The organism is Shewanella sp. SM71 (genome assembly GCF_025653905.1).
Taxonomy (GTDB): Bacteria; Pseudomonadota; Gammaproteobacteria; order Enterobacterales; family Shewanellaceae; genus Shewanella; species Shewanella oncorhynchi.
This window is the reverse complement of the sequence record NZ_JAKKRW010000002.1, coordinates 230,687-278,877: the sequence shown is the minus strand read 5'-3', so window position 1 is coordinate 278,877 and position 48,191 is coordinate 230,687. Positions and strand designations below refer to the sequence as shown.

Sequence of the window (48,191 nt, the reverse complement as noted above, 5' to 3'; positions counted from 1 at the left end):
ACCTTGATCGCTGTGATATATCACATTCTCAGGCTTACCCCTTAACTCAAATGCCATTTTCAAAGCTTTACAGGTCAGCTCACTATCTGGTGATAATGACAAAGCCCATCCAACAGGTTTGCGGGAAAATAAGTCTAAAACAACGGCTAGATAGGCCCAGCGATTACCGACCCAAACATACGTCACGTCGCCACACCACACTTGATCTGGTTGAGTTACTGCAAACTGTCGATTTAGCGTATTGGGGATTGCAACATGCTCTTGTGTCGCTTTCCTATAAGAATGCTTAGGCTGCTGACAGCTTAATAACCCAAGCTTTTTCATTAGATTACGGGCTCGATAACGACTGAGACCAATCCCTTTATTAGTCACTAATTGCGCTATCGTTCGAGCACCGGCAGAGCCATGACTAATATGATGTGCGGCCTTCACTTCACTGCATAAAATAGTAAAGTCTGCATCAATATGTTCTTTTCTTTTTAGCCAATACTTATAGCTACTTCGATGTACTTTGAATGCATTACAAATTGTGAGAATAGAGTGGCTCTGCTTGAGTGCGCTGATTAGCGTAAATTGTTCATCGAGTCTGACATCAAGAGAGCGGTAGYCTTTTTTAGGATAAGATTGTGCTCCTCAAGACGAGCTATTTGCTTCTTCAGCTCACGGATTTCAATTTGTTCAGGGGTAATCGGAGATGCTTTTGGTGTGCCACCCTGGCGTTCTAGTTTTAACTGTCTCACCCATTTATCCATAGTGGACTTACCWACGTTCATCGCCTTTGCAGCTTCGATGATGCTATGGTTTTTATCGAGGACTAATTGGGCTGCTTCAAGTTTGAATTCAGCACTAAATGTTTTTCTGGTTGTCGATCTCATGTGTTCACCTAAAGTCATCTACGAGGTAATAATATCACCTCTATTTAGGTGGCCAAAATTAGTGTGCCACTACAGGAGAAACTGGGCGCGGTTTTGCCGTAGTCGCGGACGAAGTTCGCAACCTTGCATCGAGGACACAGGAATCCACCAAATCCATTGAAATCATCATCACGAATTTATCTTCCGGTTCAGCTAAAGCTGTAGATGTAATGAATAGTGCACAGAAGCAAGCGTTAATGATAAAAGAACGGATCGGAGAAACTTCTGATGCGTTTGCAGATATCATCCGCGTTGTTGATCAAATAAAAATCATGAATGGAGATATTGCCCGCGCTTCAGAAGATGAAAAACAAGAGATGGCACATATAACTTACAGCATTTCAAATATTCTAAAACAAGCCAAAATAAATCAGCAAGCGGGAGAGTTAGCACAAACATCACAGCAACATCTGGAAGAACAAGTGGAGATGATTGAGGGGTTACTAAAGCAATTTAGAACCTAAAGTTACTGCGCTCTAGGAATAAAAAATAGCGATAAACATTATGAGTCTATCGCTATTTTATTGTCTTGTAATTCCTGCGTGCTAATCGAACAAAAACACGCTTAAATGCAGCTCATCTAAATCGTCCTAAGCCACAGTATTCAAGATGCGGCAATGGATTACTTAACGATTTCCATCTCAGCTAATAAATTGTCGGCATGATCTAAATACTTCATTACCCACAGCATATAACGGCTGTCGACATGAATAGAACGGTTAATCTCGTTATCAAATGCCCAACCGCCGATAATGCTTTCATACACACCGTCGAACAATAGGCCGACGAGTTCAGCGCGGCCGTTTAAGGTCGGTGAGCCAGAATTTCCGCCAGTAGTATCTAAAGTTGATAAAAAGTTTACTGGTACAGAATCTATTGATTTCATATAGAAATCACCATATTGCTCCTGCTTAATCAGCTCTAACTCTTTCTTTGGTGCATCGAATGGGTCAACACCTGTGTCCTTTTGCACTATGCCTTCAAGGCGAGTGAATGGCACAGCCACTAAACCGTCTTTTGGCGAGTAGCCTTTCACATGACCAACCGTGACACGTAAGCTTGAGTTAGCATCAGCATACACTGGCTTACCTTGCTCTAGGTTGTAAGCAATAATGGCATCCATATATTGCGGACGCACCTTCATTAGTTCACCCGCTAGTTCTTTTTCTTTCTTTTCTTCAGCCATATCTGTGTCATACATAGCGACAGCGAATTGAATGAAAGGATCTTTAGAGGCTTTAAAATCGGCAACGGATTTATCCATCCACGCCAGACGAACATCTTTCTTACCTAACTCAGTTTTGGCGTACATTTTATCTAAGGTTTTCGAAAGCTTAGCTTCACTAAACTTTTTATCGATACCAAAGGCTTTATCCAACGCGGGTAGGCGCTGGTCTTCTGGCAGTGCGGCGTAGCGTTTTAGCATGTCGAGCAATACCGCTTTATCAACGCTTGGCGCATAACGACGGTCAATACGCTCCATGCTGGCTTTTAGACGTGTCATATCACGATCTTGGAAGCCCGGTTCACGCTGCATATCTGGCAGTTGTTTCTCGTTCGCGAGGCGATATAAGCTGCGCGCCGTCGGCAACATAGTCGTGCTGCCTATGTAGCTTAAGATCATGTCACGCTCTTGATGCGTCTTGCCTTTGGCAATCAAGGCATCTAATTCCGCTAAGGTTTTACCGTATTTCGCTTCACGACTGCTGTCTTTGGCTATCCACGCCGCCAGCTTAGCTTCGAGGGCTTTACGGTCGGCCAACATGGTTGATTTGCCGTAAAACTCGATCATAGAAGTGAAGTTTTTCGCGTAATTTGCCAGACCTGCGATTTGACTCTCGTACTTAATACGCTCGTCGCTGCCCTCTGGCGCGGTTTCTTTAATGATCTCTATAAAGCGTTCACGCAGCATTTTGCCTTCGGGATAAGCCCACTCAAACTCATTTTGAACTTCAGTGGCTGTGCGATATCTGTTGGTGCGACCTGGGTAGCCTGCCACCATCACAAAATCCCCCTCACTCACGCCTTTAGCCGATACTTTTAAGAAACTTTTTGGCTCATAAGGCACGTTGTCAGCACTAAATTCTGCGGGTTTACCCGCTTTAGATACATAAGCACGGTAGAAAGAAAAATCGCCTGTGTGACGTGGCCACATCCAGTTGTCTACGTCGCCGCCGTATTTACCCACGCTCGCGGCTGGGTTATAGACTAAACGCACATCACGGATTTCCAGTTGTTTAACCAGATAATATTCGAGACCACCGTGAAAGCTATACACTTGGCAACGGTAACCATCTTCTTTTTCACATTCAGCAACTAAGGCTTTTTCCTGGCTTTCAACGCCTTGATAGAAGGCGCTGCCCACTTTACCTTCAAGCCCGTTTTTAACTCGCTCAGTGACATTAGTGACATCTTCAGTCACATAGACACGTGAGCCAGGGGTCGCAGGTAATTCATCGGCGAAGGTCTTAGCTAAAAAACCATCCTGCAGCAGATTTTTCTCAGGAGTGGAGTTGTATTGAATCGCCCCATAGGCACAGTGATGGTTAGTCACGACTAGGCCCTTTGGCGATACAAATGATGCAGTGCAACCGCCAAGGCTTATCACGGCATTCATCGGGAATTCGGTGAGTTTAGAAATCGATTTTGCATCAATTTCAAGGCCTTTTGCTTTCAGCTCATCAGCCATAGCAGGCAGTTGATGGGGCTGCCACATACCTTCGTCAGTCTGTGCGCCAAAACTAGCGGCCACGGCAACTGTGAGTAACCATTTTTTCATTGTGTTAAGTCCGTTTTATGTGAATGAAGCCACGCGCAAGCTGGGCCATTTTCTCGTTTTAATAGCGTTGTTTTAATTTTAAATAACTGTGCTAAAACCCAGCATCACTCGCTTTAAAACCTAAAAAGCAAAAAGTCAGGCCGGGGCCTGACTTTATCACATGCGACACTCTCTATAACAGACTCTGAAAAACTCGCTTACAAAGCAAATACATTTAATCAAAGTTACTCAGCCGCGTTGGCTAAAAAGCCACACCTATCGCAATGAATTAGATCCCAACAAATAGTTGGGCACCCACAATCACGGCACCTAACAAGCCTGCAATAACTAACGCAACAGATCCGCCAGACACTTGATAACCCCCAAGCTGCGACTGACGTTGACGCAGTGCCATAACAATTGGCAAGAAGATGATCATCACGACCAATGGTACGGCCGCAAATCCCAGTACCGCCACAAAGCCTTCAGGCAAATACAAGGCACACAAAACAGGCGGAATAAAGGTCAGTAACCAAGTTTGAATACGGCCGGCAAACGTTTCTTTGGCGCGAGTTAATTCGGCGATAAAGTCATATAAACTTAAGGTCACACCGAGGAATGAGGTCACTAAGGCTAAGTCAGCGAATAATGAAATACATTTGCTGATCCAAGGTGTATGAGCAATATCCTGTAATGCCGTGACGAGTGAAGGTAGTGAACCTTCAAAACTATTCACCTCATATCCGCCTACTGTGCCTAAAGTCACCAATAACCAAAGCACATAACAAGCAAGTGGGATAGTCGAGCCGATTAACAACACTTTACGCAGTGATACTGCATCGCCATCGAGATAACGCACTAAAGTGGCGATACAGACGTGGAAACCAAACGAAGTAAACACTACGGGAATTGCCGCCATCCAATTGCTGGTCATAGACTCGGCAATCGCGCCCGTTGCCATGCTAGCAAGACTGACTTCGGGCAATAAAAATAATACCACCACCACGAGCAATAGAATCATTAACGAAAATAGGAAACGTGAAACTTTATCGACCCAAGCAACACCTAGCGCCGCAAAGCCACCGAGCACCAGTGTAAATAACAACACTGCGACTTGATTATCGAGCACGATATCGAACATGTTCTTCGCTTTAAGCACTAATAACGAAGAGCCGCCGGTGAGATAAGCCGCGGTCAAGGCAAATAATAAACTCAGGAAAGAAGCACCTTGAATTATTTGACCTTTTTTACCCAGTAACTTACCCGTAATAGCATGCACGTTATCCCCCACGCCAGTGCGTAAGTTAATTTCGAGCATAAGTAATGAGGTATAGGCGGACACGCCCCAAATAACGACGAGTAACACTAAAGCAGGGATAATACCTAAAGCCGCTGTGGCTAAAGGTAACGCTAACATACCTGCGCCAATGGCCGTCCCGGCAACGATGGCGATCGAGCCTAACATTTTTGAATTCACACAATAGTCCTGTTCAATAATTAATTATTATTTTATTTGAGTAAGATTTGAACCGATAAAGCCTTGCGTCTTAAATCGAAATAAGCGACACATCACTTAAAGCATCCAATCAGATCTCGACCTAGCAGATCAATTGGCCCCAATAGCTTTTGAATGTTTCAACCCAGTAGCCATTGAGGCTAACTAAATCGATTATTGAAAAATGGCATGACTTTCAATTGTGATAGCCCAAATTAATGTACCGATATAAGCATCGATTAAATAGATAGTTTGGGACATTAACAGAGCCAAACCCAGTGGGCAAGCCAGTTGTGAACAAAGAAGGGTAGCAAACGGTACGGTAACAACTTAATAGCGCTGTGATAAACGAAAATATACAAGCCAACAAAATCGCTACCTTTGTTGAGAATACCTGTAATCTTGTATTAGGCTCGAATCAAAATAAAGCCGGTCTTTTTCCATCCGATGCAGACAAAAAGGGCTTAAACACAGCGAATATGTTTAAGCCCAATCACATCATGTTGAGAATTGATTAACTCAAAATGTTAATTTACAGCTCAGTCCACGCCATAGCCCAAGAAGCGCCAACACCTGGCTCAAATCCTGTGGCAGAAGCCGACCACTGCACGCAATAGCCGCTATAAGGGAATGGCTTACATTGATACACTTTGCCATTTTTAGGCTGTAACACTGTAGTACCTGCAACGTAACCTTTCACGCCTGCTGGGAATACAAAATCAGCTTCTGGTGCAGGAGCTTGATCCTTTAAGAAGAGATCAAAGTTCTGCTGAATAACATCACCTTGTTTAGGCTCAGCTTTTACCTGCAAATGATAATGCCCAGCTTTAGGCTCAACAACGTCTAACACTAAGCTAACACTAGTATTGTTAACAGTTTGGCTCACAAAACCTGACGCTGTGCCATCATGGCTAAACAAATACGCTGACACTAGCATCTCAGCGTTACTGGTTACATCAAAGCTGACCTTCGCCGCACCATCGATAATTTGATAATCGTCGGCAAGTGAAGTGACTTCTAAGCTGTTGCCCGGAGCAGGAGCTAAATCAAATCCCACTTCGACACGCTCAATACCTGAGTTTTTCGCTGTAAAAATGTCATTTTTGCCATACACAGGCTCAATCACACCCGATGCATTTTTTTGTCCCGCTTTTAACTGGGACTGCTGGGCGTTAATCGCGCTCGCTAATAGGAAAGGCCAATTTTGTTTATCACCTTGAGTCGCATCGCTAATGGTAATGACTGTTTGCTTAGCCGCTTGCTCACCATTGGCGTCAAACACCCGGGTCATCACTTTATCGCCTGCTTTTAGATCGAGTGACGGATTGATATCCCCCACATCTTGCCATTCACTCGGCACAACAGGACCCGAGCCCAAGTTCACATCGATAGCATTGTAGAAACTATTCGTCGTATCTCCAACTTCCCACACGGCCAAGATCACTTGATAACCACTGCGACCTTCTGGCACGTAGCAGTCATGGGTCACTAACTTAGGCGGCTGTTCCATACCACCATCAACTACGCAAAAGGGGGCTAAGTCAAAGCTCGCTCGGCTCAAAGCTTGGTTTGGGTTCCAATCTTGGCGAGTTAAATAGTAACGCCAATTACGGGTGACATGATTTGCTGTGAACTGCCAACTGAACTTATTCCAGCCCGCTTTAATATCCGTCTTTGCCCAACGGCTCGGACTTTGTTCATCCAAAGGTGAAAAAGCACCATTGCCAGCACTCGCCAATTTGCCATCAGCAGGACCTGATTCAGGAAACCCCGATGGCCCCTCAACACTTTGCGGCTCCCATTGCACCGCGCCACAATTGGCATTTTTACCTGTTTTACAGGCATATGAACGCGATTCAGGTGCCACAACATAACCGTGCGCCTGCGCAGAGATACTCACAAACGCATTCGTCGCCATTACTGCCGCGGCCAATAAACTCAATTTAGAAATAGGGGAAAAAACAGTAGGATTTGCCACTTTAATGCACTCCATTGATTGCCTATCATCCTAAACATAATGATAGGCTTAGATATAAAAGTGGTATTTGGGCAAACAACAGCATTAAACAGCAGTCGTTTATCTTTCACAGAAATCGAATTCTGCGGCAACTCCGCTATCTTAGTTCACTAAAAAATCCATTTACAACCTTAGACCGGAAGCTTTGCGTCCTAACTTTTCAATTAGTTTGCCAAATACAGTCGTTATCATTGAGTCACTACGAGTTAACAGTATGTAACTAAGTAGAAATGACTTGGCTAAATTAGCAACAAAAGACAACGTTGTCAAAAAATAATTCATTTATATTCATTAAGTTACAGAATGTGAATCGGTATTTTTCTGACACCCGTCAAACATTTATCAGCACCTACTGTTATAAACTCGTGCTTGAAACTAAATCTTACCTAGGTATAATGCCCACCTCGCTTCGGGGGAGTAGCTAACTGGATTTCGAGCAATCGTCATCTAGGGTGAACATCAACATACTTGGCAACATGCCATGGTGTTCACAGCAAATCATAGATTTGCCCAGCAAGACCTGAGCACAATGACCGCACCTAGGGGTGGACGGTTTATTGTGCTTATGTCATAACCACCCCTAAAGGATCACACTTGGAAGCCCTACTTGCCTCAACCTTTACGGTTGCTATCGCCGAAATTGGTGATAAAACTCAATTACTTGCACTAATCCTCGCCGCAAGATTTAAAAATAAAACCGCCATTATTTTAGGTATTTTGCTGTCGACATTATTTAACCATTTTGCCGCAGCTTGGATTGGCCAATGGGCGATTAACTGGGTAAGCCCAGATCTGGCACGTTATTTAGTGGCTGCGTCATTCTTTGCGATCGCTCTTTGGGTGTTAATCCCCGATAAAGTCGATGCAGAAGAGAGCCGTTTCTATAAAATGGGCCCCTTTCTCGCCACCTTTATCCTGTTTTTTATCGCCGAAATGGGGGATAAAACGCAAATCGCAACTGTGGTATTAGCCGCAAAATACGATTCATTAACTATGGTGGTTGCTGGCACAACCTTAGGCATGCTGCTTGCTAACGTACCCGTAGTGATCGCAGGCCACTTCAGCGCCGAAAAATTGCCTATGTTGTGGATACACCGTGGCTGCGCCGTATTGTTCGCACTCTTAGGCGTAGCAACACTGTTCTTCTAAGAATCGAGGCTGTGGTTTTGCTGCAGAATAAAATTTCTTCACGCAATATTTTATTCTTTTAAACCTAACCGTTTTGCAAGTCGGTGCAAATTACCTGTATCGATTTGCAATATTCTTGCACACGCAGCCCAATTTTGTTGATTCGCGGCTAAAACTTGGCGAATAAGTTGACGCTGATATCTCTCAGTCGCCGCCTTAAGCCCCAGCATAACACTGGAATTATCTTGCGATTGTCGCTCACGACAGGCCGACTCAGACCTAAATGCTAATTCCCTGGCTGGCGTTGCGGCATCTGATGGCCTATCTTCGTCGACTGTTTTATATGCTTGATTCATCAAAGAATCGAGCTGAAAATGTTTATTACTTAAGCTGATGTAAGCCGTTTTTAGCTCGGCTTTCGCCAACACCGCGGCCCTGTGTATCGCATGCTCTAGCTCACGCACATTACCCGGCCATGTGTATTGCTCTAATAACTGCTGCGCTGCGGGTGTGATATTGATATGGGTGAGTCCTAACTTCGCTTTACAACGTTCAAGAAAAAAACCTGTCAGCATGACAATATCTTGCCCACGCTCTCTTAATGGTGCTACGTGGATAGGAAACACGCTCAACCTATGGTAAAGGTCGAAACGAAAACGCCCTTCCGTTGCCTCTTGGTGCAAAATTCGATTAGTAGCGGCAATAATCCGAGTATTAACCTTTAGGCTCTTATCACTGCCCACTCGCTGTAATTCACCGTATTGTAAAACCCTCAATAACTTAGCTTGCAGCCCCAAGGGAAGCTCCCCGATTTCATCTAAAAACAAGGTCCCCTTGTCAGCGAGTTCAAACTTGCCTTGCCTATGACTGATTGCCCCCGTAAATGCCCCTTTTACATGCCCAAATAACTCGCTTTCGGCGACGGACTCCGGCAATGCAGCGCAGTTCAAATAGATAAGTGATTTATCGGCTCTGATCGATTGATTATGTATCGCCGCGGCCACTAACTCCTTACCCACGCCAGTTTCGCCGGTAATTAATACCGATAAATCAGTGCCTGCCACGGCACTTATCTGCTGCTTTAGCGATTGGATCTGTGTGGATTGCCCTATGATCTCCTGCTGACTAGCAGGACGATTGAGCACCTCAGTTCCATTGGAAACTTCAACAACTTGGGATTCTAGCTGTTGCATCAATAACGCAGTATTAAGACTGGCTGCGGCCAGTGCGCTGATCACTCGCAACTCGCTATCACTAAAACCATCAAACTGATGAGGGTTGAAACCATCAATGGTGAGCGCCCCAATTAAGCGATCGTTCGCGATTAGTGGTAAACCAATGCAAGCATGTACATGTAAGTTCGCACTATGATGTGGAATTAAACCATCATACGGATCGGGAAGTTCACTGTCGGCCGGGAAACGAACCACATCGCCAGCACGGGCGATAGCCTCTAATCTCGGATGTTCACTAATTTGAAAGCGCCGCCCTAACACTTCGGCAAAGAGCCCATCTATCGCCAAGGGGACAAATTGCTGCTCCCGAAATGCCAATAATGCCGCAGCATCACAATTGACACGCCGCCTGACCACTGCCAACAAACGCTCAAATCTGTCTTGCGTCGACACGCCGACAGTTAAATCTAAGGCTAACTGAGTTAAATCAGCATGGGCACTCATAGCACATCCACAGTCAAATAAAGTCATATTGACACAGTGTAATGTCAATTTGACTAATATCAAATTGTCATTATGACATCAGCAAGTGATTTAAAATGTTGAAATACGCTAATACCAATAAAAATCAAAACCTTAAAATATTGGCATAGTGAGTGCAATAAGAGATTTAACTAAATAAGCAAGATTTACGTAGCGCATTCATTATTAATTATCACAGGTGTATTTATGACTATTCATGTAAAAAACAATATCCACTGGGTGGGCCAACGCGATTGGGAAGTGCAAGATTTTCATGGTACTGAGTACAAGATAACTAAAGGCACAAGCTACAATAGCTACCTTATCCGTGAAGAAAAAACCGTGTTAATTGATACAGTTGATCATCGGTTTAGCCAGCAATTCTTACAAAATCTTGAAGCTGAAATTAATTTAACCGACATAGACTATATTGTGATGAACCATGCAGAGGAAGACCACTCAGGCGCCCTGACTGCATTAATGGCCAAAATTCCTAACACTCCAATTTACTGCAGTGAAAATGCGGTCGACTCCATTGTAGGACATCACCACCACCCAGAATGGAATTTCATTACCGTAAAGACAGGGGATAGTTTAGCGATAGGCAATGGTAAGCAACTGATATTTATCGAAGCACCTATGTTGCATTGGCCAGATAGCATGATGACATACCTCACCGAAGATGCGGTTTTATTCAGTAACGATGCCTTTGGCCAACACTATTGCGACGAACATTTATTCAATGATGAGGTTGATCAAAATGAATTAATGGAACAATGCCTACGGTACTACTCAAACATTTTAACGCCCTTTAGCAGCCTAGTAACGGCTAAAATTCACGAAGTATTAAGCTTTAATTTACCTGTAGATATGATCGCAACTTCACACGGCATTGTGTGGCGTGATAATCCAGCCCAAATTATTCACCAATATTTAGCTTGGGCCGACGCTTATCAAGAAGACCGCATCACGATTTTCTACGACTCCATGTCCAATAATACTCGCATGATGGCCGACGGTATCGCTCAAGGTATCCATGATGTTGACCCCAATGTAGCGGTAAAAGTGTATAACGTCGCACGTCATGATAAAAACGAAATCCTTGCACAGGCATTTAGGTCAAAAGGTATTTTAGTCGGCTCATCCACCATGAATAATGTGATGATGCCTAAAATTGCCGCCATGCTTGAAGAAATCACGGGCCTGCGTTTTCGCAATAAAAAGGCGGCAGCTTTTGGTAGTTATGGCTGGAATGGCGGCGCAGTCGATAGAATTCACACTCGTTTGATGGATGCTGGTTTTGAAACCTCGGTGGGATTAAAAGTCAAATGGCGTCCCGATCGAGATGCGATGCAAGAATGCCGTCAGCACGGCCAGCGAATCGCGCGAGAATGGGCATTGCGGCCCCTTGATAGCGCTAATAGTCGCTCTATCATTAATCAAGTCATGTCAAAACCTAGCCAAGCCACCACGGCCAGTCAAACAGCTGAAAATACTGCTACTAATAACGTCCCTGTGACAGCACCGATTGCAACAAAAGCGTGCGAATTAAATGATACACAATCAATGGTTTGCACCGTTTGCCAATGGATTTACGACCCTGAAAAAGGAGAACCTAATCAAAATGTCATTGCTGGCACACCTTGGACTCAAGTGGCCGAAGACTTCCTCTGTCCCGAATGTGGCCTAGGTAAAAGCGTTTTCGCTGTCATAAAAAATGAGGTGACTAATGCCTAAGCCAATCGTCATTATCGGCAGTGGATTCGCGGCATATCAGCTAGTCAAAACACTGCGACGTTTAAACCGCGAACAACCGATTACAGTTATCACAGCCGACTCTGGTGACGAATACCATAAACCAGATTTAAGCCATGTGTTTAGCCTTAAAAAAATGGCGTCAGACCTCATAAAATTGACCGCGACTGAATTTGCACATGAACAACAAATTGATGTAATAAATCACTGTGAAGTCATAAAAATAGATAAAGTTCGTCAGGTAGTCTGTTGCCATCAAGGACGCGAAATTGCGTACGAAAAATTAGTGCTTGCCACGGGTGCTCGGCCCTTTATTCCGCCTATAGAGGGGGATGGCGTTGATATCATCCACACAGTTAACAGCTTAATGGAGTATCAAGCCTGCGAAGCAGACATCCATGGTGCGAGGAGAGTACTGGTTATCGGTGCTGGTTTGGTCGGAGTTGAACTGGCAATGGACTTAGCAACTGCAGGTAAGCAAGTATTTTTGGTCGATCCACAAGCGAGCTTAATGCCGAATATGCTACCCGAAATGTTAAACCACAAACTGACCGCTGTACTAAAGCAGCATAACGTCACAGTGCAATTGCAAACCCGAGTCAGCCAACTGCAACACCAAGATGGCAGTATCTCTGTGTGCCTAGATAATGACCAGCGGTTTATTTGTGATGCGGTTATCTGTGCAGCCGGACTGATCCCTAACAGTCAACTTGCCCAGCATGCGGGGCTAGAGGTCAATAAAGGTATCGTCGTTAACGAATGCTTACAAACCAACGATGCCCATATTTATGCGCTAGGTGATTGCGCCCAAATCAACGGCCAAAATAGGGCCTATTTGCAACCTGCGTTACTGAGCGCCAATGCACTGGCGAACACATTACTGAACCAACCGACAGCAGTGAATTTTCCCGCCATGCTCATTAAAGTGAAAACGCCACTGTTACCTATGCAACTCAGCGGTATAACAGTGAATGGCGTCCATCGCTGGCAAGTCGATATTGATGCTCAAGGAAGCTGTATTAAAGCATTCGACGTGGATGAAACATTTATAGGATTTATCGTAACCGAGGATAAAATGCAGCAAGCATTTGGATTGTTAAAGCAGCTAAATAGCCCTAACGCGGCACTCATCGCGGCCTAAGAGCATATTAACGAGAATGTTAATATTATTGTCGCTGATAATAAAAACTGAGTAGAGGCTTTCTACTCAGTTTTATCGTTTCTACTATTATTCAAACATTCGCAACAGCAATAGTTTAAAGACCTAATGCCAGTTTAATACGTTGTCCGTAATCCGCATCGGCTTGAGTAAAATGCGCCACCATACGTTGCTGCACATCTAAACTCGCTTGACTTAATGAACCCGAAATTGTTGCCACTAGGCGCGCTTTCTCAGCTTCAGAGAAGATGCGATACAAATTACCCGCTTGGGTATAATCGTCTTGGTTATAACGACTATAACGCGCCGCTTCACCTTCTAAACGCAATGGTGGTTCGCTAAAGTTTACTGGCTCAACCAAGGCATCAGCAGTGCTGTTCGGGCCATAGTTTGCCGAAGCGTCGCCACCCGTTTGACTGCCATGGTAAGGGCATTGTGTACCCGCCATCGCACCTGCACGTTGATGGTGATTTGCCTTAGCGGCATGCGGGCAATTCACTGGCAATTGGTTGTAGTTAGCACCAATGCGGTAACGCTGCGCATCGGCGTAGGCAAATAAACGCGCTTGTAACATCTTGTCAGGTGAAGCCCCGACGCCTGGGACCAAATTACTAGGTGCCAATGCCACTTGCTCAACTTCAGCAAAGTAGTTTTGTGGCAGACGATTCAGCTCTAATACACCAATCTCAAGTAATGGATAGTCGCTATGCGGCCAAACCTTAGTTAAATCAAATGGATTGATATGGTAAGTATTGGCATCCGCCTCAGGCATAATCTGCACATTAACAGTCCAACGCGGGAAGTTACCATCAGTAATAGCAACCACCATATCGCGCTGCGATGAATCGGGATCAATCCCTTTTAATTTATCAGCCTGTTCATTGGTTAAGTTGACCACGCCTTGCTGCGATTTAAAGTGGAACTTCACCCAGAAACGCTCGCCCTTGGCATTCCACAGCGAGAAAGTGTGTGAACCATAACCGTGCATTTGACGGTAGTTCGCTGGAATACCGCGATCCGACATCAAAATGGTCACTTGATGCATAGCTTCAGGATTCAATGACCAAAAGTCCCACATAGCCTGCGGATCTTTTAAGTTTGTCTTAGGATTACGCTTTTGCGTATGGATAAAGTCTGGAAACTTAATCCCATCTCGCAAGAAAAAGGTCGGCGTATTGTTACCCACGATATCGTGATTACCACGGGCAGTATAAAAACGTAAACCAAAGCCACGTGGATCGCGCTCTGCGTCGGCAGAACCCATTTCTCCACCTACGGTTGAGAAACGAATAAAGGTTTCGGTTTGCTTACCAACACCATTGAAATGGTCGGCAATGGTATAATCGCTTAAATCTTTAGTCAGGGTAAAGGTGCCGTAAACCCCAGTACCTTTGGCATGCACGATACGCTCAGGAATACGCTCACGGTTGAAATGGGCTAACTTTTCAATTAAATGCCAATCCTGTAATAGCAGAGGACCACGCTCACCCGCCGACAGTGAGTTTTGATCGTCGGCCACTGGGGCGCCGTTTTGACTGGTTAAGTACTGACTTGTTTGATGTTGTTGACTCATGCCCTGCTCCTTAGTCTTGATTGCTGGTTAACCAGGTTTCAATTAAATCGTAAATGGTGGCCATGGTTATCTCCTTGGCTGGCGACGTGTTGTCGATAGAGCAAGAATAGAGAATTACCACTTGAGAATAAAACGATTAAACTAGATTCATACAATCTAAAAAAAAGATTAAAGATAAGTTTGGCAAGACAGTTAATGAATTACACGGACTCACAGCCAATGGTCCGCTCACATCACTTAAGATGCTGTTGAAAAACCAAATAGCTGCTCAGGACAATGGAGCGAAGTGCGGTGCAAGAAAGCGGAGTTAAGCTGATACACTGCCATTAACTGCTGGATAAGTCGGCTTCACGATAAAGCTTAACCAAATAATAAGTGTCAATCAGCACGATAAAAAAGTTTACTAAGGCAACAGGATAAGCCCCAATTGCCACACCGTAGGCCACAAATAAAGCCGCACCAATGAGATTCCACCAGCGCAGTTTCTTAATGTTTGACATCATCAGTGATATTGCAACGACCACTGAAGCTAAATAACCAACCCATTCCCAAATTGTAGCGTTATCCATATCCAATCCTTATCTATATATTATTTAAATCAAACGATTGATACGCCATTCACACCACAGGTAATAAGCTGGCTCATTGCATTTAGCGTTTAACGACAGCCGCCGTCATCCGTGAAATACAAGTCAGTTCACCCGCGCTGTTGTGGATTAAAATCTCCCATACAGAGCTGCGCTTCCCTAAGTGGATAGGCTTAGCCGTGGCGGTTAATACCCCATTACGGGAAGCCCGTAAGTGGTTAGCGTTAATTTCTTGACCGACACAATAGTACTGCTCAAAATCCACCGCGAAATTTGCCGCATAGCTGGCAACGGTTTCAGCAAGCGCGACATTCGCGCCACCATGCACTATGCCCAAAGGGTTATGCACCGCCGGACTGGCTGGCATAGTGGCCTTCATGTAATCGTCGCCAATCTCACTGATCTCAATTCCTAAAGTCTGCATCAAGGTGCCTTTGCCACCCATACCGGCGTCTAAACGCGCGCAATCCTCTAACGTTACAGCTCTAAACCAAATACTCATTGCAACTTCCTAGTCAATAAAACCAATCAGCAGTTTACTGTGAAGTGGATGAAGTTCAACTAGTTTACTCTCAGCTGGTCACATCAATATCGGCAAAAATAAGGCTCAAACTAACCAAGATTTAGTGGTACTTAGCTGACTAAACCAGACAAGAAATAATCCCCACACCACGACTACACTTGGCATAATTAACGCGTCAGCTCCTAGCACCACAGCCGCTTGCTGAATGCAAAATACATAGGTCATTTGCAACAAAATAGCGATAAGCGAGGCGACCAGCACTTTATAAGCAATTAATTTTCTGAATAACAATAATAGACATCCTAGAACCCCTGAAACCACGGCAAAGCCAAACACAGCATCGACCCAAATTGGCGTCGTTTCATAGAGTTTAATTTGATCTGGGCTCATCTGTGCGAGTGCATCTGGCGTCATAGTCATTTGCATCACAAAAGCCATCAGCCCCATGATATTCCACAACAAACTGAGCGTTGCGACAAAGTAAAACCACAGTGGCGCCTTGATATTCATGGTTTTCAGCGGATTTGAGGTGGTATCCATACTCACTCCTAATAAAAACTGAAAAAAAGAGATAAAAAAGGGATGGTTAACCATCCCTTTGTTTCAGTCTAGCTCACAAATTGCACTTGTGAGTTAACCCCATATACAGGTTAACGGCGACGACGCTGCAAACCAAACAAGGACATCAGTGCTAAACCTAAATAACCTAAAGCACCGCCATCATCTTTAGGCTTTGGCTCAGGTTTTGGCGGCACTACTGGCGCAGGATAACTTAAAGCAACAATCACAGGATCATGATCCGATGCAGAAAAAGCATTTTCAGATTTAACCAGATCACCAGAGAACTTCTTACCGTATTCAAACAGGCTAGATTCCACTGAGTTGATATGCCAATCTTCAATATCCACTAAACGTTTGGCTAGGCACTCCCGATAATGTCGACAACAGCACCATCTTTGACCAGTGCGACAGCGTCCTCACCATTAAAATGGATTGCACTACCATTAATCGCATCGACATCAGAAGCCAAACCTAAAACATCACTTGGATTTTTAATGGCCTTTAACTTTTTGGCACCGATAGTCTGACCATCTAATAACGCTATATCTGTTACAACTGTACTGCCATTTTTATATTGAACTAGCTTATAGCCTTTCCAATTAACTGCTGCAGTGCCATTATTATAAATTTCAATCGCTTTATTATTTGAGCTACCTTCAACATATTCGGTGATCATCACATCTGCGTTTGCCATCATAGGCAAAGCCGCTGCAACAGCTAAAGAAATAGCCGTTAATTCATTAACATTATCCACGTCACCAATCAATTACCACAACATTTACGCTAACCTATATTAACGTGAAAACGGATTATTTCAGAGTTGAATGCGTAAAAAAAGAGGGCAAGATCGCACATTGCCAATGTAACACATTGATGAGTAAATAATTATAGATACCTCACTGTTCACCTAACAGAACAAGATGGTAAATCAAAAGTATTAGCCATGTAAAAACAAACAGTAAGAGCAATACACATAAGCTCAAAGCACTTAGTGCCATGCTTAAATAATAATCAATATTTAAATGTGATATTTTGATGATATTATTCGGTATGCAACACTCAATAAAATATAAGGAACACGGGTCCTTAAAAGGTAATGGATATAATTAAAACTTAATTTAGCATTCATTATTTTGAAATAAACATAACAGTCAAACTGCTAAAGTGGATGATTTATACCCTTGGTTATTGCAGCAGATTAATATTGATGATGGGTATAAAAATGAAACATAGAACCAGTCTGAGAACCAACGGCTGTAAGATAGTGAGCTCAATATTAAAACAATAATGCGAATTTTACAGACAAAAAAATACCGCTCATTATAGGAGCGGTATTTTCAATTGCGGCGTATTACACGTCGCAGCTAATCAATTACTTTTTAGCAGGTTCAGCTACTGGCGCCGCAGAAGCTTTCTCGATTGATTTCAACTCAACTTCGAAAATCAACGTAGAGTTTGGTGGAATAGTACCAGTATCACGTACGCCATAGGCTAATTCCGATGGGATCACAAACTTGTACTTAGCGCCAACAGGCATTAATTGCACGCCTTCAGTCCAACCTGGAATAACGCGATTCAAAGGGAACTTAGCTGCTTCGCCGCGTTTATAAGAACTATCAAACTCAGTACCATCAAGTAAAGTACCGACATAATCCACTTCTACAGTGTCTTCTGCGGCAGGCTTTTCACCCGTGCCTGGAGTTAATACTTCATATTGTAAGCCAGACTCAGTTGTCACTACACCAGGCTTAACCTTGTTTTCTTCAAGGAATTTTTTACCATCTTCGATATTTTTCGCAGAAATCGCTGTTGCTTGTTCCTGACGTTTATCGTTTAACTTTTTATCTAGACCTTGAAGAATGGTTTGCATTTCTTCTTCGGTTAAACTTAATTGGTCATTCAGACCATTAGTGAAACCAGTGACGATCAGAGTGCGATCAACTGGCAGGCCTAATTCTTCTTGCTCTTTGATATGGCCAGACATATAACGACCGATTGAAGCGCCTACACTGTAAGCTTCTTTTTGAGCTTCAGTCGTTAATTCAACATTTGTACTCGTAGCTGCTTTTTCTTCTTGATTACAAGCAGATAGGCCAATAACAGCCAATGCAACTAACGATAATTTATAAATCGATTTCATTAAAGCTTCCTCAGCATCCTCAAGCGGTTACAATAACCTAAGCGTGACAACTTTATACTAGTTATCTCGGTTATACCAACTAGATTCTTTATGGGTTAACAGTGATTAATGTCACTTGATCAAGTCTAAAGACAACAACTTAGGGAGCAAGTTCATGAAGAAAAATCTACTGCTGGTAATTTGCACAGTTTTTCTAATCGCTTGCCACCCCAAAGCAGAAGATATCAGTGTTCTCACAACAGAGCCCAGCTATAGCGCGAGCCTATCAAGTAATGGGCAATTCGCCTTAGTTGCCACTCAAAGTAGTGGAGTTCAATGTTGGGATCTCAGCACCCACACCCTCAAATACCAATGGATACATGGCGATATTAATACTGGCGTCACAGGTACGGCGATTTCTCCCAACGGGATATTTGCAGCATCCTTAAGCAGAGATTCAGTTGCTATGTGGAAAATAGCCGACGGTAAGCCTTTGGGCTGGTGGTCCTTACCTTCATCCGGTGAAAGTGTCGCGGTAGCCGATAATGGCGCACTACTTATTGGTTTAAATGATGGTTCAGTCATGTCGCTTAATGCCGAAAAATCTGCCTTAATCAAGTTTCTTGGACATAAAGAGCGCGTCAATAGTGTAGCCCTCTCTGCTGATGGCCGATTAGCATTAACGGGGTCAAATGATATGCAGGCGATTCTCTGGCAGGCACAAACTGGCCAACCGCTTCATACGTGGACACTCGGCAGCCGTATAACCAAAGTGGCACTCAACGACAGTGGTAGTTTAAGTTTTACCAATGGCAGCACAGATGAAGCAAAAATCTGGGATAACACAAGCGGTAAGCTGTTAAATAAGCTGGATATTACCCGTCGCCAAATGAACTTTTCAGCGGTGAGGTTTATCAAACAAGACAGCCAGCTATTAACAGGTACGCCAGCTCGGGAAGTTATACTCTGGCAACGTGACTCGGGTAAACAAATTGAAAAATGGCAGGTTGCACTCACTAAAAACAGCCAAAATCGAGGAGCCGTTGTATACTCGGTGGCAATTCGAGATACCAATAAAGTCGTTAGTATCAGTAGCCAAGGCTTAGTTGAAACTTGGCAGAAATAGAGGTTAGCCATGCAAGGCGTACAAGCACAGATTGAAGATCTAGAAACCAAATTGGCTTTTCAAGAGCTCACAGTCGAAGAATTAAACCAAGAGGTCATCAAATTAAATCGACTGGTGGCTCACCTGCAACACCAAATTCACATGTTAATTGGTAAGTTGCAGGACATGGAACCAAGTAATATGGCGACTCAGGCTGAAGAAACGCCACCACCACATTATTAACACTGATGCTTTAGATGTTAACTTTGATTAAAAAAACAGTTACTGCAAAATATCCAGGGAATGCGATGTTTAAACATTTAATGCCAAAAGAAACCCCAACTCTATTACCCATAGCGTTAGTGGGTGAACCCATTCTAAGGCAGACTGCAATCACAGTGCACCATTTCGATGCAGAGCTCGTGCATCTTGCCGAGCAAATGTCTGCCAGCATGGACGCTGCCAATGGCGTTGGTATCGCAGCCCCCCAAGTTCACAGCCCTTTAGCCTTATTCATTATGGCTTCTCGCCCTAATGAGCGTTATCCCGACGCGCCTAATATGGCGCCTGTGGTCGTGGTTAATCCGCAAATCATTAATGCATCAAGCGAGTTGGTCAGCGGAGAAGAAGGCTGCTTATCTGTACCGGGGCAAAGATTTACGATACAAAGACATCAAGCCATTGAAGTACGCTATCAAAATTTACAAGGCGAGTGGCAACAAACCGAATTAACGGGCTTTATTGCACGGATTTTTCAACATGAATTTGATCACCTTCAAGGGATCACATTACTCGAGCGTTCACTTATGCCAGAACAGACTCAGGCGATTTCAGCCCAATCCATCAAAAAAGGTGAAGCGCAATAATGAAACTGTCCTTCGTTACATCTTTTTCTCGCGCATTTATTGCACCAACCTTGGCAATGGGATTGGTTTTAAACTTATCTGGCTGCGCTTATAACAGTATTTTCATTAATTATCCTGCGCAGATTGAACCACTCAAACAAGAGCTTAATAGTGCGACTCCCATGGCCGATATCGACAAACTTGCCAGCAATATCAATGGCAATGACGGCTTACTCTATGCCCAAGAAGCGGGACGAATTGCTCAAGTCGCCGGCGATTTTGCTGCCAGTAAAAAATATTATCAGCAAGCAGTAGATGCTTATACCGCCTTTGATGATAAGGCCAAAGTCAGCATTAGTGACATTGGCGCAACAGCCAGCAGCTTAGTGTTAAACGACAATGCGATTCCGTACCGAGGCCCAGGGTATGAACGCATCATGCTGCACCAATACCAAGCTCTTAACTATTTGTTTAGTGGCGACTATCAGGGGGCTCTCGTCGAAGTTCGTCGCAGTAACGAACTACAGAGCAGCGAGCAAGAACGCTATCAAAAATCACAAAAGTCAGTTCAAGCCATGGCAAACGGCACCATAGATGCCGAGGTTAACAAACTAGGACAAGCCGCGGGCACAGTCACCAGTTCTTTCTTAAACGCTTACAGTTATTATACGACTGGCGTACTGCACGAAGTGCTGGGTGAGCCGAACGATGCCTATATCGATTATCGTAAAGCAGCACAAATCACTCCAGATAACACCTATTTACAGCAAGATCTGGTCCGTCTCGCCAAGCAACTCGGCATGCCACAATATGATGAGTTTAAGCGCCGTTGGGGCGATGCTAAGTTGCCCAATCCCAAAGATGGTCAAGTAATTTTGATGGTCGAGCGCGGCTTTGTGCCAGCAAAACAAGCTCTCACTGTACCTTTTACTATCCATGGTAACTGGCAGACAGTGTCACTCGCTACCTACATGCCAAACAATACTTTTGTGCCAGAGACGCAAGTGCAAGGTTTAGGTACAGTGCTGAAAACTGAACCTATTGCCAATATCGATGCCTTAGCCATCACAGCACTCAAGGAAGATCTGCCCGCGACGCTAGTCCGTCAAGTCGCTAGAGTCTATGCTAAATCTGAGATGGCCTATCAGATTGAGAAGAGTGGCAAACCAGGGAACAATGCGGCCGATATTGGCAGTATAGCGATGCAGATTTTTAACGTAGTAACAGAACAAGCGGATCGTCGTAGTTGGCTGACGCTCCCTAAACAAGCACAGATCGGGCGGCGTTATTTGAGTGCAGGTGAATACACTTTGCAGTTAGACAAAGCGCCACCGGCTAAAATTGATGTTGCAGCAGGCAAAACCACCTTAGTCTGGGCAATTGATACTGGTAATTACACCCGAATTTATTCAATAATCATTTAGCCTAGCGGTTGTGGTATTTGAATAAGACGTGTGTCATTAAGTTTATACAATCACAAAATGGAACTGACTATGAAACAATTTAAACTGATTTTTGTACTGGCTGCCGTTATGGGTCTAGCTGCATGTCAATCTAAAGTCGAATATGGCGATGCCACAGAAGTTGAAACCGTCAATGAGAACTTTGGCTCGACGGATCTACAAGCTATTGCAGCCAAGATGGTGGATAGCATGATGACTTTCCCTCCTATCGTGGCAATAACTGCCAATGACCGCCCGATTTTATTTGTTGACAGCATCAAAAACAAAACCTCAGAACATATCGACACTGAGTCTGTCACTGACTCTATCAGTAACAAATTATTGCGCTCAGGCAAGTTCCGTTTTATCGACATGACTAAAGTAGATTCAGTCCGTAAACAACTGGATTACCAAAACAACACTGGCATGGTTGACCCATCAACCGCCATCAAGTTTGGTCGCCAAATTGGCGCTCAATACATGTTATATGGCAATTTATCTAGCATAGTGAAGCAAGACGGTAGCACTAAAGACGTCTACTATAAGATGACAATGCGTTTAATGGATTTAGAAACAGGCCTTATCGAATGGTCTGATGAAAAAGAAATCCGTAAGATGAAGTCTAAGTCTTTCTTAGGCATGTAATTGTCCTATTGGCACTTAATTCTGCCAAACAGTAATCTCAAGAAGCCAGCGTTAACGCTGGCTTTTTTTTACATTTTTAACATTGGTAATCCAAGGTAAATAAGGTAGTGTACTCGGCCAAAATACACTGCGATGATGATACTCAAAATTGGTGCTGGCGCGAGGGATAATTTGCCACAAAGGCAAACCTACACACACGATATTGAATGCAAACATCCAAGCAGAAAACAAAACAAATCGTTGAAGGATTTAAGTTGTGAACTTGTTTAAAGCCAGTCTCGTTGCCCTTACCTGCGGCACATTAATGTCGTGTGCAACCCAAAGTACACTCAATACGGGTCCACGTGATGCTAGCGCTTATATTAGCCAATATCAGGCTGCGCTTCGCTCGCAGGTCATCTCCAATATTCACTATGACTTGGATTTTCAGCTCACAGGGGACGCCGAGTTTTCCGCCACCTCCAAAGTGACATTTCAATTAAGTGAAGTGCCAAAACAACTGAGCTTAGATTTAAACAAGGCGCAGATAAAACGCTTTATCATCAACGGTACCGCCGTATACCCCAATTACAATGGCGCTTACATCAGCTTAAATACGCGTTTGCTCACCTCAGGTGAAAATACCATTGAAGTGCAATTTAGCCGTGCCCACAGCACCAATGGTGAAGGTTTACACCGTTTTAAAGATCCAATCGATGGCAAGGTCTACCTCTACTCTCATTTTGAACCCGCTGCAGCTCAGCAGATGTTCGCAGTATTCGACCAACCGGATCTCAAGGCTAACTATCAAATTACGGTAACTGCGCCCAAAGACTGGCAAGTCATTAGCTCGATGCGTGAAAGCCAAATCACCCCAGCGGGTGCTTACAATCGTTGGACTTTCCCACAAACACCTAAGCTAAGCCCATATAACTTTTCAATGCACGCGGGCCCTTATCACATGTGGCAAGACAACTCAGGCCGCTATCCTATGCGCCTGTTCGCCCGTCAATCCGTTGCTAACCAAGTCACGGAGCAAGATTGGTTTACCTATACGAAACAAGGATTAACTTTTTTCGATAATTACTTTGGTATTCCTTATCCCTTTAAGAAATACGATCAAATTCTAGTGCCAGACTTCCTTTATGGCGCGATGGAAAACGCGGGCGCAGTGACCTTTTCCGAAGATATCTTCCTTCATAAAGCAGCTATGACAGCGGATCAGAAGCAAAATCTTGCGGGCGTGATCATGCACGAAATGGCGCACCAGTGGTTTGGCGATCTCGTCACCATGAAATGGTGGAATGGCTTGTGGTTAAATGAAAGTTTTGCTTCATTTATGGGCACACTTGCGACTCAAGAAGCCACAGAGTTCACCAATGCTTGGCGTACCTTCTACGCTAAAGGTAAGCAAAAAGCCTATGAGCAAGACAGCTTAGTCACCACGCACCCCATTGAAGTACCCGTAGCAACAACCCAGAACGCCTTCGACAATATCGATGCTATCACTTACCAAAAAGGCGCATCAACGCTGAAACAATTACGCCATTTACTCGGGGACATGGTGTTTCGTCGTGGCGTCAGTAACTATTTAAAACAATACAGTTATCAAAACGCTGAGTTAGACGATTTTATCAATAGCCTAGGGAAAGCCGCTGGCCGCGATTTAAGTGCATGGACTCAAGAATGGCTCTACAGCGCGGGCGTTAACACCATCAAGGCGGAATATCGTTGTGAGGGCAACCGAATCAGCGAATTTAGCCTACGACAGCTCCCTGCAAGCGCAGAGCTACCCACATTACGTGAACAAAAAGTCCAAGTGGCTTTATTTACCCAAGGTCGCTTTGATCTGCGAAATGACATTACAGTGCCAGTGACTTACAAAGGCGAGCGTACTGAAGTTAAACAACTGATTGGTGAGCGCTGCCCAGACCTAGTCTATCCAAACTTTGATGATTGGGGCTTTGTGAAAGTCGAGCTTGATGACAAGTCATTTAATACCGCAAAACAACAACTGAGTAATATTTCCGATCCACTACTGCGATCTATGCTGTGGCAAAGTCTGTGGGACAGCGTCCGCGAAGGTAAATTGAGCTTAGATCAATACCTAAGCACAGTGTTTGTTAACGCGCCTGCTGAGACGGACTACACGATTGTTGGTCAGATCATCGATAGCATGTTGCGCTCAAAGGAATATCTCGCGCAGATCGCCCCTATTCAGCAAAACTACGCTGAAAATGCAATTAAAGGCTTAAGCCAAATGAGTCTGAGAAAAGCAATGGAAAATAAAGGCGATAATGACTTCCAACGGATCTGGTTCAATGCGTATGTCAGTTTAGCAAGCGACAGAGATTCACTGCGTCATTTAGCACAACTCATTGACGGTGAAACAAAAATAAAGGGATTAACCTTAGACCAAGATTTACGATGGGCAATCATCACCCAGCTTAATCGCTATGATTTTCCTAACGCGCTGCAGCGCTTAACCAAAGAGGCCACCAAGGATAATTCAGACTCTGGTGAAAAAGCGGCACTTGCGGCACAAGTGATCCGCCCTGAAGCGGCCGCAAAACGTCGTTGGTTAAGTAAAGTCCATCTAGACAGCCTGCCTTTCTCCAAACAGCGGATTATTATGCAAAATCTTTATCCTGCTGAGCAAAAACTATTAAGCGCAGCTACAGCGGAAGAGCGTCTGGCGAGCTTAATGGATATGGACAAAAAAGGGCCAGTATTTATGCGTAATTATAGCCATTTCCTCATCCCAACCGATTGTAATTACACTAGCATAGCGGCATTGGACAAAGTACTTGATCGCCAAACTGGGCTATCTAACCTTACCCGCCGTAATCTACTGGAAACCCGTCAAATAGAGCAGCGTTGTGTGCTGATCAAAAATAAGATGACTCACTAATATTAAGGTCATTTTAAAATTAACAAGGGGCTCCTAGGAGTCCCTTTTTTATGTTCTGTTACAGATGAGTCTTAAACTTGAACCAGCACACAAGATGCTACCCGCGCGAAATTATGCTCACTAACCTTTGATATAAACAAGCCAGCATTCTGAATAATGAATTAATCACACTCACAACCAGTGACATATTTAATTAAATTGTTAGCTTGAGCTTATGTGTTTTAACGGCTTACTGACGATAACCAATGTTATTTATCACCTGTAAAATATTATTCATCTCTTCAGTTTAGTCTACTAAGTTCCATCAGCTCATCAAATAAACAACCGCTGACGCAATCGTTATTGATATAAAAATCATGTAATTATTAAATTCATAAATTATGGGCGTCACTTCTAAATTTATTACTATAATTCTTCAATGATTTAATGTTTTGCCCCGTACTGCCGCTATACTAAAACAACGTTAGAGAGCTAACGGAATATAAAGGATATAGATTATGCGATCGACACTCAAAACACGGCTGCTGTTCAGCAGTCTTTCCGCTGTACTGATCACTATTGCTGTACTCGTAAGTATCTCTAGTTATTTCATTAGAAATAATGCGTTAGAAAACACTCAACATGAAATTGACCAACTAGCGATTACCTTTTCATCCGGCATAGGTCAGTGGATGCAAGACAGAAAAATGGCCATTACCAGCCTAAAACAAGTCGTTGAAGCCGATCCGAGTACAAACGTTACCCCTCATTTGCTGCAAGCGCATACTGCGGTTGACTTTGCCCTCACTTACTATGGCGACGAACAAGGCAACATGTATCGCCAAGATCCGTCGCTAAATACCGCGAATTATGATCCCCGCGTTCGCCCTTGGTATATGGACGCTAAAGCTGCCGGTAAAATGATCATGACGGCGCCCTACGTCAGCGCCACACTGAAAAAACAAGTCGTGACCATTGCCGAACCTGTAATGAGTTCTGGCCGATTGATAGGCGTTGCCGCAGCGAACTTAACCATAGATCAGCTAACCGATGCGGTGCAGCGCCTCGTAGTGCCGGGCGAAGGTTATACTCTGATGGTCGATAATGCAGGGCTCATTATTAGTCATCCCAATAGCCAGCTAAATACTCAACAACTCACTAAAATTGATAGTGATTTTAGTAATAGCTGGTTATCACAGCGCACTAATGCCAATACGATGGAAGAGCGAAACCTCGATGGTGCCACTAAGTTAGTCTATGTTGCGGCAATACCCTCAACAGACTGGGCGCTGATTTTCGTAATGGATAAGCAAGAAATCATGTCACAGGCAACCGATCTTGCTTGGTGGATGTCTGCCGTAGGTGTTGCACTATTGGTGCTGTTTGGTTTGATTTTAATCGCCATCTTTAAAATTCAATTCAAAGATCTCGAACGCGTTGCCCAAGCACTCAATGATATTGCCGAGGGCGATGGCGATCTCACTGTGCGCATTCATACTGCCAACAGTCACGATGAAATTGGTATGTTAGCTTCGGGGTTTAACCGCTTTGTAGAACGTCTACACGGTATGATTTCCCGCATGCACAAGATTGCGGGTCAATTGGAATATCAAGCCAAAGGAAGTAGTGCGTCGGCAACGGATAACAGCCAGCGCATTGAAGTACAGCAAGATGAAGTGACTATGGTTGCCACTGCGGTGACCGAAATGGCCAGCGCCACCGAGGAAATTGCCAGTAATGCTGAGCATACAGCTCAGACAGCTCAAAATGCGGTCGGACTTTCAAACCATGGCCATAAACAGGTAATGCAAAGCCAGCAATCTATCCGTAATTTAGCCAGTGAAGTCGAAACTGCAGGGCGAATTATCGGTGAACTGAACGAGCACTCACAAAAGATCAACAGCATTTTGTTGACCATTAGTGGCATCGCAGAGCAAACCAACTTACTTGCACTCAATGCAGCCATTGAGGCGGCACGTGCAGGAGAACAAGGTCGTGGCTTCGCTGTAGTTGCTGATGAGGTGCGTGTACTGTCACAACGTACGCATTCATCGACACAAGAAATTCAAGCGATGATCGAAACCCTACAACAAACCGCAGGCAAAGCCGTTAAGTCTATGACTCAAAGTCATGAAATGGCAGAAACCAGTGTGGCCGATGCTAATTCAGCCAGCGAAAGTCTGTTGCAAATCAGCAAAGCCATTAATGATATTTCAGATATGGCGAGCCAAATTGCCACAGCAGCCGAGGAGCAAACCTCAGTCACCAGCGAAATCAACCGTAATACAGAGTCGATTCGTGAAGTGTCAGAGAATCTCTCGATTGAGGCACAAACGTCTATGGTCCAAGCTCAAGAGCTCGCCCATTTAGCCGCATCATTGCAGCAGGAAGTTAATCGCTTCAAACTGTAATCAAAAGCCTTATTTTATATAAAGATTACATCAACAGTTCCATACAATAATGCCCGCAAGTGTCAGTGACATTTGCGGGCATTTCTTTACATATTATTTCTTCAAAGACTTACAATGGCTTACCTAAAGCAAGCTTAAATGATCTTCATCGCTTTATTTTCAGGAATATTGGCCTCAGGCCGAAGCTCAGCATGTAAGTTTCTTAATCCTTGGTAACCCATTTCAATTCGATTTCCGCCATTCTTTTTAGCTTTATACATAGCAGTATCGGCACAGGAAATAAGTTGTTTTTCATCTTCACCGTGCTCTGGATACAGAGCAATACCGATACTCGGCAGAATATGGATCTGCTGTTCGGCAAGCTCGAAGGGTTGCTCGAATACTTGCAATATTTTTTGCGCGGCCAGCAGGGTATTATGTGCTGAATCGACTCGTTCAAGTAAGATGACAAACTCATCCCCCCCAAAACGCGCAACGGTATCTGAGCCCCTCACACAACTGACTATTCGCTGTGCCGTCACTTGCAGTAATAAATCGCCCACGCTATGACCAAAAGTATCGTTAACCCACTTAAATTTATCTAAGTCTAAATAAAGCAAAGAGAAATAACTTGATTCCCTATGGGCTCGAGATAGCGCCTTTTGAAATCTATCGTAAAAAAGCTCACGATTGGGTAACAAGGTTAACTGATCATAAAGTGCAATATGCTCTAATCGCGCGAGCATTTGTCGACGCTCAATCGCAAAAGCTATTTGCGTAGAAACAAACTCCAATAACTCACGGTCTTGGTGTGTATATGAAGCCGAAGTGGGCAAGCTATGCATAATCAAAGCGCCGATAACACCTTTCTGTAGCTTCAGCGGCACACCCAGCCAACTTAAACAGCCATTACCCAAATCTTCACGAATCGCTTGGGGATAATCAGTTAAGGTCACGGGACACAGGAGTAAAGACTCAGCACTGCGGATCACTTGGTCAGTGAACACACTGAAACTTGCAATATCGATAAGTGAATCCTTGCCAGTAGCGGCTTTATAAGGAAAACTTAATTCATTTAAATCTTGATCGTACAATGCTATAGCAAAGTTTGCTGCAGGTAGTAATTTAGCAATAATTTCATGAATTCGACGATACAGGGCGAGTAAGTCCTCAGCGACATGCACAGCCTCTGAAATCTCATATAAGGCTGCTTGTCTACGTTCGGTATTTTTGCTCTTAGAAATATCTCTAGCGACTGCGACACGTTGTTGATAAGCATCGGACCAACGTGCAGACCAAAGAATATCGACGATAACACCATCTTTACGCACATAACGGTTTTCAAAATCGACTTTAAAGCGACCTGCCATAATTTCATTGGCCGTTGCGAGAGTACGTTCCCTATCCTCTGGAATGACAAGATCTAGCATCTGCATACCCATCATTTCTTCTGGGGTATAGCCAAAAATACGTTCTGCCCCTGCACTGACAAATTCAAACCTCCCCGCTTTATCGACGACACAAATAGCATCCAAGAGAAGGTCGATAAAATTGCTTAAGGAAGTGTAGCCATCATTATTCACGTAATTCTCCAATAAACGTCCGTCTTTGGCTAAGTCCTAAGTTTGATCATAAGCATAAAAATAATAATAACGCACTATTAGAGTAGGTTAATTTTCAATGTCATTCCAGAGTTGGCTAAGTTAAGTCCGACTTTTACAGAGTTAAATTCAAACAAAATCAAACACAATACTTAAGGCCATCGGTGGCACTATTTGACTCTGGACGACAGATATCGGCACAATGCCCTAAAGTGTTGGTCAACATCAGGGCGCAGCTTTGGTACGCGCAAATCGCATTAAAGGAATTTATTTTTGGACCAATTGTGCTCTCCGTTACATCAACCCAACCATTTTCGCCTTGGGCTTGCCATGTGGTCGCACTCGAATTGGCAAGAAAGTGTGTATGGTCACGGAACTAAACAAGCGGAGCGACTCGCCCGTTACGCGACAATATTCAATACTGTCGAAGGGAACACCAGCTTCTACGCAACGCCTGCACAGCAAACGGTAATGAATTGGCACAGTGCCACGCCAGAGAGCTTTCGTTTTACCTTCAAACTACCGCAAACCATCACTCACCAAAGATTATTGCAACACTGCGGCCAAGAATTGAAAGATTTTTTCCAGATAATGACACCATTAATCGATAAAACAGGGATCTGGAAAATTCAACTGCCCGCCCATTTCGGCCCAGAAAACTTGCCTGCGTTAGCGCAATTTCTAGATCAAATCCCCCAAGGGTTAACCTATGGCGTCGAAGTCAGGCATGCTGCGTTTTTTGCTAAGGGAGATGCCGAGCGTGCGCTTAATCGATTACTCATCGATAAAAAAGTGAATCGCATCATCATGGACAGCAGGCCCTTGTTTGCACTGCCGCCCTGCAATGTCGCGATTATCGACGCTCACAAGAAAAAACCTCGAGTGCCAGTGCATGCGATTGCCACCGCCAATAATCCAGTGGTGCGCTTTATCGGCCAACCAGACGATGCCATCGCACAACTCGCACAGCAAGGCGTTGCTGTTTTACCTAAGGATAACGATACCTTTTTTGATAATTGGCTCACCCAACTCCCGCAGTGGCTCGCAGAAGGTCGAGAACCCTATCTGTTTATCCATACTCCCGACAATGAAGCCGCGCCTGAACTGGCCATCCGTCTCTATCAAAAATTGCGCAGCCAAATTGCAGCGCACATTCACCTCGCCGAGCTACGCCTGCTTGATAAGAAACCTGAGGAGACAAGCACGCAGATGGGACTTTCTTGGTAAAACGCGCGCTAAGTAAAACGGACGTAAGAAGAAACCCACGGCAAACTCGCCGTGGGTATATACCCAAACAACCTGAAGATGCAGGATTCAGCGGGAATGTAACGCACTTTAGGCAAGGCGGTTATTTGCAGGCCTAGCGGGCTAAGTTAAAAATAACCAACGCAGCATAAAGTGCGTTAAAACCCGCCGGGACGGAGCGCCCAGGGCACTCCACTTCCGTGTTGCATCAATTCAAAAGGTGGCCGACATTCTGTCATTAATGCGCCTTGAATTGAAGCACCCTGGGCGCTCTGAAACTCGTATCTTCAGGTAGCTTGGGTATAGATGAAAAACAGCTTTAACTCGGGATAAATAAGTTATTCATTTGCTCAAAACCAAGGGAAATGGCTTTAGGTATTGAATCCTTATCAACGGCAATAACCGCATCTTTTGACTCTCGCTGAAACGGTTTTGCCTTAATTGAATTTAACAAAATTGGATTAAGCAAAGTGCTATAGGCCTGTAAAAATGAAGCTGGGCCAGTGGAAAAACGCTGCACACCTGCGGCAAATAACTCGCCGATATCCATCTGCTCATTCAATAGCATAAAATTCAGTGGCATATCCACAGCGGCAGACAAGCACTTAGCGGTCTCGACCTGATTCGCGCCAGGGATAAAGCCACCATCAGCACCCGCAGCCTGATATTGAGTTAACCTATCGATAGTCATAACAACAGCGGCCTCACCACTGGCTAAACCCAGTAAATACACATCAGTTCGCGCATTAATAAATAATCCTTGGCAACGAGGATGGGCGCGAATAGCTTTAATTTTTGCCACCATCTCAGCAACACCTGCACTGCCATCCTCAATATTAACTCCTGCTACGCCAAGCTCAGCGAGCTGCGCAACAAAAGCAGCAACCTCATCGGGATCTTGGCTATAACCAGATTCAATATCTATCGTCACGGGCACTCGGCTCAGCCGTAGGATATTGTTCACTACGTCCAATAAAGCCGCTTTAGGTAGCACTTGCCCATCGGGATAACCGAGCGACCAAGCCAATGCCGCGCTACTGGTCGCAATCGCACGGGCGCCCGATGCTTGGATGATGGCCGCACTGGCGGCATCCCAAGCGTTAGTTAATATCAGCGGCTCTGATTGTTGATGTAGTGCTTTGAAAAGTATTCTAGATTGCTCAGCCATCTTATGTCCTTGTTGGTTTTGAAGGCTCAACTCTAACAAGATGGCTTAGGTAATTATCGCGGGAAACGGCACTGAACCGAAAAGCCAAGCCCTCAAGGCTTGGCTATGTGAGCATTCAACTTGCGTATTATTGGCTAACCCCAAAGTGCATTGGCAAGGATAAACACACTCGCGGAGAGCAACATAGTAATAGGTAGTGTCAGCAGCCAAGCGAGCATGATTTGCTTAATGGTTTGGATCTGAAGCCCTGAACGATTAGCCACCATAGTACCCGCTACAGCGGAAGACAAAATATGAGTCGTCGATACCGGCATCCCTGTCATACTGGCAATCCCAATAGAGACGGCAGCGGTGACCTGCGCGGCAATACCTTGGCTGTAAGTCATACTCGATGAACCAATTTTTTCCCCCACGGTATATACAATCCGCCGCCACCCCACCAACGTGCCGCAGCCCAGCGCAGTAGCAATGGCAATAATCACCCAAATGGGCGCATACTCAGTAGTTCTAGTGAGATCTTTTCGCCATTTAGCCAATGAACTCAAATCCTTAGCAGGAAGTTCCAATTTAGCCACTTGGCGAGCAGTATCATCGATGCACAACAATAAACGTCGTACCTCGCGTCGCTCTTCTACATCCATATCTTTGTAAGTTGAGACTTTTGCTAAGCGACGGTCAAGCAACGACATCGCCGGTAATACATTGGCAGATGAGCAATGGGCCAGCATATATTCGGGAACGTTGACTAAGGCTTTAAAGTCGATAACATCCGCGATAACGGCTTGGTTACGGTCATAAATCGCCATAATGCGACGATTAGCATCTTGAGTTCTTTCTAAATCATAGGGTTGACTGCCCATGTCCAAGGCAAAATAAGCCGGTGCCATACAAATCAGCACTAGCATCACTAAACCTATCCCCTTCTGTCCATCGTTAGAACCATGGGCGAAACTCACACCCATAGCGGAGATAATTAAACTCGCCCTTGCCCAAAATGGAGGGTGTTTTTTACCATTAATCTGCATCTGCTCATCTGGGGTACGGTGAATTTTATGTTTCTGCCAAACGTATTTCATGATGAGCAAAAAAATCCCTGCCATCACAAACCCTAAGGTCGGCGAAATAATCAAGGACAGCATGATCTGCGTTGCTTTAGAGACATTAATGCCCTGCAAGATAGCCTGATGATTTATCCAAGCGAACGCGCCACCCACGCCCATTATCGAACCAATCAAGGTATGGGAACTCGATGCCGGAATACCAAAATACCAAGTGCCTAAGTTCCAGATAATTGCCGAAAATAGCAGGGAAAACACCATCAACAAGCCTTGGATTGAGTCCATACCTAGCAAGGAGTCTACGGGTAATAAATGCACTATCGCATAGGCCACCCCTAACCCCCCTAACAGCACACCCGCAAAATTAAATAGTGCGGAGGTAACGACCGCCAGATTTGCCGGCATTGCCTTGGTATAGATCACCGTCGCTACCGCATTTGCTGTGTCGTGGAAGCCATTAATAAATTCGTATGCCAGTACAAAAAGTACGGCAAGGACTAAACCCACCGACCACGCAAAGCCTAACGTTGTGAACATTTCAAACATAAAATATTTACCCATGGCGAGAACGCCCACAGGTTACGCCCAAGTTTGGGGTCTTTTACAGTGAAAAATTGTTTAGATTGTCAAAAAGTGAATTAGCCCCCAATAACTCAGTAGCATGCTTGCAATTACAACTGGCTTGATTTTATTCGGCCAAATGAATATTTGTGCCGCAAAAAGGTGCAATATATTGATTTAATATTAAATAAGCCAACTAGAAATAGTGTTCATAACCATACGTCGTAACAGGGTTATATCCCATGATCACCTAACCGAAATCGCTGTGGTGTCATCCCAAAACGCTCCTTGAAGGCTTTGATATAGGATGAATCATTTTGATAACCAATTTGGTGGGCCACATTCTGTATTGATAGGTCAGTGGCCAATAAAGACAGCGAATAGATCAGCCGTAAATGTTGACGCCATAATACGAATGAACAACCAAACTCCCTCACAAATAGCCTCGACAATGTTCGTTCCGATGCCCCAACCATCTCACCCCATTTCACTAAAGAGAAATCTAAAGCTGGCGTTTGGGTTAAATGCTCAAAAATCAATTTTAGGCGCCTATCTTGCGGTATCAGTAACTTGAAAGTCTGTCCTTCCGCACTATTAATTTGATCATATAACACCTCAAGCAAACGCAGTATTGGCGCCTGAACCATTGGTTCAACATTCGTTGGGGTATTAAAAGCACATTGTTTTCTGAGCGTTAACACTAACTCCCTTATAAAAGCACTCATAGCGACGGGCTTAACCATGGCACCATAATCTCGACCATACATAGGATTCAAATAGACACCAATAAAGCAGGTATCTGTAATCGCAACAGACTCATGCATGACACCTGCAGGCACAAAAAGCGCTGTGGTATGGGGGACCAAAAAAAGTGCCTCATTTGCCTCTGTCTGTAACAGGCCTTGAAGCGGAAAAATAAGCTGATGCCAACAGTGCTGGTGTAAAACATCCACATAACCCTTCTGCATCTCAATCGTTTTGACAAAAGAAGGCATATTAGGCGCTTGCTCAATAATGGCGTTAATCGAATCGAGTTGGCGACTTAGCATCATTACTTGTCCATATAACGTTATTCAGCCAAATAAAAAGGATTGTAGCATAGCGTTATCCCATAAAAGACACAGGAAAACTCGATGCGCATTCATTGCATTATCCATGAAAGCTATGAAGGTCCAGCCTATTTTAGCGATTGGGCTGCAAGCAAAAACTACAGTATGAGCTTTAGCAGAATCTATCTAGATGAAGCTTTACCCGACAATAGTGATGGTTTTGATCTATTAATTATCCTCGGTGGCCCTCAGTCTCCCGCGACATGCCAAAGTGATTGTCCATATTTTGATAGCCAAGCAGAACAAAGGTTTATCAGACAAGCTATCCAAAAAAATAAAGCCGTTGTGGGGGTTTGTCTTGGGGCACAGTTAATCGGAGAGGCATTAGGTGCCCGTTATCAAAAGAGTCCACATGCCGAGATTGGTTACTTCCCCATTGAACTGACTGCGGCAGGAAAAAGTGATATTAACCTTAAGACATTTTCGACCACTGAAGTGGTCGGCCACTGGCATAACGACATGCCTGGCCTCACTCCCGATTGCGAAGTGCTCGCCACAAGTGCAGCCTGCCCGCGGCAAATTGTACGTTACACAAATTTAGTTTTTGGATTTCAATGCCATCTTGAATTTATCAGTAGCCAATTAGCGCCATTAATTGCTCAAGAAAATGCTTTTTCTAGCACACAGAAAATGCCATACATTCAAAGCCCTGAGTTCATACTGGGGCAATCAACGGCTAGGATGAATCAGTTGCTGGGGCATTTTTTAGATAATCTAGTCCTAACCTATCAAGCCATATATACCCAAACAACCTGAAGCTGCAGGATTCAGCGGGCTAAGCCAAAACAAAAACGCCAGCTAAGTTAGCTGGCGTTTTAGATTAATGAATCACGAATCGCTTATTGCAGATGACCTGCATTGTGCAATTCACGATCATCCTTTGCAGGCGGATTCCACTGATACATCCAAGTCTCAGACAATGGCTGACCATCGACCTCCAAATAGACTCTCAGGTTAATCGGCTCTGTCCCGTCTCCGGGTGGCACTACGTCAAACATAGCTCGGTAACCATTAATCGAGGCTAGAGGACGGGCAGATTCAATTTCCACTTTGCCTTCAGATGCTGTGATCACGGCTTTAACTTGGGTATCTTTACCTATCATAGGTAAAGTTCCGCCCGCGAAATCAACCACAAAACGCTTACTGTAGTATTTGCGTTTCTGGCCTACTACGCCGCCAATCCCGGTGAAGGTATCGACAACCCGAGCACGGGGTGATTGAACCGGTGGAATGCCACCCCAGTACATGTTGTAGCTGTACAGCAGCTCTTGACCAGGAACAATCGGCTCAGCAGGATTCCAGAAAGCCACTATGTTATCGAAGGTTTCATCCAGTGTTGGAATTTCAACCAACTGCACTGAACCTTTACCCCAACTGCTGGTTGGTTCAATCCATAGGCTTGGGCGTTTATCATAAAACACGCCGTCGTCCTGATAATGATCGAAGTTACGATCACGTTGCAGTAAGCCAAAACCTTTTGGATTTTCATCGCTATAGGCGTTGAATCGCAGGTTTTCAGGGTTACCTAGCGGACGCCAAATCCATTCACCATTCCCCGTGTGCATGGCTAAACCATCGGTATCATGGATTTCTGGACGCCAGTCATAACCGGTGCGGCGATCGTTCTCACCCACCATAAACATACTTGTCAGTGGCGCAACGCCTAAACGTTCAATCGCTTTACGTGGATAAACAGCCACATCCACCTTCATTTTTAAACGTTCACCCGGTTCGATATCAAAACGATAAGCACCCGTGACACTCGGAGAGTCTAGCAAGGCATACACAGTGGTGATATTCGATCCTGGTTTAGGTTTTTCTAACCAGAAATTGGTGAACATTGGAAACTCTTCGGGTTTTGGCAGTGCAGTATCAACCGCTAAGCCGCGAGCCGACAAACCGTACTGCATTTCTTGACCCACTGCGCGGAAATAACTAGCGCCAAGGAAGGCAACAATGTCACGCTGCCAATCGGTATTAAATTGCATACGGAAACCCGCAAAACCAAGATCCTTAGGCAACTGACTACCTTTGACCTTTGACTTGCCGTAATCGAACATTGAAGGTGAATATTCGATTAACTTAGCCTTACCCTCATTTAGCTCATAAATATGAATAGGGGTATCAAAAAACAGCCCAAGATGGAACAGTTCGGCACGAAACTCCGAATCTTGATCGCGCCATAGTGCGGCTTTCTTCTTGAAGTGGAATTGTTGGTAATCATCCCAACTCATGCCCTGAAGGCTTTTAGGTAATTCGCCTTTATGACTCTCATAGGGTTGTGCAGCCATAGTACGGGCATAGCCCTTAAGCCAAGCGTAACTAAACTCTTCACCTTCTTGTGGTGACGCCTGCTTACCTGCCGCACATGCTGAAAGACTCAGCAATACACTACAGGTTAACAATACGCCGCCAACCATACGCTGCAAACGGCCGCGACGAGAGGAAGATTGGGCTTCAATCGAGGGGAGTGTCGCCCTCGATTCTTGATAAACGTTTCTTTGTTCGGGAAATAAATTGGGTTGCATAAGCAGACTCTGAATTGGTGTAACTTCCTGACACTTCCCTGCAAATCTGAATCAATTGCAGCGATGGCCCTGTGGAGAACTGTTGATGACAGAGGTAACAATACAGCGATCAGCAACAATTCGCCAGAATCTAGCATACTTTCTGTCGAATGGAATATGGCATGCTAGCTATTTTCAATCTTGAGGCCTATTTATGAAAATATGATTAAAAAATTCCGTTATTTACTGAATTCACGCCCATAAAAACTTCACTGCCAGCAAGAGGGCCGTCGACTTAATATCTGAAGATAAAGTGCACCTTCGGCATAGGTTAATTATCTGCTCAGCATGTTAACTCGAAGAGATAATATCGCCAGCCCGCAAAATCGGTTTATGGCCTTAAAATCATACAAGTCGCCGTAGCAGTGGCGAGCAGTTTTCCATCCTGCGTTTTTAGCGTACCTTCCGAAATACCTAAAGACTTAGATAAATTGATCACCTTGCCCTCAGCCACTAAAACTTGATGTTTAGGCACAGGTCGAATCATTTTAATATTCAAATCGATAGTGCCGTAACCGACACCCGCTTCAAGCAATGTATGCACGGCGCAACCGGTAACCGAATCCAATACAGTCGCGGCAAAACCACCATGAACGCCGCCCAATGGGTTGAGGTGCTTATCATCGGCAGTCGCATGGAATGTCACCGTTCCTTCGTCGGCTTGAACCAGCGACATTGGCATAGTGAGAGAGATAGAAGGTGCAGGTAATTCACCCCTTGCCATCGCCTGTAAAATAGCTAAACCCGACATTTGCTGAATATTCATATTCCACCTAAATTGATGAGCGTCAAAGCACATGAATAAAAATGACCGCTTAACCACTTTGGATTAGGCGATCATTTAACGAAAATCCACTTAAACGGTCGGTCTGCATTAACCCCAGCGGCGCCTAAATTGGATCCATATACCACTAAAAAGACTAATAAATATAAGCTCAGCGAAGATCGAATCTATCTAAGTTCATCACCTTAGTCCAAGCGTCGATAAAATCATCGACAAATCGCAGCTGTGCATCACTGCTCGCGTACACTTCTGCGAGTGCACGCAGCTGCGAATTAGAGCCAAAGATCAAATCAACACGACTTGCAGTCCACTTTTGCTGGCCACTGACGCGATCAACACCCACAAACATATCCTCCGCTTTGGAAGTGGGTTTCCACGTCGTCCCCATATCGAGCAAGTTAACAAAAAAGTCATTGGTCAAAAACTCAGGACGCGCAGTCAATACACCCGTTTTTGACTGATCAGAGTTCGTATCTAACACCCGCAGACCGCCAATAAGCACTGTCATTTCCGGCGCAGTTAAGGTCAGTAATTGCGCCCTATCGACCAATAACTCCTCCGCCGAAACAGAAAACGGAGTGGGATGATAATTTCTAAAGCCATCAGCAATAGGTTCAAGTACCGCAAAAGATTCCACATCCGTTTGTGCTTGCGTGGCATCCATACGACCCGGCGTAAATGGAATCGTCACTTCAACCCCCGCATTTCTAGCCGCTTGATCAATACCGACACAGCCTGCTAGCACAATCAAGTCAGCAAGGGAGATTTTCTTACCTCCTTGATTGAACTCAGACTGAATACTCTCAAGCACTTTGAGCACCTTAGCGAGCTGCTCAGGCTGATTCACTGGCCAATCTTTTTGCGGTGCGAGTCGAATTCGAGCACCGTTCGCACCACCGCGCATATCAGAACCGCGATAGGTAGACGCCGAGGCCCAAGCAGTGGCAACGACTTCTGAAATCGTTAATCCAGAACCAATAATCTTCAGTTTGAGATCAGTAACATCCTGCTCATTAACCAGGGGATGATCAACCGCAGGAATGGGGTCTTGCCAAAGAAACGTTTCTGCAGGCACTTCAGGACCCAAATAGCGTGTGCATGGCCCCATATCTCTGTGTGTCAGCTTGTACCAAGCTTTTGCAAATACGTCGGCAAACTCATCGGGATTTTCAAAGAATCGACGTGATATTTTCTCGTAATCAGGATCGAAGATCAGTGCAAGGTCGGTAGTCAACATGGTTGGCACATGACGTTTTGAGGCGTCGTGCGCATCGGGAATCACCCCTTTACCCGCGCCATTTTTAGGTATCCACTGATGCGCGCCAGCTGGGCTCTTAGTCAGTTCCCATTCATATCCGAATAGATTTTCAAAAAAATTGTTACTCCACTGGGTGGGAGTTGAGGTCCAAGTCACTTCGAGGCCACTGGAAATAGTATCGCCACCTTTACCGCTTTTATAGCGACTCAGCCAACCTAGCCCTTGCTGCTCAATACCTGCGGCTTCTGGCTCAGGTCCGACTAATGCTGCGTCACCTGCACCATGGGTTTTACCAAAAGTATGACCACCTGCAATCAAGGCTACGGTTTCTTCATCATTCATCGCCATACGGGCAAAGGTTTCGCGGATATCAACGGCGGCAGCGAAAGGATCTGGGTCGCCATTGGGTCCCTCAGGGTTAACATAAATCAACCCCATTTGGACTGCGGCGAGGGGATCTTCAAGATCTCGCTCTCCCGAGTAACGCTTATCGTCTAACCATTTATTTTCCGCACCCCAGTAAATATCAGCTTCGGGTTCCCAAATATCGACTCGCCCACCAGCGAAACCTAAGGTTTTGAATCCCATAGATTCCAGCGCGACATTACCCGTGAGGATCATCAAATCGGCCCAAGAGATTTTATTGCCATATTTTTGTTTAATCGGCCAAAGGAGCCGACGTGCTTTATCGAGGTTTACGTTATCTGGCCAGCTGTTTAACGGTGCGAAACGTTGATTACCGCTGCCCGCACCTCCGCGTCCATCACCTGTGCGATAGGTACCAGCGCTGTGCCAAGCCATACGAATAAATAGCGGCCCATAGTGGCCAAAATCTGCAGGCCACCAGTCCTGTGAATCCGTCATTAATGCGAGGAGATCTTGCTTTACAGCAGCTAAATTGAGGGATTTAAAGGCTTCAGCATAATTGAAGTCATCACCTAAAGGATTAGATAAGGAAGAGTGTTGGTGCAGAATATCGAGCCGGAGCTGTTTAGGCCACCAATCTCGATTCGAGGTGCCACCAGCAGAATGGTGCATAGGACATTTGTTCTCAGACATAACGTGCTCTCCTTCTGTTCGCAAAAAATATTCAAGTAAATAAAATCTAAATGACTTTTGCCGCAAGTTTGTACTGCTTAACGCTCTCTACCACAGACTAATCGTTTCAATAGAGAAATAAAAACCAGTCTAACGACCTTACCTTACCTCTAGATGAAACGCGATGAATCCGCTCATTAAAAAATATTCAGCAAAAATTACCTTTCTAAAATAAGCCATTAAAGGATAGTAGAATGATACCAATCATAAAAAAACAAGGGCTGCAAAATGCAGCCCTTGATTTTTATTGGGTAAAACTATGGGATAACTGACTATTTAACTTCTGCCACAGGTTTGCGTCTATTGTGCGCAATGATCAGCGCAACTAAACAGATAACTCCGACAGCAATACCCACTGGCTGGCTCAAAGGTTGCGGTAAGCCTAAGCCAATACCCGCAGTCATAATATAAGACACAGTAACGCTGGTGCCGCCAATCGCTGGTAAGCTAACAATCCAATGGAAGGTCCCGCGATCGAACAAGTACTTAGTTGCTAACCACAATACACTGGTTGATAGCAGCATATTTGAGAAAGCAAAGTAACGCCAAATCAAAGAGAAATCGATCTTCGTCATAAAATACGCAATGGTCAGAATAGGCACAGCAACCAATAAACGATTACGCATACTTTGCGGAATATGGAAGGCATCGATAATCGTCAAACGCAGCGAACGAAATGCGGTATCGCCAGAGGTAATAGGGAAGATAGCCACGGCCACAATCGCCATAATACCGCCCGCAACACCTAAATACGTAGTTGCCACTTGGTTAACCACTAAACCTGGGCCACCTTGGTCGAGCAAACTCTTAAGCTCAACATAACCGCCAGGGAAAGCTGCAATACCCGCCGTTGCCCATACACAAGCAACGATACCTTCAGCAACCATAGCGCCATAATACACAGGGCGAACATACTTCTCATTCGTCAAGCAACGAGCCATGATGGGCGCTTGAGTTGAATGGAAACCGCTAATCGCACCACAGGTAATAGTCACAAATAACAGAGGCCAAACAGGTAGCCCATCAGGGTTTGGTTCGAGTAACTCATTGTTGTAATGGCTGTGGTCGAAATAGGCAAACACATCACCCATTTCAGGTAACTGCGGCGCATTGATCATTAGAGCAACGGCGATAGAAACTGTCATGACTATCATCAACAAACCAAATGCGGGATATAATTTAGTGATGATTTTATCAATCGGCAGCATAGTCGCTAAAAAGTAATAGACTAAAATCACTAACACCCAGAAGGTATTATTGCCAAAGATGGTGTCTTTAAAATAATCGAGATTACTCAGCAAACCTGCGGGGCTCATGATGAAGACCACGCCCACAAAAAACAGCAGCATAGCCGTAAACAGCAACATCACGCCTTTAAAGTAAATATTAAAGTAGTGGCCCGCAATCTCTGGCAGACTCTTACCATCTTCTTTTATGCTGAGCACGCCAGAAAAATAATCATGTACTGCGCCGCCAATAATATTCCCCAGCACAATCCACACTAAGGCAATGGGACCGTACAAGGCACCGAGGATCGGACCAAATATCGGCCCCACACCCGCGACATTGAGGAATTGGATCAGAAACGCTTTAGCCGGATGAACCGGAACGTAATCGACGCCATCTTCGAATCTCGCCTGTGGTGTTATCGCTTTAGGATCTATACCAGCTTGCCGCTCAACAAAGGGACTATAGAACTTGTATGCAAGCACTAAGAGTGCGATACAAATAAAGAAAATTAACATTATTTAATTATCCATACTTTAGTAGGAGGTGATTTAATGGAGAGTTTCATTGAGTTAGCGACTGAGGTCAAGCAACACACTATTAGACTAATGTCGGGTTGATTATCTGAAACAGCCGTACGAGTGGGTATAGATGAACAAACGCGTTTAAAAATAATCCCTATGAAGTATTTATGCACTCAGTAATACAACCAACTATTTTGATGTATCCCAATTGCCTCTTCTTGAACTCCTCGCCCTAGGTATTCCTGCAAACCATCGCTATCGAAAATGAAATGAACACAGACAATATCGCATGTGACTGGCGGCGAGATGCTAGCAGCATAGACGAGTGTTTCGTGACATCCCAATATACAACCCCAAGTTAAAGACACTATCTACACTCACAAACTAAACCCGCAATCTACACTACGATCGATAGCCACAACCTAAAGCTAACGTGCCACTTGATGATGCTCATCTAGCCCATTTTTAGGTTACTAATGGTTCGACTTTAACACTCATTATTTTTAGCTATTTTAGAAAACAAAAAACCAGCCAAATGGCTGGTTTTTTAGGGGGTATTTCATCGTAGCGATGCTCAGGTCATACCTAAATCAATCACTGTAAACTTAACCTATTGAGACTTACTAAAAGTCGAGTGGCTAAACTAATACAACAAAATGTACAACGAAATACCTTGTTCGACTGCATTACGCCTGTGGGCGCATGGCAGGGAACAGGATCACGTCACGGATAGTATGAGTGTTAGTGAACAACATCACTAAACGGTCGATACCAATACCTTGACCTGCCGTGGGTGGCAAACCGTGTTCCAGTGCAGTGATATAGTCTGCATCGTAGAACATAGCTTCATCGTCACCTGCATCTTTGGCGTCAACCTGTGCTTTAAAGCGGTTGTCTTGATCTTCAGCATCGTTCAGCTCGCTAAAGCCGTTAGCCACTTCTCGGCCACCGATGAAGAATTCGAAACGGTCAGTGATGAAATGGTTGTCATCATTACGACGTGCCAATGGTGAAATATCCGCTGGGTAGCCAGTGATGAACGTCGGTTGCATCAATTGCCATTCAGCAGTTTCACCGAAGATTTCTTCAAGCAGCTGACCACAGGTCCAGAACTTCTCAATCTTCATGCCTAAGCTTTTCGCTAAATCGCGCATGAATTCAACATCTTTCACTTGCTCATAGGTCATAGCTTGGATAGTGGCGTTATCAGGATTGTACTTCTGAATCGCTTCTAACATGCTTAAACGTGCGTATGGGCCACCGAAATCGACTGTGTGCTCACCGTAGGGCATTTGCGCACTGCCAAGCAGTTCGATAGCAATCGAGCTGAGCATTTCTTCGGTAAGGTCCATCAGATCTTTGTAGTCAGCATAAGCCATATAGAATTCCATCATAGTGAATTCTGGGTTATGACGTGGCGACAGACCTTCGTTACGGAAGTTACGGTTGATTTCAAACACACGCTCAAAACCACCTACCACTAAACGCTTCAGATATAATTCTGGTGCGATACGCAGGTACATTGGCATGTCTAAGGCGTTGTGATGAGTGATGAAAGGACGGGCCGAAGCACCACCAGGGATCACGTGCATCATAGGGGTTTCAACTTCCATGAACTCTTTTTTGATCATGAAGTTACGAATTGCAGAAACCACTTTAGAACGCATGATGAAGGCATTGCGCGAATCTTCGTTAACGATGAGATCCACGTAACGTTGACGGTAACGCATTTCTTGATCGGCTAGACCATAATAGTCCGCAGGCAATGGACGCAGCGCCTTGGTCAGTAACTCGTACTGTTCCATGTTGACGTATAAGTCGCCTTTACCAGACAAATGCAGCTGACCAGTTACACCTATGATGTCACCGATATCCAGACCTTGAAAACGCTCTTTCAAATCAGCTTGTACGCTTTTTTCAGCGTAAGCTTGAATACGGCCAGACACGTCTTGGATCACTAAGAAAGGACCACGTTTTGCCATGATGCGGCCAGCAATGCTGGTCTTAAAACCTAAGGCTTCGAGTTCTTCTTTAGTGTTTTGACCATACTGTGCTTGCAGTTCAGCCGCTTTATGGGTGCGACGGAAGGTATTTGGATGCGCATTAGCACTACAGTTTGGGCGGATGCTTTCTAGCTTGGCACGGCGCTCGGCGATCAGTTTGTTCTCATCAATTACTTGTTCAGTCATCTTATTTCTCGTCTATACCTTGAATTAATTACAGCCCAGATTTCAAACTGGCTTCGATAAACTTATCCAGATCGCCATCGAGTACCGCTTGAGTATTGCGGGTTTCAACGCCTGTGCGTAAGTCTTTAATGCGGGCATCGTCTAATACATAAGAGCGAATTTGACTGCCCCAGCCGATATCAGACTTAGCGTCTTCTGCGGCCTGTTTGTCGGCATTTTGCTTGAGCATTTCTAACTCAAACAGTTTTGCTTTCAGCTGCTTCATCGCAGCATCTTTATTTTTATGCTGTGAACGGTCGTTCTGGCACTGCACGACGGTATTCGTCGGTAAGTGGGTAATACGAATCGCCGATTCCGTTTTGTTAACGTGCTGACCACCCGCGCCCGATGCGCGATAAGTGTCAATACGCAGATCCGATGGGTTGATATCAATCGTGATATCGTCATCGATTTCTGGATAAACGAACACAGAGCAGAATGACGTATGACGACGACCCGATGAATCGAATGGCGACTTACGTACTAAACGGTGCACGCCAGTCTCAGTGCGTAACCAACCGAACGCATATTCGCCAGTAAACTTAATGGTCGCGCCTTTAATACCGGCCACGTCACCATCGGTCACTTCCATCAACTCAGGGCTAAAGCCATGGGCTTCGCCCCAACGTAGGTACATACGCAGCACCATGTTGGCCCAATCTTGGGCTTCGGTACCACCACTACCAGACTGAATGTCTAAATAACAGTTTGACGCATCTTGCGGGCCGGAGAACATACGACGGAATTCAAGATCGGCAAGGCGGCTTTCGAGATAATCCAGCTCTTTACTGGTTTCATTGAAGGTATCTTCGTCTTCCTCTTCAATAGCCAGCTCGAGTAAGCCTTCAACATCTTCAAGACCTGAGTCCATATCGTCTATGGTTTTGACCACAGCTTCTAGGCTAGCGCGCTCTTTGCCTAAGGCTTGGGCGCGCTCTGGGTCGTTCCACACTTCTGAACTTTCAAGCTCACGGGTAACTTCTTCTAGACGCTCATTTTTGGCATCGTAGTCAAAGATACCCCCTAAGAAGCTCCGTGCGCTCGGCAAGCTCCTTAATTTTGAATTTTACTGGATTAACTTCAAACATGAGTTTTCAACTTTCTTTATTTGGCCGCTTTAATTGATCTTCCACTAAAAGGGGCAGTGATTAACAGTATTTGCAACCGCGCATTTTAACCTAACCAGACTGGTAAACCTAGGGGTGCACTGTTCATTAAATGGGATAACAAGGATTATTTTCCAAGCTAAAAGACCACAGCACTAACGCCGAGACTAACAAAAAGCAATGAGTTAAGACTGTGATCTTACTTAAATTTAGCCAAGAATTTAGCCAAGATGATGCTATGCGCGAGGCCAATGGCTGACACACAAGCGCTCTCCTGCCTAAAAAACCCCCATAATATCAAAGGAAACACAACTAAAAAGGCCTGATAACGCCAACCCCATCACGACTAAATTAGAACAAACATTCACCAGCGCACAGTCTGGGCGGGTTTGTGATTCAAGCTGCAATTTTGCAGCAAACTTCACTCGCCCATAAGCGTCTTCTAAAGCTGTCTAGGTATACTCGAAACAACCTAAGCCTGCAGCCCCGCGCTATAGCAGCTAAGCACCCTACATATAAAAAGGCCATGGGATGATAGAACTTCGAATTGATGACCAAGTGTTGTCGGTTAATCCGACCGATAACCTACTGCAAGTGGCGCAAGCTGCTGGCATAGCAATACCCAGCTTATGTGATCCCAGCGTAGCCTCGCAGCAATTAGGCGTTCACGAACATGCAGACAAGCAAGCCTGCAATTTGTGTGTCGTCCAGATTGAGAATTCCGACGCCAGTTTGCGCTGCGTACGCGCCTGTGAAACGTCCGCCACAGTCGGCATGCGAGTCATAACTCAGTCTGAATTCTTAAGTCAAAAACGCAAACAAGCGCTGACTGAGATCTTGAGCGATCATTTTGCCGATTGCGAAGCCCCCTGCCAACAAGCATGCCCTGCGGGCGTCGATGTACAGAGTTACCTGTATCACATCGCCCAAGGCAACCATACTGAAGCCGTTAAAGTCATTAAACAAACTTTGCCGCTGCCACTCTCCATTGGCCGTGTCTGCCCTGCTTTTTGTGAAGCACAGTGTCGCCGCGGACTCGTCGATGAGCCCATTGCCATACGTCAATTAAAACGCCACGCTGCCGATCTCGACTTAGCTGATGGCGAAAATGGGGGCATGAGTTATGTGCCGCCACGCCAAGCCGACACGGGCAAAAAAGTCGCCATTATCGGTGCGGGTCCAGCAGGGTTAAGTGCCGGATATTACTTATCAAACCAAGGCCATAGCGTAGAGGTATTCGAATCTATGCCACAGGCGGGTGGTTGGCTACGTTATGGCATTCCTGAGTATCGTTTACCTAAAGCGATACTAGACAAGGAGATCGAACTCTTGTGCCATAACGGGTTAACCATCCACACAGAAACACGTCTCGGTCACGAGATACATTTAAATCAATTAGTTGAAGATTTTGATGCCGTCTGTCTCGCCATTGGCGCCCAAAAAGCTGTGCCTATGGATTATCCCGGCAGCACACTCGCGGGTTGCTACTTAGGTGTCGATTACTTAAAAGATCATTGTCTCGAAAAGACACTTGTTTTAGGTAAGAAAGTCGCCGTCATTGGTGGTGGCAATACCGCTATTGATTGCGCCCGCACAGCAGTGCGTGAAGGTTGCGATGTCACCCTAATTTATCGTCGTACCCGCGCAGAAATGCCCGCCGAAGCTTACGAGGTACATGAGGCCGAAGTCGAAGGGGTGAAGTTTCATTTTTTAACCAATCCGCTTGAAAACCATAGCGATGTGCAAGGTAGAGTCCATTCAGTCACCTTCGCTAAGATGGCACTCGGCGAAGCCGATGCCTCTGGCAGACGCGCTCCCGTTGATACCGGTGAAACCTTTACTCAAGATTTCGACACTGTGATAGCCGCAGTATCACAAACTCCCGATATGAGTTTTATGCAAGATCCCGCGAGCCACTTAAGCAATGGTGAACTCGCTCTCAGCCGCTGGAATACCTTTATTGGCTGCGAGCACACTATGTCATCAGGGGTTGAAAAACTCTTTGTGGTGGGGGATGCACGCCGCGGCGCTGCTACCGCAGTCGCCGCGATAGGCGACGGCAATAAAGCCGCAATTGCCATAGATAAATTGCTCAAACAAGGCCTAAGTTGCGAGCTGCATGCCACTGAATTTAATTCATCAAAAGCAGTCGGTAACACAATAAAACAAGGCTTACCAACTATCGAACTCTACCCCTCTGTCGCACGTAAAGCCCGTTTAACCATGCCCGAATTGGACGCGGTGCAACGTTTGCTAAATTACGGCGAAGTCGAGCTAGGCTTTGCTCCCGATGCCGCCATGCAAGAAGCTGCTCGCTGCCTCGAATGCGCCTGCCAAGCCAATACGGATTGTAAATTAAGGGACTATGCGACCGACTACCATGTCGAACCTAAGTCACTCAGCACTCAAAGCGTGCGTAAGTTTTCGGTCGATAAATCGAGTCCGTTCATTCAATTTGATGCAAATCGTTGTATTAGCTGCGGTAAGTGCGTTGATGTGTGCCAGTTGCAGAGTGGCCATTGTGCGATTCAATTTGCCCATGATTCCTATCAAGCGCTGCCGCAAGATATAAGTGAAACCGCCACGCGCCGCGCACCGAGAGTCGGCTTTAGCGCTAGCATGGCCGACAGCAAATGTGTGCAATGCGGCAACTGTGTGCAGGTTTGCCCAACGGGTGCACTCGTCGATGCGCGGGATAAACGCCAAGGCGATGAAACGCCACTCAAAACCACATCAACGATTTGTACCTATTGCGGCGTAGGCTGTCGGCTTGACCTTAAAATCGATACCAGCACGAATCAGATCCGTCATATCGAGGGCAATGAAGAGTCTGTGGTAAACCAAGGCATGTTGTGTGTGAAAGGCCGGTTTGGTTTCGATTTTATTCACAGTGAAAAACGCCTCACCACGCCACTCATTCGTAAAAATGGCCAGCTCACGCCAAGTAGTTGGCCTGAAGCCATCGCCTATGTGGCCGAACATTTACAGCAAATAAAACAGCAACATGGCAGCAATGCACTGGCAAGCTTGGCCTCGGCAAAAGCCACCAATGAAGAAAACTTCCTGCTGCAAAAA

33 protein-coding genes, 3 pseudogenes and 1 riboswitch (1 of these 37 cut by a window edge) are annotated in these 48,191 nt (G+C 44.9%); of the genes and pseudogenes, 14 read left to right on the top strand and 22 right to left on the bottom strand.

All coding sequences use genetic code 11. From position 1 onward, the window contains the following. A pseudogene (locus L5L97_RS03680) lies at positions 1 to 875 on the bottom strand (IS3-like element ISSba5 family transposase); the annotation flags it as partial. 77 nt (positions 876 to 952) lie between these two features. On the opposite strand from L5L97_RS03680, the pseudogene L5L97_RS03675 reads away from it, so the two are divergent. Next, positions 953 to 1,378 (top strand): annotated as a pseudogene (locus L5L97_RS03675) (methyl-accepting chemotaxis protein); the annotation flags it as partial. A gap of 158 nt (positions 1,379 to 1,536) precedes the next feature. On the opposite strand, the gene L5L97_RS03670 reads toward L5L97_RS03675, so the two are convergent. The 3 genes from L5L97_RS03670 to gbpA form a co-directional block, all read right to left on the bottom strand. Further along, entirely contained in the window at positions 1,537 to 3,693 is a 2,157-nt protein-coding gene (locus tag L5L97_RS03670; protein ID WP_263183304.1) for a S46 family peptidase, read from the bottom strand. A 268-nt stretch (positions 3,694 to 3,961) separates the two neighbouring features. Then, entirely contained in the window at positions 3,962 to 5,137 is a 1,176-nt protein-coding gene (locus L5L97_RS03665; protein WP_263183312.1) for an aromatic amino acid transport family protein, read from the bottom strand. A gap of 562 nt (positions 5,138 to 5,699) precedes the next feature. Then, entirely contained in the window at positions 5,700 to 7,145 is a 1,446-nt protein-coding gene (gene gbpA, locus L5L97_RS03660) for an N-acetylglucosamine-binding protein GbpA (RefSeq protein ID WP_263183301.1), read from the bottom strand. Between the two features lie 123 nt (positions 7,146 to 7,268). After that, positions 7,269 to 7,368: riboswitch (cyclic di-GMP riboswitch) on the bottom strand. Between the two features lie 410 nt (positions 7,369 to 7,778). Here gbpA and L5L97_RS03655 point away from each other — a divergent pair. Continuing rightward, complete coding sequence (locus L5L97_RS03655; RefSeq protein ID WP_131524629.1) at positions 7,779 to 8,333, top strand: TMEM165/GDT1 family protein; 555 nt, start codon at positions 7,779 to 7,781, stop codon at positions 8,331 to 8,333. Positions 8,334 to 8,383: 50 nt separating this feature from the next. On the opposite strand, the gene norR is transcribed toward L5L97_RS03655, so the two are convergent. Then, positions 8,384 to 9,991 carry a nitric oxide reductase transcriptional regulator NorR gene (gene norR, locus L5L97_RS03650; protein ID WP_263183300.1) on the bottom strand — a complete coding sequence of 536 codons (1,608 nt, stop codon included), beginning with the start codon at positions 9,989 to 9,991 and terminating at the stop codon, positions 8,384 to 8,386. Between the two features lie 225 nt (positions 9,992 to 10,216). Here norR and norV point away from each other — a divergent pair, with 225 nt between their 5' ends. Next, positions 10,217 to 11,746 (top strand): anaerobic nitric oxide reductase flavorubredoxin, encoded by a 1,530-nt coding sequence (gene norV / locus L5L97_RS03645; RefSeq protein ID WP_263183299.1) that lies wholly within the window; start codon positions 10,217 to 10,219, stop codon positions 11,744 to 11,746. Beyond that, entirely contained in the window at positions 11,739 to 12,905 is a 1,167-nt protein-coding gene (gene norW / locus L5L97_RS03640; protein ID WP_263183297.1) for an NADH:flavorubredoxin reductase NorW, read from the top strand. The genes norV and norW overlap by 8 nt, the downstream gene beginning before the upstream one ends. 115 nt (positions 12,906 to 13,020) lie before the next feature. Here norW and katB read toward each other — a convergent pair whose 3' ends face one another. The 7 genes and pseudogenes from katB to fkpA form a co-directional block, all read right to left on the bottom strand. Beyond that, a complete protein-coding gene (gene katB, locus L5L97_RS03635; protein WP_173246491.1) occupies positions 13,021 to 14,496 on the bottom strand; it encodes a catalase KatB in 1,476 nt (491 codons plus the stop codon). A 326-nt stretch (positions 14,497 to 14,822) separates the two neighbouring features. Then, the gene (locus L5L97_RS03630; protein ID WP_028761593.1) at positions 14,823 to 15,065 is read right to left on the bottom strand and encodes a YgjV family protein; all 243 of its coding nucleotides are present in this window, start codon (positions 15,063 to 15,065) and stop codon (positions 14,823 to 14,825) included. Between the two features lie 82 nt (positions 15,066 to 15,147). Then, a complete protein-coding gene (locus L5L97_RS03625) occupies positions 15,148 to 15,585 on the bottom strand; it encodes a PaaI family thioesterase (RefSeq protein WP_028761594.1) in 438 nt (145 codons plus the stop codon). A 105-nt stretch (positions 15,586 to 15,690) separates the two neighbouring features. Further along, on the bottom strand, positions 15,691 to 16,146 hold the full coding sequence (locus L5L97_RS03620) for a hypothetical protein (RefSeq protein WP_113939851.1): 456 nt from the start codon (positions 16,144 to 16,146) through the stop codon (positions 15,691 to 15,693). 110 nt (positions 16,147 to 16,256) lie between these two features. After that, positions 16,257 to 16,529 (bottom strand): annotated as a pseudogene (locus tag L5L97_RS22925) (GlyGly-CTERM sorting domain-containing protein); the annotation flags it as partial. After that, a complete protein-coding gene (locus L5L97_RS22920) occupies positions 16,526 to 16,843 on the bottom strand; it encodes a lamin tail domain-containing protein (RefSeq protein WP_263183309.1) in 318 nt (105 codons plus the stop codon). The pseudogene L5L97_RS22925 and the gene L5L97_RS22920, both read right to left, overlap by 4 nt. A gap of 696 nt (positions 16,844 to 17,539) precedes the next feature. Beyond that, positions 17,540 to 18,307: an FKBP-type peptidyl-prolyl cis-trans isomerase gene (gene fkpA, locus L5L97_RS03605; protein ID WP_263183296.1), complete on the bottom strand. Its 768-nt coding sequence runs from the start codon at positions 18,305 to 18,307 to the stop codon at positions 17,540 to 17,542. A 154-nt stretch (positions 18,308 to 18,461) separates the two neighbouring features. Between fkpA and L5L97_RS03600 the strand changes: the two genes are divergently transcribed. The 7 genes from L5L97_RS03600 (at position 18,462) to L5L97_RS03570 (ending at position 27,603) form a co-directional block, all read left to right on the top strand. After that, complete coding sequence (locus L5L97_RS03600) at positions 18,462 to 19,412, top strand: WD40 repeat domain-containing protein (protein WP_173246498.1); 951 nt, start codon at positions 18,462 to 18,464, stop codon at positions 19,410 to 19,412. Between the two features lie 9 nt (positions 19,413 to 19,421). Continuing rightward, on the top strand, positions 19,422 to 19,634 hold the full coding sequence (locus L5L97_RS03595; protein WP_263183294.1) for a SlyX family protein: 213 nt from the start codon (positions 19,422 to 19,424) through the stop codon (positions 19,632 to 19,634). 65 nt (positions 19,635 to 19,699) lie between these two features. Then, positions 19,700 to 20,257 carry a peptide deformylase gene (gene def, locus L5L97_RS03590; RefSeq protein WP_168824914.1) on the top strand — a complete coding sequence of 186 codons (558 nt, stop codon included), beginning with the start codon at positions 19,700 to 19,702 and terminating at the stop codon, positions 20,255 to 20,257. Further along, positions 20,257 to 21,660 (top strand): COG3014 family protein, encoded by a 1,404-nt coding sequence (locus L5L97_RS03585; RefSeq protein ID WP_263183292.1) that lies wholly within the window; start codon positions 20,257 to 20,259, stop codon positions 21,658 to 21,660. Before def ends, L5L97_RS03585 begins: the two co-directional genes overlap by 1 nt. A gap of 69 nt (positions 21,661 to 21,729) precedes the next feature. After that, positions 21,730 to 22,323, top strand: coding sequence for a penicillin-binding protein activator LpoB (lpoB, locus tag L5L97_RS03580; RefSeq protein ID WP_173246506.1), 594 nt, complete (start codon positions 21,730 to 21,732; stop codon positions 22,321 to 22,323). Between the two features lie 256 nt (positions 22,324 to 22,579). Further along, positions 22,580 to 25,213, top strand: coding sequence for an aminopeptidase N (gene pepN / locus L5L97_RS03575; RefSeq protein ID WP_263183291.1), 2,634 nt, complete (start codon positions 22,580 to 22,582; stop codon positions 25,211 to 25,213). A gap of 497 nt (positions 25,214 to 25,710) precedes the next feature. Next, on the top strand, positions 25,711 to 27,603 hold the full coding sequence (locus L5L97_RS03570; RefSeq protein WP_173497344.1) for a methyl-accepting chemotaxis protein: 1,893 nt from the start codon (positions 25,711 to 25,713) through the stop codon (positions 27,601 to 27,603). A 134-nt stretch (positions 27,604 to 27,737) separates the two neighbouring features. On the opposite strand, the gene L5L97_RS03565 is transcribed toward L5L97_RS03570, so the two are convergent. Beyond that, entirely contained in the window at positions 27,738 to 29,165 is a 1,428-nt protein-coding gene (locus tag L5L97_RS03565; protein WP_263163758.1) for a GGDEF domain-containing protein, read from the bottom strand. Positions 29,166 to 29,456: 291 nt separating this feature from the next. Between L5L97_RS03565 and L5L97_RS03560 the strand changes: the two genes are divergently transcribed. Beyond that, positions 29,457 to 30,410: a DUF72 domain-containing protein gene (locus tag L5L97_RS03560; RefSeq protein ID WP_263183289.1), complete on the top strand. Its 954-nt coding sequence runs from the start codon at positions 29,457 to 29,459 to the stop codon at positions 30,408 to 30,410. A 337-nt stretch (positions 30,411 to 30,747) separates the two neighbouring features. Here L5L97_RS03560 and L5L97_RS03555 read toward each other — a convergent pair whose 3' ends face one another. The 3 genes from L5L97_RS03555 to L5L97_RS03545 form a co-directional block, all read right to left on the bottom strand. Further along, positions 30,748 to 31,596, bottom strand: a complete 849-nt coding sequence (locus L5L97_RS03555) for an isocitrate lyase/phosphoenolpyruvate mutase family protein (protein ID WP_263183288.1) — start codon at positions 31,594 to 31,596, stop codon at positions 30,748 to 30,750. Positions 31,597 to 31,730: 134 nt separating this feature from the next. Further along, positions 31,731 to 33,200 (bottom strand): inorganic phosphate transporter, encoded by a 1,470-nt coding sequence (locus L5L97_RS03550; RefSeq protein WP_263183307.1) that lies wholly within the window; start codon positions 33,198 to 33,200, stop codon positions 31,731 to 31,733. A 248-nt stretch (positions 33,201 to 33,448) separates the two neighbouring features. After that, the gene (locus tag L5L97_RS03545; protein WP_317629545.1) at positions 33,449 to 34,264 is read right to left on the bottom strand and encodes a helix-turn-helix transcriptional regulator; all 816 of its coding nucleotides are present in this window, start codon (positions 34,262 to 34,264) and stop codon (positions 33,449 to 33,451) included. A gap of 84 nt (positions 34,265 to 34,348) precedes the next feature. Between L5L97_RS03545 and L5L97_RS03540 the strand changes: the two genes are divergently transcribed. Beyond that, complete coding sequence (locus L5L97_RS03540; protein WP_263183285.1) at positions 34,349 to 35,080, top strand: type 1 glutamine amidotransferase; 732 nt, start codon at positions 34,349 to 34,351, stop codon at positions 35,078 to 35,080. Between the two features lie 83 nt (positions 35,081 to 35,163). Here L5L97_RS03540 and L5L97_RS03535 read toward each other — a convergent pair whose 3' ends face one another. The 6 genes from L5L97_RS03535 to prfB form a co-directional block, all read right to left on the bottom strand. Next, positions 35,164 to 36,852, bottom strand: a complete 1,689-nt coding sequence (locus tag L5L97_RS03535; RefSeq protein WP_113939843.1) for a glucan biosynthesis protein — start codon at positions 36,850 to 36,852, stop codon at positions 35,164 to 35,166. A 370-nt stretch (positions 36,853 to 37,222) separates the two neighbouring features. After that, a complete protein-coding gene (locus tag L5L97_RS03530) occupies positions 37,223 to 37,657 on the bottom strand; it encodes a PaaI family thioesterase (RefSeq protein WP_028761608.1) in 435 nt (144 codons plus the stop codon). Between the two features lie 169 nt (positions 37,658 to 37,826). Beyond that, the gene (gene katG, locus L5L97_RS03525) at positions 37,827 to 39,992 is read right to left on the bottom strand and encodes a catalase/peroxidase HPI (protein ID WP_263183282.1); all 2,166 of its coding nucleotides are present in this window, start codon (positions 39,990 to 39,992) and stop codon (positions 37,827 to 37,829) included. Positions 39,993 to 40,303: 311 nt separating this feature from the next. Continuing rightward, the gene (locus L5L97_RS03520; protein ID WP_105250058.1) at positions 40,304 to 41,776 is read right to left on the bottom strand and encodes a carbon starvation protein A; all 1,473 of its coding nucleotides are present in this window, start codon (positions 41,774 to 41,776) and stop codon (positions 40,304 to 40,306) included. Positions 41,777 to 42,468: 692 nt separating this feature from the next. Beyond that, on the bottom strand, positions 42,469 to 43,971 hold the full coding sequence (gene lysS / locus L5L97_RS03515) for a lysine--tRNA ligase (protein ID WP_006080389.1): 1,503 nt from the start codon (positions 43,969 to 43,971) through the stop codon (positions 42,469 to 42,471). Positions 43,972 to 43,999: 28 nt separating this feature from the next. Continuing rightward, positions 44,000 to 45,098, bottom strand: a protein-coding gene (gene prfB / locus L5L97_RS03510; protein WP_168824900.1) for a peptide chain release factor 2 whose coding sequence is annotated in 2 segments (ribosomal slippage) — positions 44,000 to 45,022 and positions 45,024 to 45,098 — 1,098 coding nt in all. Because the reading frame shifts where the segments join, the coding sequence is not laid out codon by codon here. A gap of 549 nt (positions 45,099 to 45,647) precedes the next feature. On the opposite strand from prfB, the gene fdhF reads away from it, so the two are divergent. Then, positions 45,648 to 48,191 carry the 5' portion of a formate dehydrogenase subunit alpha gene (gene fdhF, locus L5L97_RS03505; protein ID WP_263183280.1) on the top strand. The gene runs 1,722 nt beyond the window's last position, so only the first 2,544 of its 4,266 coding nucleotides appear in the window; its start codon is at positions 45,648 to 45,650; its stop codon lies beyond the right edge, outside the window.

What these genes read in the sequence shown, in the direction of transcription:
- norV (WP_263183299.1), top strand. Translation starts at nt 10,217, where the DNA reads ATGACTATTCATGTAAAAAACAATATCCACTGGGTGGGCCAACGCGAT.
- L5L97_RS03665 (WP_263183312.1), bottom strand. Translation starts at nt 5,137, where the DNA reads ATGTTAGGCTCGATCGCCATCGTTGCCGGGACGGCCATTGGCGCAGGT.
- lysS (WP_006080389.1), bottom strand. Translation starts at nt 43,971, where the DNA reads ATGACTGAACAAGTAATTGATGAGAACAAACTGATCGCCGAGCGCCGT.
- L5L97_RS03535 (WP_113939843.1), bottom strand. Translation starts at nt 36,852, where the DNA reads ATGCAACCCAATTTATTTCCCGAACAAAGAAACGTTTATCAAGAATCG.
- L5L97_RS03530 (WP_028761608.1), bottom strand. Translation starts at nt 37,657, where the DNA reads ATGAATATTCAGCAAATGTCGGGTTTAGCTATTTTACAGGCGATGGCA.
- L5L97_RS03520 (WP_105250058.1), bottom strand. Translation starts at nt 41,776, where the DNA reads ATGTTAATTTTCTTTATTTGTATCGCACTCTTAGTGCTTGCATACAAG.
- L5L97_RS03670 (WP_263183304.1), bottom strand. Translation starts at nt 3,693, where the DNA reads ATGAAAAAATGGTTACTCACAGTTGCCGTGGCCGCTAGTTTTGGCGCA.
- L5L97_RS03555 (WP_263183288.1), bottom strand. Translation starts at nt 31,596, where the DNA reads ATGGCTGAGCAATCTAGAATACTTTTCAAAGCACTACATCAACAATCA.
- katG (WP_263183282.1), bottom strand. Translation starts at nt 39,992, where the DNA reads ATGTCTGAGAACAAATGTCCTATGCACCATTCTGCTGGTGGCACCTCG.
- L5L97_RS03630 (WP_028761593.1), bottom strand. Translation starts at nt 15,065, where the DNA reads ATGGATAACGCTACAATTTGGGAATGGGTTGGTTATTTAGCTTCAGTG.
- norR (WP_263183300.1), bottom strand. Translation starts at nt 9,991, where the DNA reads ATGAGTGCCCATGCTGATTTAACTCAGTTAGCCTTAGATTTAACTGTC.
- L5L97_RS03620 (WP_113939851.1), bottom strand. Translation starts at nt 16,146, where the DNA reads ATGGATACCACCTCAAATCCGCTGAAAACCATGAATATCAAGGCGCCA.
- fkpA (WP_263183296.1), bottom strand. Translation starts at nt 18,307, where the DNA reads ATGAAATCGATTTATAAATTATCGTTAGTTGCATTGGCTGTTATTGGC.
- L5L97_RS03545 (WP_317629545.1), bottom strand. Translation starts at nt 34,264, where the DNA reads ATGCTAAGTCGCCAACTCGATTCGATTAACGCCATTATTGAGCAAGCG.
- L5L97_RS03600 (WP_173246498.1), top strand. Translation starts at nt 18,462, where the DNA reads ATGAAGAAAAATCTACTGCTGGTAATTTGCACAGTTTTTCTAATCGCT.
- L5L97_RS03595 (WP_263183294.1), top strand. Translation starts at nt 19,422, where the DNA reads ATGCAAGGCGTACAAGCACAGATTGAAGATCTAGAAACCAAATTGGCT.
- L5L97_RS03540 (WP_263183285.1), top strand. Translation starts at nt 34,349, where the DNA reads ATGCGCATTCATTGCATTATCCATGAAAGCTATGAAGGTCCAGCCTAT.
- L5L97_RS03585 (WP_263183292.1), top strand. Translation starts at nt 20,257, where the DNA reads ATGAAACTGTCCTTCGTTACATCTTTTTCTCGCGCATTTATTGCACCA.
- norW (WP_263183297.1), top strand. Translation starts at nt 11,739, where the DNA reads ATGCCTAAGCCAATCGTCATTATCGGCAGTGGATTCGCGGCATATCAG.
- L5L97_RS03550 (WP_263183307.1), bottom strand. Translation starts at nt 33,200, where the DNA reads ATGTTTGAAATGTTCACAACGTTAGGCTTTGCGTGGTCGGTGGGTTTA.
- L5L97_RS03625 (WP_028761594.1), bottom strand. Translation starts at nt 15,585, where the DNA reads ATGAGTATTTGGTTTAGAGCTGTAACGTTAGAGGATTGCGCGCGTTTA.
- lpoB (WP_173246506.1), top strand. Translation starts at nt 21,730, where the DNA reads ATGAAACAATTTAAACTGATTTTTGTACTGGCTGCCGTTATGGGTCTA.
- L5L97_RS22920 (WP_263183309.1), bottom strand. Translation starts at nt 16,843, where the DNA reads ATGATCACCGAATATGTTGAAGGTAGCTCAAATAATAAAGCGATTGAA.
- L5L97_RS03570 (WP_173497344.1), top strand. Translation starts at nt 25,711, where the DNA reads ATGCGATCGACACTCAAAACACGGCTGCTGTTCAGCAGTCTTTCCGCT.
- katB (WP_173246491.1), bottom strand. Translation starts at nt 14,496, where the DNA reads ATGAGTCAACAACATCAAACAAGTCAGTACTTAACCAGTCAAAACGGC.
- def (WP_168824914.1), top strand. Translation starts at nt 19,700, where the DNA reads ATGTTTAAACATTTAATGCCAAAAGAAACCCCAACTCTATTACCCATA.